The sequence below is a fragment of the Rhizobium sp. 18055 genome (assembly GCF_902706285.1).
Taxonomy (GTDB): Bacteria; Pseudomonadota; Alphaproteobacteria; order Rhizobiales; family Rhizobiaceae; genus Rhizobium.
On sequence record NZ_CACSKD010000004.1, the window covers coordinates 346,029 to 403,699 of the forward strand.

Sequence of the window (57,671 nt, forward strand, 5' to 3'; positions counted from 1 at the left end):
ACCGTGGGCGCTGGCGGATGCGGCTGCAGCACCGTGATCTTCTGGCGAACGCCGCGCAGCTTCTCCTCGCCGAGCGTTGTCCACTCGCCGCCGCAATATCCTGCGAAAGCCTGGCTGGCCACGACCTCCCGCGAATATTTCTTGGTCAGCGACTGCAGGCGCTGCACTTCGTTGACGGCCGAGCCGAACGCCGAAAACGTCAGGCGGTCCTTCAACCCGACATTACCGAACATGACGTTGCCGACATGCAGGCCGATGCCATAGGAAATCTTGCCCATGTTGTTGCCCTGCCGCTCCTTGTTGAGTTCGGCGACCCGCGATTGTGCCTGATGGACAGCCGATAGAGCCGCCTGACAGGCGATTTTCGACGGGTCCTTGTGGCGGCCGCAGGGGTAGACGGCCAGAAATCCGTCGCCGATAAAGCTCAGGATTTCGCCGCCATTGCGGTTGAAAGGGGCCGCGATGGCATCGAAGAACTGGTTGAGCGTATCGATATAGTTCTGGCGGCCTTCCTTTTCGGCGTAGACGGTCGATTGGCGCATATCGCCCATGACGAGGGCGGCGCGGATCGTTTCGCCGTCGCCGCGGCGGATCTGGCCGTTCAGCACGCGCTTGCCGGCATCGCCGCCGAGATAGGTGGTCAGCATATTGTTGGCGAGCTTGCCGAGCACGGCCATCTTCGCGGCAACCGCCAGATGGTTCTGCATCCGCAGCAAGGCGTCGATCATGTCGTCGGAAAAGCCGGAATGGCTGTCCGTCGACCACGATCCCATCATTCCCTGGACCGAGCCGTCGCCGAAGGGCTGCACGAAGGCGAGGTAATCGGTGATCCGCTCGTCGCGCAAATCCGCAAACACCGGAAACTCGGCGGGGCCGTCTGCCGGAATCTGGCGACGGATGTGCTGCAGATTGTTGTCGAGCAGGTAATAGTAGGGACTTTGCAGGAAGCGGTCAGGCTTCTGTCCGGCCGCATGGCGATAGCCCTCGATGGTGACACCGCTTGCCCGCCGCCAGGTGAAACTCAGGGCGTCATAAAGCGGGTGCAGCATGGAGAAGGTGAGGTGCACACGGGCAATCGGCAGCCCGGCGGCGGCAATTCGTTCGCAGAAACCGCGCACGATGTTTTCAAGGTCGTCACCGGCCAGCGAAGAATTCGTCAGCCATTCAGCGACCCGGTCCAGCAGTATCGATGAAACCCGGGAGTCGATCGCGCCCATTCCTGATAGTATCCTCATAAGGCGCGCCATCCTGGAAAACATCGGAGAACCGTCCCGCTGCACGAGCGTGCGCCAGGCGGAAAATGAGGATGGACGAGCGGTATTATTGTGTCAACAATCCGCCGGAAGCCCGGCGGCGGTACCTGTCAAACCGCTGTTTGCCACGGTCGGATAAGTTGCCTTTTTGATGGTTCGTTACCAAGCGTAGATAGGCCTGCCGTTTGGACGAGACAATGGGCATGGCTGAATTTCTGGCGGTCAGGCGAATGTCTCTGGACGCCAGAGTCATTTCCGCAACACCGCCTCGCTTCTGCCACCCAGGCTCGACCATCGCCTTCACGTTCGCGTCAGTTGTCCAATCTGCCGTCTGGCGGGTTTAATTCGCCGCGATCTTACATTAGATCAGAGATCCTTTCGGCTTTAGACGAGACCTGCTTTGCAAAGCTCCCCTGTATTCGACGCCCTTTCCAAGAAGATCGACACCCGCACGGCTCGCGCCGGCATCATCGGCCTCGGCTATGTCGGTTTGCCGCTGGCGATGGCGATTGCCCGCAGTGGCTTTCCGGTGACCGGCTTCGATGTCGATCCGAAGAAGATCGTCGCTATCGAGGCGCGGCGCTCCTACATCGACGCAGTCACCAGTGCCGACCTGCAGACGGAGATCGACGCCGGGCGCTTCACGGCCACCACCGGGTTTGCAAGCCTTGCCGATTGCGACGTGATCATCATCTGCGTGCCGACGCCGCTGACGAAGCACCGCGATCCGGACCTGTCGTTTGTGGAAACGACCTCGCGCTCCATCGCCGAGCACCTGCGCCCGGGCCAACTCGTCGTGCTGGAATCGACGACATATCCAGGAACCACCGACGATGTGGTCAAGGTCATCCTCGAGAAGACCGGACTGAAATCAGGCCATGACTTCTTCGTCGGCTTTTCGCCTGAGCGTGAAGATCCGGGCAACCAGCATTTCAACACCGCCACGATCCCGAAGGTCGTCGCCGGCGACGGCCCTGAGGCTCTGTCGTTGATGAAGAGCTTCTACGGTGCTGCTGTGAAGACCGTGGTGCCGGTCTCTTCCAACGCCACCGCCGAAGCGGTCAAGCTGACGGAGAACATTTTCCGGTCGGTCAACATCGCGCTCGTCAACGAGTTGAAGACCGTTTACGCGGCCATGGGCATCGACGTCTGGGAAGTGATCGACGCGGCCAAGACCAAGCCTTTCGGCTACATGCCGTTCTATCCGGGCCCGGGTCTGGGCGGCCATTGCATCCCGATCGATCCGTTCTACCTGACCTGGAAGTCACGCGAATACGAGTTGCCGACCCGCTTCATCGAATTGGCCGGCGAAATCAACTCGGCGATGCCGCGCTATGTCGTCGGCAAGCTCGCCGAGGCGCTGGATATCCGCATTGGCAAGGCGCTCAGCCGCTCACGGGTGCTGCTGATCGGCCTGGCCTACAAGAAAAATGTCGCCGATATCCGCGAAAGCCCGTCGCTGCGGCTGATCGAAATCATCGAGGAGCGCGGCGGCAGGGCGGATTATCACGATGCTTATGTGGCCGAGATCCCTTCGACGCGCGAGTACCAGGCACTCAAGGGGCGCCAGTCGGTGGCGCTGACGGACGAGGCCTTGGCCGGTTACGATGCGATTCTGATTGCAACGGATCACGACGACGTCGATTACAGGCGGCTTGCCGAAAGCGGCGCGTTGATCATCGACACCCGCAACGTCTTTGCCCGGCGCGGCATTGTTGCCGACAACATCCTCAAGGCGTGACCTGGTCGATCGACAGCGTCTTGCCGGATATCTGGCTCGCGGCGACGGCATAGCCGCCGTTTGCCCCGTCGATGAAGTGCATGTGATCGCGCGAGAGCGGCGTCGGAACGAAACAGGTCATCAGCGCCGAGGTCTGGCTGTGCAGCCCATACCGGGCAACGCCATCGGCCTGCGCCTTTTCCAGCAGGGCGCGGATAAGGCCGAGGCGATGGGCGTCGATGTCGAGCGTCATCTTCAGCCCGTCGTCGAACTTGCGAAAATCTGAGTTGCCGGCAACGTCGCGCTTGTAGCGCCGCGCATCGAACGTTCCGAATTTCAGGTTGAACTTGTGCAGGAACACCGTCAGCCCGAGCTGGATCATGATCGACAGCCGTTGCCGCAAGCGGCCGCCAACTGACGCAGTTGCACGCACCTCCCTGTTGATCCCCTTGAGCGAGAAGGCGAGCGCCGGTCCGTCGGCCGGCACCGGGTGCCCATTGCGGCTTTGTTCGCCAGACATCGCAACGACATCCGTGACGAGCCGGCGGAATTCCGGGGTGACGCCACGGTCGCCGGGAACGGCGATGATCGATACGATCTCGCCGTTGCGGGACTCGATCGGGTTCCAGCGACACGAAAGCCCGGTCAGATCCGGGCGGGTGCCTGCGGCGGCAGGTTCGACGGTATAGCGCCCATCCTTCATCTGCCGTTCGGCCCAGCTGGTGCCGCCGCCGGCAAACATCGCATAGGTCACGAACGGGCTTGCCGAATAGCGTGCCACGCGCACGTCCAATCCCTCGAGCCTGACGTCGCTGACCGGCACCAGCGCGATGCGCAGGGTCAACTTCAGATCCTCTTCCGCCCAGCGTTGCGCTGCGGCCAGGGCTTCCCGCGCGGCGGCTTCCAGCGAACCAGGCAGGGCCACCATTGCGCCGTCACCACCGAAAACGAAGGGGTAATCGCCTTGTCCAAGCGCATTGAGCACGGCGGAGATGACGCTGGCACCGGCCATGTTCACGTCCTTGTAGCGGCCGCCCATGATCGCCTGCGTGGAGCCGACAATATCGGCAACAGCCAGCACCCAGTCGTCAGGCAGGCGGCGATAATTGCCGGTATCCGTCACGCCCTCGAATTGATCAAAGACCGGCACGCTGGCGAAGAAGGCATCACTCAAGATATCGTTCATGGTAAACTTAGAACAGACCGGCGATGCCATCGCAATGGCATTTTAAGGATGCGTGCTTCGGCGCGATTACACCTGAAATATTTCGCCGATGCGCCGACCTTGAGAGTGGCAGGCCATCGCTGCATCTTTTAAAGTTTCGGCCATTCAAATGGGTCAGTGATAAAACATCGACAAATTATTGACAAAATATCAGAGATGGACGACACCTAGCCTGACCATACTAGTAGAGCGCAAGGGGCCGGATACATGGACCGCAGATGGGATTTCTGGATCGATCGTGGCGGCACCTTCACCGACGTTATCGGCAGAGACCCTGACGGCGGACTGCATCCGCGTAAACTCCTCTCCGAAAATCCGGAAGCCTACCGCGATGCCGCGATCGAGGGTATTCGCGCCCTGCTGGGCGTAGAGCCCGACGCATCCGTGCCGGCCGACAAGATCGGGACGGTGAAGATGGGCACGACTGTTGCGACCAATGCTCTGCTCGAGCGCAAGGGTGACCGCGTCCTGCTGCTGATCACCAAAGGCTTCCGTGATGCGCTGCGCATTGCCTACCAGGCCCGCCCGGACATCTTCGCCAAGGAAATCCTGCTGCCCGAACAACTCTATGAGCGTGTGATCGAAATAGACGAACGCGTTCGCGCCGATGGACAGGTCGAAGTGCCGCTTGATCTGAGAAATGCCGAAGCGGAGATCGCCAGGGCGAAGGCCGATGGCATCGATGCCGTTGCGATCGTCTTCATGCATGCCTGGAAATTTCCGCAGCACGAATTGCAGCTTGAGGAGCACTGCCGCAATCTCGGTTTCCAGCAGATCTCCGTCAGTCACCAGGTTTCTCCGCTGGTGAAGCTCGTTGGACGCGGCGATACCGCCGTTGTCGATGCCTATCTTTCTCCGATCCTTGGACGTTACGTCCGCCAGGTGGCCGAGCAACTCGGCATTCACCCGGACGAAACGCCACTGGCCAGCACGCAGACGCAGGCTGCGCCGCGGCTGATGTTCATGATGTCGTCAGGTGGATTGACCGCGGCCGACCTTTTCAAGGGCAAGGATGCGCTGTTGTCGGGTCCGGCGGGCGGCGTCGTCGGCATGGTGGAGACAGCAAAGCTTGCCGGTTTCAAGGATGTCATCGGTTTCGACATGGGCGGGACCTCCACTGACGTGGCGCATTTCAACGGCGAATATGAGCGTGCCTTCGACACCGAAGTGGCGGGCGTGCGCGTTCGCGCGCCGATGATGCGGATTCACACCGTGGCCGCCGGCGGCGGGTCGATCCTGCATTACGAAGCCGGGCGTTTTCGCGCCGGCCCGGATTCGGCTGGTGCCAATCCGGGGCCCGCCTGCTATCGCCGTGGCGGGCCGCTTGCGGTGACCGATGCCAATGTGATGCTTGGCAAGCTGCAGCCGGAATTCTTCCCCGCCATTTTCGGTGCGGAGCAGAACCAGACGCTCGATCGCGACGTCGTTCGCACCAGGTTCGAAGCTCTGGCTGCCGAGATCGGTGACGGGCGAAGCGCAGAGAGCGTTGCCGAGGGCTTCATCACCATTGCCGTGGAAAACATGGCGAATGCGATCAAGAAGATCTCGGTGCAGCGTGGATATGATGTGACGGAATATCTGCTGAACTGCTTTGGTGGTGCAGGCGGGCAGCACGCCTGCCTGGTGGCGGATGCGCTCGGAATGGAAGCGGTGCTGATCCATCCTTTATCCGGCCTGCTGTCGGCTTACGGTATCGGCCTTTCCTCGGTGTTCGCGTCCCGGCAACAGGCACTGATCAAGCCGCTTTCGCATGACATGCTGCCTTACATCGAGACGCAGATCGGCCAGTTGCGTGACGCGGTTTTCGAAGAGCTTTCGGGGCAGGGCATCGAGACATCGGATGTCCACACCCGGCCGATCCTGCATATTCGTTACGACGGAACTGACACCGCTCTGCCTGTCGGCTTCGAAGCAGGCTCGCTCGATCAGGCCCGCCTCGAATTTGAAGCCCTGCACAAGGCGCAGTTCGGCTTTATCTACGAGGACAAGGCGCTGATCGTCGAACTTGTCGCTGTCGAGGGCTATGATAGCCGCAAGCACGATATCAACGAACCGGACGCCGCGGTCGAGGAACTTGATGTCGTTGCGGCGGAGACGCGGATGATGTTCACCGAGGGCGCTGAGCAGGAGGCCGGTATCTTCAAGCGGGAGACCCTTCGCCCCGGCCATCGCCTTTCTGGTCCTGCACTGATCATCGAGAAGAACCAGACCGTTGTGGTCGAGCCCGGCTGGCAGGCATCGATCAATGCCAAGGGCCACATCCTCATGCATCGGTTCGAAAAGAAGCGCCGCCACGCCGCCGTCGGCACTGAGGCCGATCCTGTGATGCTCGAAGTGTTCAACAATCTGTTCATGTCGATTGCCGAGCAGATGGGCGTGACGCTGCAGAACACGGCATCCTCGGTCAACATCAAGGAGCGGCTCGATTTTTCCTGTGCGGTGTTCGACAGCACCGGCGCCCTCGTCGCCAACGCACCCCATATGCCGGTGCATCTGGGCTCGATGGATCGCTCCGTCGAGACGATCATCCGCCTCAACCAGGGCAAGATCCGGCCAGGCGATGTCTTCGCATTGAACGCACCCTACAACGGCGGAACGCACCTGCCTGACATCACTGTGGTCACACCCGTTTTCGATGATGCTCAGGGTGAGATCCTGTTCTATGCCGCGGCTCGCGGCCATCACGCCGATATCGGCGGAACGGCGCCGGGATCGATGACGCCACTTGCGACCACGGTCGATGAGGAAGGTGTTCTCTTCGACAACTTTCTGCTTGTCGAGCAAGGCCGCTTCCGCGAGACCGAACTGCGTGCCCTGCTGACGGAGCACCGCTATCCCGCTCGCAACCCGCCGCAGAATATCGCGGACCTCAAGGCGCAGATTGCCGCTAACGAAAAGGGGGTCGCCGAGCTGCGGAAGATGGTGACCCATTTCGGGCTGGGCGTCGTGCAGGCCTATATGGGCCATGTCCAGGACAATGCGGCCGAAAGCGTCCGCCGCGTGCTGGCGCTGCTTCCGGATGAAAGCGCCTGCGAGTATCCGACCGATACCGGCCAGGTCATCAAGGTGAAGATCACGGTCGATAGGGACAAGCGCGAGGCCACGGTCGATTTCACCGGCACGTCGCCTGTGATGAAGAACAATTTCAATGCACCGGAGCCGGTCGCGCGCGCGGCTGTTCTCTACGCCTTCCGCGTCATGGTCGAAGACATGATCCCGATGAACGCCGGCTGCCTGCGACCGATCAATATCATCATACCTGAAGGCTGCATGCTGAAGCCGTCCTACCCGGCGGCTGTTGTTGCCGGAAACGTCGAGACGTCGCAGCATGTGACCAATGCCCTGTTCGCAGCGATGGGCGCCATGGCCAACGCGCAGGGGACGATGAACAATCTGACCTTCGGCAACGAGGTCCATCAGTATTACGAGACGATCTGCTCGGGCTCGCCGGCTGGCCGGATGAACGATGGCAGGGGTTTTGCCGGAACATCTGGCGTGCACACCCACATGACCAACTCCCGGCTGACGGACCCCGAGATCCTTGAATTGCGCTTCCCTGTCTTGCTGGAGGATTTCCACATCCGTCAGGCCTCCGGCGGACAGGGCAAATGGTCCGCAGGCGACGGCACGACGCGCACGATCCGCTTCCTCGAGCGCATGGAATGCGCCATCCTGTCGTCGCATCGCTCGCACCCGCCACGCGGTCTCGACGGCGGTTCCGACGGCGAGGTCGGCAGCACGCTGGTCCGCCGCAGCCATGGCGCGGTCGAAACCTTGAAGGCTTGCGATCAGACGGTGCTGGAGCCCGGCGACGCGGTCATCGTCAACACGCCGACCCCGGGTGGATACGGACGGCACTGATGGTGTTCGGGCGCGGATCGCCTGGTCGAAAGGGCGATCTGCGACTGGCCAGACACAGGGCAATAACCTTCATGTGAGCTTGCCGCGAAGGTGCAGAGGCCGGCCTTGCACAGCCGCGCCTTTCTCGTTAGCTCTGTCGCCAACGCAGTCGCTTCGCCAGGGGCTATTGCAACCCACGGGATCCAAGCTTCACGCCCGCCTTCCGGCAGCAGATGACGATCCATTCTCCAGGCGCGGTATGCTTGCATCCGCTTCGAAAACAGTGAACGGATACAGGCACAGATGAGCCGCCTCGACAGCTTCATTCGCCGTTTGACGGCTCAGCGTGATATTTTGAATTCCATCGCCGATCTGGTGAAGAACATTGAAGGCCCGGTCCTGGAATTCGGCCTTGGCAATGGTCGTACCTATGATCACCTGCGCGAGCAGTTTCCAGACCGTCGCATCATCGCCTTCGACCGCGACGTGCGCTCTTACTCATCCTCGACGCCGCCGGCCGAAAACATGGTGACCGGCGAGATCCGGGAGTCAGGCCAGGCCTTCGTCGGCATCGGTGCATCGCTCGCGCATGCGGATATCGGAACGGGTCACGACGAGATCGACGCGGTCACGCTGACATGGCTGCCGCAATTGATGGTCGGTGTTTTGACTGCGGGCGGCATCGCGGTGAGCGGCCTGCCGATCGAGCGGCCGGAGCTGGAGCCACTGCCCTTGCCTGCTGGCATCAAGGAAGGCCGCTACTTCCTTTACCGCCGGCGCTGATCAGGGCAGAAACAGCACGTCGTACTGGTCTATACCACCCGGTAGATCGATCACCTTCATTTCCTGTTCCTCGTCTTCGAAGAAGACCAGGCAGGTGTCGTAGAAGCCTGCGAGCGTGACGATGAAGTCGCGCGTCATCTCTGGGCCGTAGAAGCTGGGCGTGAATTCCATGTAGAGCGGCACGCGGCGCGATAGCAGCGGCACCATCGACCGGCAGGCGACCGGCTCGTAGCCTTCGATATCCATCCAGACGAGACCGATCGCGGCGGGATCGATCGAAAGATCGGATAGTATCTCCGTCACCGGTCGCACCGGAACGCTGATCTTGGTGTCACTCTGGCTTTGCCGGATCGCGCTGCTCTTGCCGTGGTTGTTGGCATTCATGAAGAAGTCGATCTGGCCCGTCGTCTCGCCGGCGGCGCAATTGACTGCGGTCACGCGCTGGTCGAGATGGTTCTGGTGGATATTCAGCTGCAGCAGTGGGAAGTTGCGTGGATCCGGCTCGATGCTGACGATCCTGGAATAGGCGCCGCTCAGCGCGAAATACACCGTCTGCGTGCCGATATTGCCGCCGATCTCAAGCATGTGGCTGTCTTTTCGCATCATCCCGCGCTGCCGCAGGATGGTCAGCAAGCGGTCGACATGATCGCGCTCGAAATGCCCCTTGCGGAAGACCTTGCGGCCGATGTAGTCGGCTGGTGAGAAGGTCATGAGGTGATCGCCGGCATCGATAGTCATCGAGACGACGCGCGGTCCGATGCTCTCGACCAGAAGACGACGGCCGGTGCGCGTATCGAAAAGCGTGCGGGCAACCGCATTGCGTATCTTTCGCCAGCGCTTCATCCAGTATTTGGCAGTCAGCCTTGGTTGGCCGGGCATCAGTCTTTCCCTTCGAGCAGTTCGATCGCCTTGTCTCGCGGAATGACATAGACTTTCAAGGGCAGCGCGCGGCCGCGTACACTGATTTCACGACTTTCTATGCCGCCCATATCGGCGCCCGCCAAAGTGGCGACCGGTTCGGAGACGACGAGCGCCACCTCGAACTCCTTCGCAGCCGCCTCCAATCGGCTTGCAACATTGACCATGTCGCCGATTGCCGTGGTGCTGCGGGCGCGGCCATAGCCGAGCGTCCCGACCACTGCCGGGCCGGTATGAATGCCGATCGCAATGCGCAGCGGCAGCGACAGTTCGTCCGACAGTTCCCTGCTCAGTTTCTCGATGTCGCGGGCAATCGAAGCTGCGGCCGTCAACGCCTGCCGACAGGCCTCCTCGGGTGTGGTACCGATGCCGAACAGCGCCATGGCGCCATCGCCGATGAACTTGTCGACACGGCCACCGGCCTTTTCGACGGCATTGCCGACAAGGGCAAAATAGCGGTTCAGCAGAAACACGATATCGAACGGCAGCCTGTCCTCGGTCAGTGCCGTGAAATCGCGAATATCGCAAAACAACACGGCGATCTCGCGCTCGCGGCCGGGGGTTGTCTCCTGTGTGTTGGCCGGCAGAGCGGCTTCCGCCGCTGGAAGCAGCAGCGGCACGACGGTCAGATCATGGGTCGGGCGCAACTGGCAGGCAAGCCGCACATCGGGCGCAGCATTGATGCGCCTCAAGGTCGATTGCTCCAGCTTGTCAGGCGGTGGAAGGCCCTCGTAGCTGCTGAGCACCTGCACGCGACAGGTCGAACACTGCCCTTTGCCGCCACAGATGGAATAGTGAGGAATGCCGCCGAGGCGGCTTGCCTCCAGAACGGTGAAGCCCCGTGGCACACGCACCACTTCGCCGCCCTGGTAGTGGACCGTGATCTGATCGACCCGCTCCCGCCAGCGCCGATGGGTTCGGGCGGCCACGACCAGAAAGAGCGCTCCCGCGAACGAGCCGTAAAGGCCAGCGCGTATCATCGCGACCTGGGCTCTCGCGTCCGGATCGCTGGAGTAGCGTGCGTTGAGATTTGCTTCATAGCGGCTGGTATCGACAATCCCCTCATAAGCGGGTTCGGCGATGGTCCGGCCCATTTCGATGAAGCCGAGAATGGCCAGCACCGGCACGAGAATGGCTACGGCAAGCAGGGGGGCCGCGACATCGGTGTACCAGGTGCGATAGCGCAGCCAGTAGTGCAGGCCGATGCAGCCGTGGAACCAGACGATCACCAGGGCAGCGATCTGGCGCAGGCCGGTGCCGGGCGAGGTGATCCATAGCGTGCGCATGACGGTTTCGTAGTTGTCGCGGTAGCCATAAAGCGTGTGGACAACGCGGGTGCCGATGACGTGGTCGATCAGCAGAAGCGGGATCGTCAGGCCGAGACCGATCTGGGCCAGTTCACCCTTCGGCATGACCAGGCTGCGGCGGACATAGATTGAACGGAATACCAGGCCGATATGGGTGAAGATCGCCCCGTACAGCAAGAGCGACCCGACCGGATTTCGCCAGAGTGCCGTGAAAAACCGCCGGCCGTCTTCTGCTGCGGAAACGGAAACGAGGCCGAGCGCATGGTTGGAAAAATGCAGGAATGCAAAGATAAACATCACAAGCCCGGAACCAAGCCGTGCGCGTCTGATCGAGCGTTCTGAAAAAATGCTGCTGGCCGCGGCGGTCGCCATTCAATCCCGTTCTTGAAACCCAAATCACATATGCACTAGTGATAAGGCAATTGAGGTTTTATTGTCGTCTTTCAATCGCCTGTGTACGTCACATGTTCGTCAGCAAGCCGTAAGGATCAGACCATAGCAAACTTTCTCCCGGCAGGCACAGAGGCTGGTTGTGAACAGCGCGTTTCGGTGCGTCAGCAGTCATGCGCATAGCATTCTACGCCCCGCTAAAATCACCCAACCATCCGGTGCCCTCAGGCGATCGCCTGATGGCACGGCTGCTTGTCCGCGCGCTTGAAATGTCGGGACATAAGGTCGAGGTCGTCTCGGAGTTTCGCAGCTTTGCTGCAGCGCCGGACATAGCCGCCGACGTGCAGATCAAAGCCGAGGCTGAATTGCAGCGGCTGCGGACCGACTGGACACATGGGGCTAGGCCCGATCTCTGGTTTTGCTATCACCCCTATTACAAGTCGGTCGATCCGTTCGGTCCGGCACTGTGTGCGGAATTCGGCATACCCTACATCACTGCCGAAGCGTCCTATTCTCCGAAGCGGGATCAAACCGATTGGGCGCCTTACCAAGCGCAGGTCGGTGCACTGGTGAAAGATGCGGCTGTCAACATCGCCTTCACCCGCCGCGACCGACAGGGTCTGGAGCGTGCGATCCCGCAGGCGCGGATCGTCTCGCTTGTCCCGTTTATCGATACGACTGCGTTTGAGACCCTGCGTGCAACGCCGGAGCCAACGAGGCTGGTCACGGTTGCGATGATGCGCAGCGGCGACAAGATGCGGAGCTACGCGATGCTTGCGGCGGCGCTTGCCGCCATCAGGCATAAAAGCTGGACACTGGCGATCGTTGGCGACGGGCCGGTGCGCGATGAGGTCACGCAACTTTTCGCCGCGTTCGAGCCTGGCAGAATCGAGTGGCGCGGTGAGCGCGGCGCTGCCGATATCGTGCAGGAACTGGGCGCTGCAGGTCTCTACGCGTGGCCGGGCTGCGGCGAGGCCTATGGCCTTGCCTACCTCGAAGCGCAGGCCGCAGGCCTTCCTGTCGTGGCACAAGACACGGCAGGTGTGCCGGAGGTGGTGCAGGCTGGCATCACCGGGTTTCTGACGCCGGATGGCGATGTTGCTGCCTATGCTGCAGCGATTGCCGTGTTGCTCGACGAGCCGGAAAGACGCGCCGCGATGGGTGAGGAGGCATCTCGGTTCGTGTTGACCGAAAGGTCATTGACGATTGCGGCGAAGGCACTGGATGAGATTTTACACAGATACACGGGAGCAGAGACATGACGGTCGACGAGACATGGGTGCCGCTGCGGGCGGAGCTGGACCGGTGGCAGGCTGCGGGCAGGACTGCCCGGTTCTGGCTTCGCGACGACGACGCGGTAGAGCCGACAGCGCCGCTGGACAGGCTGCTCGACCTGACAGGCAAGGCCGGCGTGCCGCTGACGCTTGCCGTTATCCCGGCATCGACAGGCGAAGCGCTGGCCGCGCGGCTGGCAAGCGCGCCGCACGTGCTTGTGGCTCTGCATGGCTGGGCACACACAAATCACGCTGGCGATGACGAGAAGAAGCAGGAGCTCGGCGCTCACCGCCCGCCAGAGCTGGTGCTCGGCGAACTGCGGGACGGGATGGGTATCTTGCAGCGATTGTACAGCCAGCAGCTCGTGTCGATGCTGGTGCCGCCATGGAACAGGATCAACAAGGCACTGCTTCCTCTATTGTCCGCCCTAGGTCTGAATGCCCTGTCCGTCTATGGCCGTGCCAGGACCGACAGCCCGATTGCGCTGCTCAATACCCATGTCGATGTCATGAACTGGCATGGGACGCGCGGAGGCAGGCCACATGCCGAACTGGTTGCCGAATTGGTGCGGGAACTGCAGGCTCGCTTCGAAGATCACGCCGAACCCATCGGCATCTTGACCCACCATCTCGTGCATGATGCGACCGCCTGGGATTTCTTGTCCGGGCTTCTCGACCAGACGCACAGCCACCCGGCCGTTGTCTGGACATCGGCTGCAGAGCTGCTCAGCGGCTAGAGGTCGAGAACCTGATTGTCGCGCGCTGCAAAAGAGCCTGGGAAGGCGGCCTGCGCCTCTTTTTCCATCGCTTCCAGCTGTGTGTCTGTGCGCGAAGGGGCGTGATGGAACAGTGCAAACTGCTTTGTGCCAGCGATCTTTGCCAGTTCGATGCCATGCTGCCAGGTTGAGTGGCCAAAGCCCTTGAAGCGCTGCATCTCGTCTTCGTTATACGTACAGTCGTAAACCGCGAGATCGACATCCTTCATCATTTCCAGCGCCACAGGATCGTAGGTGCCTGGAATGTGTTCGATGTCGTAGACAAGCGCGATCGAGCGCCCTTCATATTCGATGCGGTAGCCGATTGCCCCGCCCGGATGGTTGAGCATGAACGTCTTGATCTTGATGCCGGGATGCGGCTCCAAAATCTGCCCGGCACGAAAATCACGAAAGCTCATCGTGGCCTGGCAGATATCGGTTTTGACAGGGAACCACGGCGGGCTGATGAACTGTTCGATCATCTCGCGGGTGGTCATCTTGCCATCGAGATGGCCGGACCAGATGCGCAGGTCGATCGATGGATAGTAGATGGCCTTGAAGAATGGCAGCCCGATGATGTGGTCGTAGTGGCAGTGGGTGAAGAACAGATCGACGTCTGTGACCTGGTCGTTGAGCATGCAGAGCCCAGCCTCACGCGCGCCGGAGCCTGCGTCGAAGATCATTCGGTGTTCGCCACAGCGGATCTCGATGCAGGAGGTGTTTCCACCATAGCGATCGAACTCAGGGCCGGAGACCGGAATACTGCCGCGAACGCCCCAGAACTTTACTTGAAAGAGATCTTTGCTCATCGCTTTTTCAAAATGGTCCGACCCCACCGCGCTAGCGTAATCATAGTTTGCACCTGACGCTAATCGTGGACTTTCATCAGCTGTCTGTGTCCTAAGTACCGATCCTACCACTATCAACGGAAGCGGGAGAATTTCTTAAGCAACCGGGTTTTGCCGCGGAAAGCAACTGATTATGGTTGGATTTCGGTAAATAGCAGCGAACTGTTGGCTGGTTTGGGTTCCAAAACCTGTTTTCCTTTAAAAATAGATGGGGATTCGGTCGATCAAAAGCAAATGCCGCGGCGTTCTACTAAAGTGGAAGATCTGCAGCGGAGCAACCAATCGGCACGCGCGAACGGGCGGTGTAGCATTCAGGTACGGCTTGCGCCACGTAAGGCGTCGTCAAGGAATGCACGTATGACGGAAGTCAGCGCCTCGGGCTGCTCGACGCAGGGTATATGGCCGGCATCCGGAATGACCTCGTAGTGGGCATCGGGAATAAGCCGTGCCATGGATTTCACCAGATCCGGCGGCGTTGACCCGTCCTGATCCCCGACGATGCATATGGTTGGAACAGCGATCTTCGATGCCGCCTGTGTGTAGTCCGCATCGCGAACGGCTTCGCAGGTTGCGATATATCCCTCCATCGGCTGGCGGACCAGCATGTTGCGGTAGCCGTCATAGGCCGTATTTTCCGGACGCCTGAACGTCGGCGTGAACCAGAGCTCCATCACCCGATCGGCGATGCTGCCAAGCCCCGACTTTTTGACAGCCTCGATGCGGGTGTTCCAACTGTCCTGCGTGCCGATCTTGTGGGCGGTATCGCAGAGAATGAGGCCCTGGACGAGGTCCGGGCGACATTGATAGAGCGCCTGCGCGACCAGTCCGCCGGCCGAGAGGCCACAGATGAACGCACTCTTCACGGCCAGCAGATCGAGCAAGCCGACAAGATCCGACGCATGATCTTCGATCGAGTATGGCACCTGGCCGACATCGGACAGGCCGTGGCCACGCTTGTCGTAGAGCACGATGGCGTAATCACCTGCCAGCCTGACAATCACGTCGCGCCAGATACGAAAATCGGTGCCCAGTGCATTGGCGAAGACAATCACGGGCTTGTCGGCGGGGCCGCCGATCAGCTGGTAGTGGATTGTGACGTCGTTGATGCGGGCAAACTGCATTGCAACTCTCCTCTGTGCACATTCCTCCTTCTCGCTGCCGAAACAGAGAAATGTCTTCGGGTCCTTCAATCATGTCCTGCCATGAAGCCCGACGATCAACGGCCTCGTCAAGTTTGCAAATGGTCGCCTGCGGCAGCAAAGCGACAATGGACCGCCGGTCGCAAGCGGCAATTGGTGTCGGCTGGCTCGACGCGGCCGCGTGTGTTATCGTTTCCTCATACGTAGAATAACGAGCACGCTGATGGGAAATGCAGTCGCATTGCATGGAACCTGGCGCATGGTCTCCTGGACGCGCAAGGCTGTCGCATCCGGCGTCATCACCGATGCCATGGGCGTCGATCCTGTCGGCTACCTGTCCTACCAGCCGGATGGCCGGATGATGGCTGTGGTCGTCAATCGGCAGCGGCCGGCGCCACACGCAGCGCTGCCAACGGATGCGGAGAAGATTGCTCTGTTCGATACGATGCTGGCCTATGCAGGATCGTACACATTCGAGAACGGACGCGTCGTGCACCATGTGGATGCCAGCTGGAACCCTGCCTGGGGCATCACCGATCTGATCAGGCCATTTTCCATCGACGGCGACAAACTCGTCATCAATGGCGCTCCGGGTGTCGATCCGGCCACCGGCGAAGAAGTGATTTATCGCATCGAATTTCGCAAGGTCTGAGCCATATAGCGCGCCGGCCGATCCGCATTGAAAACGAGGTGGCGTGTGGCAAGTGATGCTGATCATGGCTCGGTGGCGAGAAAGAATGGCTATTTCATCACATGTATGGTGATCGCAATGCTGGCGGGGCTGCCACTCGCTGTGTGGATGGACGTGAGCAGTCTGTCGCAGGGCGCACTGCAGCGGCAGGCACAGGATATGAGCTCGCTGATCACAAGCATTCGTTCCTATTATGCCACCAATGTCGTCGGCCGGATCCTTGCCGCACATGCCGCCGGCATCGACAAAGGCACCGCCGTCACGCACCAATATGCCAGCATTCCCGGCGCCATCCCGATCCCGGCGACGCTATCGCTGGAATTGGGCGATGTCATCAAGCAGCAGCAGGCAAACATCACCTACCGCTTTGTCTCCGACCTGCCGTTCAAGAAGCGGGCGCCGCATGATCTGGACCGGTTCGAAGCCGCATCGCTCGTTGCCCTGCGGTCCGATCCGAGGCAGACGCTGAGCGATATCAGCCGCAGCGGTTTCACCAACACCTTCCGGCTGGTGACGCCCGTGCTGATGGGGCAGGCCTGCGTTGCCTGCCATAATACCCATCCGGAAAGCCCGAAGACCGATTGGAAGGTTGGCGATGTCCGCGGCATCCAGGAGGTCATCATCCGGCAGCCTTTTGCCAGCAACGTCTTCGCCTTCAAATATCTGCTGCTCTATTTGCTCTGTTTTGCCGGTCTCGGGATCGCGCTGATTATCCTGCAGCAGCGCCAGGCGGCGCTGATCCAGGGCTTTAATCACGATCTGGAAGCGGCCAACGAGTTCCTCGCCAGCGTCTCGATGAAGATCTCGCGATATCTGTCGCCGCAGATCTACAAGGGGATTTTCAGTGGCCAGAAGGATGTCGTCGTTCATACCGAGCGAAAGCGGCTGACGATCTTCTTTTCCGACATCAAGGATTTCACTGCCACCACCGAGCGGCTGCAGCCGGAAGCACTTACGGAAATGCTCAACGAATATCTGACCGAGATGTCCGACATTGCGCTGAAACATGGTGGCACGCTCGACAAGTTTATTGGCGACGCGGTGCTTGTCTTTTTCGGTGATCCCGAAACCAATGGGGCGGCGGAAGACGCCAAGGCGTGTCTGCAGATGGCGATCGACATGCAGCGGCGTCTCGGTGAACTGAAAGCCAAGTGGCGCAGCGACGGCACCGAAGAGCCCTTCGTCGTCCGCATGGGCATCAACAGCGGCTACTGCAACGTCGGCAATTTCGGCAGCAACGACCGCATGGATTACACGATCATCGGCGCCGAGGCCAATCTGGCGGCCCGCCTGCAATCGATCGCCGAGGGCGGCAAGATCGTCATCAGCTATGAAACCTATGCGCTGGTGAAGGATATCGTCGATGCCACGCCACTTCCGCCAATCACCATGAAGGGCATCCAGCGGGAGATCGTGCCTTACGCCGTCAATGGCCTTCTGCTTGGCGAAGACCATGCGATCCGGGTGATGAGCGAGCATTTCTCCGGCCTCGACCTGCATCTGGACCTCGGCCAACTGGACCCCACCGAGCGGGCGCGCGTGCGTGCCGCCCTTGCCGAGGCAATGGCCGTGATCGATGAGGGAGACGAAGATCGTGAAGTTGACAGACCGAGAGCCGACGTGTCGCCTTAGCCAACGCGCCTGGCAGCAGGATCCGATCGGTACGACAGTCCTTTCGCGCCGACCGGATGGTCGCTCGATCCGTCTTGGCGTTTCGGCCCTGCCTTAGCTGTTTTTCGGAACGAAAACAGCGACACTTTCGCGAGAGACCGTAAGTGGTTCCTTCGCATCGAGCGGCGCGAACGGGTCATCGGCACCGGTCTCGAGCACGCGTTGCCACTGGCTGATGTCGTTCACCTCAGGCAGGCTGACCTCGCAGTCGCCGCCGGCATTCAGCACGATGAACAGCCCGGCGGCCCTTTCGGCATCCGGGGTGTTGGCACTATAGGAGAGGTAGACGCCGAGCAGGCGCAATTCAGGATCGCTCCAGTCCTCTTCTTCCATCCCTGTGCCGTCCGTCTTGAACCAGGCAATCTCGGTGCGACCGTCGTCGCTCACGGCACCTGTCAGGAAGCGCTCCTGGCGAAGTTCCGGGTGGTCCTTGCGAAGGCCAATCATCTTCTGGCAGAAGGTCAGGAAGGGACCGTCGAGCCCCGACCAATCAACCCAGCCGATCTCGTTGTCCTGGCAATAGGCATTGTTGTTGCCACCCTGACTGTTGCCCACTTCGTCGCCGGCAACGATCATCGGAATGCCCTGGCTGAGAAGCAGGGTCGCCATCATGTTGCGGCGGCGGCGCGCCCGGGCATCCTGGATGCCGGCATCCTCGGTCGCCCCCTCGGCACCCATATTGTCGGAGTGGTTGTCCGAATGTCCGTCGCGGTTATCCTCGCCATTGGCCTCATTGTGCTTGTCGTTGAAGGATACGGTGTCCATCAGCGTGAAGCCGTCATGGGCGGAAAGGAGATTGACGGAGGAGGTGGCGGCGCGGTCGGAATGGTTGAACTGCAACTGCGAACCGGTGAGGCGCGAGGCAATGTCGGGCGCCATTCCCCCATCGCCCTTCCAGAAGCGTCTTGTGTCGTCGCGGAACTTGTCGTTCCATTCGCGGAACGGATGCGGGAAGCCGCCAACCTGGTAGCCGCCTTCGCCAACGTCCCACGGCTCGGCGATCAGCTTCACGCCCGACAGGATCGGGTCCTGCCGGATAGCGCCGAAGAAAGTGCCCTGCCGCTCGAAATCAAGATCCTGGCGCCCCAGCGTGCTTGCCAGGTCGAAACGGAAGCCATCAACGTGCATGACGCCGACCCAGTAGCGCAGGCTGTCGAGCACCATGCGCATCACCATCGGGTGAGCGACGTTCAGCGTGTTTCCGGTGCCCGTGGTATCGAATGTATGGCGCGGGTCGTCAGGTGAAAGGATGTAGTAGCTGGCATTGTCGAGGCCGCGGAAGGAAAGTGTCGGTCCGCGCTCGCTTCCCTCGGCAGTGTGATTGTAGACCACGTCCATGATCACTTCGATGCCGGCAGCGTGGAACGCCTTCACCATCGTCTTGAACTCGGTGATCTTGTTGCCGGACAGGTACCGCGGTTGCGGCGCGAAGAAGCCGAGTGTCTGGTAGCCCCAGTAGTTGGTGAGGTCCTTTTCAAGGAGATAGCGGTCATTGGGGAAATGCTGGATCGGCAGCAACTCGATCGCCGAAATGCCGAGCTTGGTCAGATGATCGATGATCGGCTCGCTGCACATGCCGAGAAAGGTTCCGCGCAGGTTCTCGGGCACGTCGGGATGGGTCATGGTCATGCCGCGCACATGCGCTTCGTAGATGATCGTGTCCGTCCAGGTGCGGCGGATCGCCTGGTCGCCATCCCAGTCGAAGTCGGGGTCCTGCACGATGCCCTTGGTCATGTAGGGCGCGCTGTCGCGCTCGTCGAAGGAAAGATCGCCATCGTCGGCACCGATCCTGTAACCGTAGAGCGCATCATCCCATTTCAGCTCGCCAAGAACCTGCTTGGCGTAGGGGTCGAGCAGCAGCTTGTTCGGGTTGAAGCGGTGTCCTGCTTTCGGATCGTAAGGGCCGTGGGCGCGATAACCATAGACCGTGCCGGGGCCGACGCCGGCAATATAACCGGACCAGATGTCGCCTTCGCGCTTCGGAAGAGCCATGCGGGCGATTTCTTCCTTGCCGTCGGGCGAGAACAGACAAAGTTCCATCTGCTCGGCATGGGCGGAGAAGACTGCAAAATGCGTTCCTTGACCGGTATATTCGGCGCCGAGTTCAGGTTTGAGAAAATCGAGTTCCGAAAATGAAAAGCTCATGGAGCGCCCCCGCGTGGTTGATGACCATGCAGAAAACGTTGTTGCAGTGCAAAAGTTCCAAGGATCGGCGCAGAAGATCACGCCGATCGCTTCGACGTCAGGGCATCAACTGCCCGCCATTGACCTCGATGATCTGGCCGGTGACGTAGCCGGACAGCGTCGGCGATGCGAGAAAGAGATAGGCGCCGACGCAATCTTCAGGCGTGCCGACGAAGCCCATCGGAATCGACTTTCGCTGCATCTCCATCTGTTCGTCATTGGTGTAGCGCTCGTGGAACGGGGTGGCGATGACGCCGGGCGCGACCGCGTTGACACGGATGCGGTCTGGCACGAATTCCTTGGCCTGGCCGCGGGTGATCGTCGATACGAACCCTTTGGAGGCCGCATAGAGAACAGCGCCGCCTCCGCCGCCGTTTCTGGCGGCGATCGAGGTTGTGTTGATGATAAAGCCCCCCTGCTTCTTCAGCCATGGGTGGGCGGCGCGGGTCGCGGCCAGCACCGAGCGGGCGTTGAGATTCATCACCTTCTCGTAGTGCTCGTCCGTGTATTCCGAGGTCGGTTTGCGCCCCAGCATGCCGCCGGCATTGTTTACCAGGCCATCGAGGTGGCCAAATGTCTTCGCGGTCTCTTCAACCACGCGCTCCGTCTCGCCCTCCCGCGACACGTCGCCATGGATCAGATGCACGATCCCGCCCGCGGCCTTGATCTCGTCGGCAAGCGCCTCGGCCTGTTCGCGGCTCGAATTGTAATGGATGCCGACTTTCATCTCCTGCGCTGCAAAGGCGCGGGCGAGCGCCGCCCCGATGCCGGTCGATGCGCCGGTGATCAGCACGGCCTTGCCGGCCAAGTCGGGGATTTTGATGGAGGCAAGCGATTGTGCGAGATGTGCCATGGCAGCGGGGTCTCCGGATGTTGGAATGGTGAATTTCAGATGCCCGGTTCAAGCCGGCAACGGATCGGGTGTCTAGCCAGCCAGATCGAGTTCCGGATAATGCCGGAAGATGCCGTCTTCGTTGAAGGCAAGACGGCGAGGCGAGGACAGATAGGCGGCAATTTTGGGGCGCATTCGCACGCGCTGGTGCAAGGCAGCCAAGCCGCTGTAGCGGTCGGCATAGCCATTCATCGCGGTCGGAAAGGCATAGTTCAGCCCCTCGATCACCTGGAACAGCGAGAGATCGACGTAGGATAGCTCCGCGCCGACGATATGCTCAGGGCCGTTCGGATTTTGCTGCAGGATGCGCTCGAAATATCCGAGGTATTTTGGAATGCGATCGCCGATGAAAGCCGCAGAGCGGGCCTTCGCTTCGGCCTTCTGATCCTCATAGTACCGCGCAGTCGAGATCGGGTGATGCGTATCGTGCACCTCGCAGACGAAATCTGTGATCGTCAGTTGCAGTCCGTTTGCCGGGTATCGCAGTCCTTCGTCGGTGGGTGCGAGCCCAAGCCTGGGGCCGAGATAGAACAGAATGTTGGCAACATGTGAGATGAGGAGATTGCCGTCCTTGAGAAACGGCGGAGCGAACGGGATCGGCGCTTCAGAACCGCTTTCCATGAATTGAAACATGGCACTGGTGCCCATGCCAATTCCCTCTTGTCTTGTCACATCGACATATTCGGCGCCGGCCTCTTCCAGCGCCAGGCGCACAAACTCGCCTCGTCCCTGGATGCCGTTCCAATAGTAAAGTTGATAAGCCATATGCGCCTCCTCCGAAGCGCCCGGCCCGTTGGCTTGTCGTGCAGACGCCGCTACGGCTATTCGTAGTTGGAAATTTCGCGTTTGTCGCCTCTCTATCCGGCAATCAATGGACGAGAGTTTCGAACTGAAATGCCCGGCTGATATCCGGCTGATATATGGTCCCAACCATCGCCGCTATTTGCGATTATATCTGCGGGAAACGGCAACAATCCGGCCGAATGCCGATCGTCGCGCGACGATCAGCAAAGGCTTGTTTCGGAACAACAGGCCAACGAGATTATCGACGACTATGACCAGCAACATCGCCAGTGCCAGATAAGCAGTTACAGCAATGGCCAGGGTTGGCATGACATCTCACACGGGAGCGATGAACAGGTAGCAACTTGCCACGATGAGCGAAACGAGAATTACGTCGAAATAGCTGCGGTTCATGACCATTCTCCCAGTTTTCAACAAAACCTTTCAAGGTCATTTTTGTTCCATCGAAAGCCCGCATCGCCGTGTTTTTCGGAAAACCACCGATGCACCGCGGATTGAACATTTCCGACGGCTTTCATACCGTACGATTGATTTGATTCAGGCGTATGACTGAAACGACAGAGGGCGCCAGAAAGGCGCCCATTCGAAGCAATTCATCGCGGAAGCGATCAGGCGGATTTCCTGGCCGTTGCCTTCTTCGGAGCGGCCTTGGCAACACCATTGGTCTTGGCAGCAGGGGCGGGACGTTTCGCCTTGCTTTTTACTTCCTTGCCATCCGCGGAGGCAGCGGTACCTTCGAGCGCCGTGCGCTCTTTCATCGCCTGTTCCCAATGTGCATGGTCCCGCCCGGCCGGGCGGCCTTCCTGCTCCCAAAGCGCGTAGGCGCGCTTCTCAATCCACTCTTTCTGCGTTTCCGTCATCGCCGATCTCCAGTGCAGTGATGCCATCGTTCAACGCGATACTGATAGGAGAGTTCCAGAGGAATCGCATTGTTTCAAGTAATTTCTGACACGCTGCAAAAATATATGTGGCGCTGCAGCATGATGTTTCGACATGCGGCCGTTCAATGCTCAAAATACGGGCAGATCGCGTGTTTTGCTTCCAGCAGTATTGTCGTCTTGACTGTATTGTCACTGGGGGCGACGCCGGCCTGATGGAAGCGACATTGCTGGCCGAGACTATGATTGAACAACGCTGGATTGCCGCTATATCTTCGTGGGATGTTTTATCTCATATCGACCTATTGGCCGCATATCCTGTTTGTCGTTTCGTTGCTCATGGGGGCAGCCGCGGCCATACACGCGACGATGACGAAGGAAGAGGTGCGCGCCGCCATAGGCTGGGTCGGTGTGATCGTTCTATCACCGATCATTGGTGCGCTGCTTTATGCCATCGCCGGTATCAACCGCATCAGGCGTGCCTCGCTCAGCCTGCGGCGCGATGCGTTGATGCCTCAGGCAGACCTCGATGAACTCGAGAGTTTCGATGCCGACGCAGATCTCGTCATAAGCGGATTCGGGCGGCGCTTTGCTGCCCTCCAGACACTGGGTGACAGAGTGGCGCGCAGTCCGATCTCGACCGGCAACACGATCGACATGCTTGAAACCGGCGATGACTGCTATGCCGCGATGAAAGCCTCGATCGACAGCGCAGAGCGCAGCGTGCTGCTCGAGACCTACATCTTCGATCGCGACCCGATCGGCCTGAGAATGGCCGATGCGTTGATTGCCGCGACGAAGCGCGGGGTGCAGGTGCGCGTGCTGATCGATGCGGTCGGCGCGCGCTATTCGGTGCCGAGCATTCTCGGCTATCTGCAAGACGGCGGCGTCACTGTTTCGGTATTCAACGGCAACGTCATCATCGGCCTGCGCCTGCCTTATGCCAATCTGCGCACCCACCGAAAGATCGTCATCATCGATGGCAGGGTGGCGCTGACCGGTGGCATGAACATCAGGGCGGGGTTCACCCGTGAGATCGCCGGCGAGGACTTCGCGCGCGACACGCATTTCATGGTCACCGGCCCTGTCGTTGCCGATCTCTTCGATATCGCAGCGGAAGACTGGCGCTTTACCACTGGTGAAGCGTTGACCGGCGACGAATGGCGCATTGCACCGCCGGAGCGGGAGCCGGGTGATCCGGTCTTCATGCGGGTGGTGGCCTCCGGTCCCGACAGGCGAGTGGAGACCAACCACAAGATGCTGATGGGGGCATTCTCCGTTGCCCGCAGGTCGATCAAGATCATGTCTCCCTATTTTCTGCCGGATCGGGAACTGATCAGTGCGCTGGCGACGGCGGCGCGCCGCGGCGTCGAAGTCGATATCGTCGTGCCGGCTGCCAACAACCTCGTGCTCGTCGATCGGGCGATGACAGCTCAGTTCGACCAGATCGTCAGCAACTACTGCCGCATCTGGCGCCATAGCGGCGCCTTCAGCCATTCGAAACTTCTGTCGATCGATGGCGTCTGGTCGTATGTCGGGTCATCCAATCTCGATCCGCGATCCCTGAGGCTGAACTTCGAAATCGATCTTGAGGTGTTGAATGAAGGCTTCGCCACCGAAATCGAAGAGCATGTCGACGAGGCGATCAGGTCGGCGTCACCGGTCACGTTGCAGGGTCTGCGCGCCAAGCCCTTCGCCGTCAGGCTGCTGAACAAGATACTTTGGCTGGGGTCGCCTTACCTCTGAGCGCTTTTTGCCGTGTGCGACATGGCAAGTTTGCGCGGAGTGCCTATACTCAACCAGAAGACCACCCGGTCAACGGAGCGCTGGAAAACAGCAATGCATGCCAGAAAAGACAGCCTGCCATCAAGCATCCTCGCGTCCCTCAGGAACCGCAGGAAAGGCGGAGATGCGGCCCATGCCGGGCAATCGATGCGTCCCGAAGGCACGCTGATCGCCTCCTATAACGTCCATAAATGCGTCGGCAACGACCGGCGCTTCGATCCCGAGCGCACCAGCCGGGTGATTCATGAAATCGATGCCGATGTGATCGCCCTTCAGGAGGCGGACACGCGTTTTGGCGAGCGGACGGGGATCCTCGATCTGGCGCGTCTGGAGCGGGATACGGGTTTGCTTCCTGTTCCGATCAACGGCATGGCGAAAGCCCATGGCTGGCATGGCAATGTCGTGCTGTTCAAAAAAGGGCTGGTGCGCGATGTCCACCAGATCAAGCTTCCTGGGCTGGAGCCCAGGGGCGCGTTGGTTGCGGAACTCGATCTGGAGCAGGGCGGCGCGTTGCGCATCATTGCCGCGCATTTCGGACTTCTCCGGCATTCGCGCGCGCAGCAGGCGAAAGTGCTTCTCGAACTGATGGCCGACAAGTCCGATACCCCGACGATCCTGCTTGGCGACTTGAACGAGTGGCGCCTCGGCGACCGCTCGTCGCTTCATTCGTTCCAATCGATCTTCGGCCCGCAGCCGCTTGCCGTGCCGAGCTTTCCCGCCCGGCTTCCGGTGCTGGCGCTGGACCGGATCATGGCAAACCGCAAGGGGGTCGTCACGACGGTCGAAGCGCATGACACGCCGCTCTCCCGTGTCGCCTCCGACCATCTGCCGATCAAGGCTTTCGTCAACTTGGCAAGCGCAGCCGGACCCGTCTGACGCGATGGCGCTGTTCGGTTCGTTGTCGATGACGGTGCGATCGTCCCGTCTTGCGGCGCACGGGGTTTACCATAGACCTGTGCTGCGCCTTGACACAGCTTTCAGTCATGAGAGGTTCTGCTCCAATATGGATCGCAGCCCTGCACGGAGACAGCTGAGATGCGAAGCGCGTGGCGTTTTGAGAAGGCAATCGGCCGACTAAGACCGGCAGTGACGGAAATGGCCGGGGCCGCATTGCCTGCCGCAACAGCCGTGGCTCTGTCGTTTCTCTGTCTGTCTGCACCCCTTTCTGCGGCCGAGCAGCCCGCCCAGACCGAGGGATCGAAGGCGCAAGTCGAAGAGCTTCTGGACAAATGGGGTGAGCACTACTCGAAGGCGAGCACGCTGGCAGAGCGGCGCGAGGCTTTCGAGAAGCTGATGCTCAAGACACCGGGGCCATCCCGGGTGCAGATCAGACAGGTGGATGCGGGCGGCGTCGATGCGGAGTTGATCTGGCCGGCGCGCGTTCATTATCCGATCGGCAAGCGCGCTGTCCTCTATGTTCACGGCGGCGGATTTTACAGTGGCTCGCTGGATACGCACCGGGCATCAGCGGCGTCCTTTGCAAAGGCGGCCTCTGCCGACGTGCTGCTGATCGACTATCGGCTGGCGCCGGAATACCCCTATCCCTCGCAGATCGACGATACCCTGACTGCTTACCTATGGCTGCTCGATTCCGGCTATGAGAGCGGCAACATCGTTGTCCTCGGCGATTCTGCCGGCGGCAATCTGGCGATCGAAGCGACGCTGCGGCAGATCCGATTGAAAGGCCCCGTTCCCGCAGCCGTTATCGCGATAAGCCCGATCACCGATCTTGCGGCGACAGGGGCGTCGATCAAGGCGAATGCGGCCAGTGATCCCTTTGGCAATGCCCTGCAGATCGAAGCCGCCCGCAAGGCTTATCTCGGCGATCGCTCGGCTGTGGACCCGAAAGTGTCGCCGCTTTATGCTGATATGAAAGGGTTGCCGCCGTTGCTGTTGCAGGTCGGCTCACGGGAGATCGCACTCGACGACACGTTGCGATTTGCGGACAAGGCGCGAGAGGCCGGCGTCGATGTGACGACCGAGGTGCTGCCGGGGATGATCCATCAATGGCAGTTGTTCCCCTTCTGGCTCGACGATGCCCGCCGTTCGAACCAGCGCGCCGCAGAATTTGCGCTGCAGCATTTTGCCGACAAGCCGCGCCAGTAGCGACGACATACGGCAAGGCCTGATCAGGCGAGCGCGATTGCCGTCGCAGCTTTGCGGTTGGCGTGGTGCGCCCGCTTCTGCTCGTACATTGCCAAATCGGCTCGCCGTACCATGGCTTCCATCGTCTCGCCGGGCTCGCTTGTCGCCAAGCCCACCGAGATGCCGAGCGGGGCATTCGAGTAGAACTGATTGTTGATCTTCAAAAGTTCGTGGATGGTTTCGAGCAGCGTCAGGGCAGCCTGCCGGTCGGCGCCCGGCATCAGCACCGCAAACTCGTCGCCGCCGATGCGGGCCGCATGGTTCGGCACCGAGATCGCGCCGTTCAGCACTTCGCCGAGCCGGCGCAAGAGGGCGTCGCCGGCATCGTGACCGAGCTGGTCATTGGCCTCTTTCAGCCCGTCGAGGTCGATAACGAGGGCTGACACGGGCCGCAGAGATTTGCGTTGTAGGCGGTTCAGTTCGTCCATGTAGAAGGCGCGGTTGTGCAGCTTGGTCAGGACATCGTGCTTGCCGAGATATTCAAGATAGGCTTCGGCCTTCTTTCGGGCAGTGATGTCGGTCAGCGCAATCTGGGCCCGCGACCAGTCCCTCTCGTGCCCGGGAAAGATCGAGAATTGCAAGAGAACATGGCGCTCCGAGCCATCGAGCGCATAGTTGACCACCTCACGCTGGTGAAACAGATTACCGTTCCAGAGCTCGATGAGTTGCTCTCGGAAGGTCTTTTCCATGTCGTCGCGGAAGATATCTCCGATGCGCTGCAGCAGCGTGCTTCGATCCGGTGCGCCGAAAAGATCTAGCGTCGCCTTGTTGACCTCGATAACGCTGATCTCGCTCATGCACTGGGTGACGAATTCCGGATGCACGTCTGTAAACACCCGAAAATCGACGATGCCGCGATTGCGGACGTCCTCGATCAGAGCCTTGATGCGGCTGAAATCCTCGATCCAGAGGGACACGGGTGAATGCTCGAATATTCCTTCCGCATAGAGCCGGTTTTCCTGCTCTCTGCGTCGCCCCGCCTCGCGGGCGCTGACGTCCTCGGTCGTCAGAAGCAGTCTGCCGAGCGTCTCCTCGTAGCCGGGCAAAACCGCGCCACGCAGTTGAATATCGAGCCGCCGGCCTGACAGCGTATAGTTCACCGCGCTGCCACTGAATTCCATCTTGCCCTCCCACAGGGCTTCAAGTTCATTCACATGGCTCTCCAGCATCTCGTCGCGAAAGACGTTGGAAAGATTGGCCGTCAGGTGGTCCTGGCTGTCGGCTTCAAAGAGGTCGAGTGTCTTCTGGTTGACCCGCAAGATCCGGATGCTCTGTGAGCAGGCGGCGACCCGGCTGAGATCTTCCTCCAGAAAAGCCCGGATATCGGTAATCCCTGCCTGTCGCCAAAGCTTGAATTGTGCCTGAACCCCGCTGAAATCCTCAATCCACATTGCAATCGGCGACAGATCAAAAATGTCGAGGTCGGAGGCAAGGCTTGTCATGGTCAGGTCTTTCAATTCGATCAGCTTTCAGGCCGCGCTCGGCACACGCATCGGTTGGCCCAATCACCCATAACGCTCAATCGTAAAGCGGAGCTTGACGTCAGCGGGAACGGTAGTGGTCAGCGACGCGATTTTTGTGTCGATTTGACGCCAAAGGTTCATTGGCGATCTTTTTTGCGTGATGCAGAAACGCCAAGAGGACGGCTCACCGCCGTCCCCTCTATTGGAAGCATCAGGATAACTGCCCGGACAGGCTCAGGCGGGCCTGAACAATTTCCAGCGCGTCGGGCGGAACACAATTTTGCTGCGGTCGAGGCTACCGGCGGCTGCCGGCGGCAGCTCCAGTTCGATCGGTGGATGGCCCTTGCCAATATCGATCTCGACATGACGCGTTCCGGCAACACGCCGGCTGCTGGTCAAAAGCCCGGCGATACAGTCCTCTCCGCCGTCGCGAATTTCGATGTCGTGCGGGCGGAAGTAAAGGCTCGCCTCTCCGTCCGGCTCGCCCTCTGCCTTGAGGCCGAGCGAGCGATCCTCGAACCAGATATCACCGCCGGAAATTTTTACTTTCAGACAGTTCGACTGGCCGACGAAGCCGAACACGAAAGGTGAATTCGGATGATCGTAGACCTCGTCAGGCGTGCCGACCTGCTCAATTGCACCCTGGCTCATGACGACCACGCGGTCGGCGAGTTCCATTGCTTCGTCTTGGTCGTGGGTCACGAAGACCGTGGTGTGACCGGTCCTGTCGTGGATCTCCCGCAGCCATTTGCGCAGATCCTTTCGCACCTGCGCGTCGAGTGCGCCGAAAGGCTCATCGAGAAGCAGCACGTTCGGCTCCACCGCCATGGCGCGGGCAAGCGCCACTCGCTGGCGCTGGCCGCCGGAGAGTTGCGCGGGATAGCGTTTTTCAAGGCCCGGAAGCTGTACGAGGTCGAGCAGTTCCAGCGCCCTTCTGCGGATTTCGTCCCGCGGCGGCCGGCGCGCCGAATGGCGCACCTTGAGCCCGAATGCGACATTGTCGAGCACGGTCATATGCCGGAAAAGCGCGTAGTGCTGGAATACGAAGCCGATGTTGCGCTCCTGCACGCTCTTTTTCGAGGCGTCCTCGTCACCGAAATAGATCAAGCCATCGGTCGGGCTTTCCAAGCCGGCGATCAGGCGCAGCAAGGTGGTCTTGCCGGAGCCGGACGGGCCGAGCAGCGCGATCAGTTCGCCGGAATGAATGTCGAGCGACACGTCATGCAGAGCCGGAAACCGATCGAATTCCTTGCGTAGGTTTTGAACACGAACTTCCATTCTAATTCCTCAGTGCCGCCGGCTCGCGGCTATTTCGTCGCTGTATCGCAGTTCCAGCAAGGTCTTCAAAACAAGGGTGACAAGCGCCAGCAGGGCCAGCAGCGTGGCAACGGCGAAAGCCCCGGTGAAGTTATACTCGTTGTAGAGAATTTCCACCTGCAGCGGCATGGTGTTGGTCTGGCCACGAATATGGCCCGATACGACCGAGACGGCGCCGAATTCACCCATGGCGCGGGCGTTGCAAAGCAGCACGCCGTAGAGCAGGCCCCATTTGATGTTCGGCAGGGTCACATACCAGAAGGTCTGCCAACCGCTGGCGCCAAGCGAAATCGCTGCCTCTTCGTCGCCCGTCCCCTGTTCCTGCATCAGCGGGATCAGTTCGCGGGCAACGAAAGGGAAGGTCACGAACATCGTCGCCAGGATCAGCCCCGGCGCCGCAAACAGGATCTTGATGTCATGGGCGCTCAGCCACTGGCCGAGATAGGTGTTGGCACCAAGCAGCAGGATGAAGACCAGGCCGGAGATAACCGGCGAGACCGAGAAGGGCAGGTCGATCAGGGTGGTCAGCAAAGCCTTGCCCTTGAACTCGAACTTGGCAATCGCCCAGGCGGCGGCAAGGCCGAAAACCACGTTCAACGGCACGCTGACGCCGGCGACGATCAACGTCAGACGGATCGCCGAAAATGTTTCGGCATCCTGCAACGCTGTGAAAAAAGCGCCTGCGCCCTTGCGGAAGGCCTCGACGAACACGGCCGCCAGCGGCAGCATCAGGATGAGGGTCAGGAACACCATCGAGATGCCGATCAGCGTCCAGCGCGCCCACCGATGTTCGGTGGTGACGGAACGAACCTTGGCCGTGGGGGTGTTGATATCAGGCGCCATTGCCGTACCTCCGTCTGCTCCAGCTCTGGATGAGGTTGATCACCAGCAGCATGGCGAAAGAAAGGATCAGCATGACGGCGGCGATGCCGGTTGCCGCTGCATAATTATACTCTTCGAGCTTGATGACGATCAGCAGAGGGGCGATCTCCGATTTGAACGGCAGGTTGCCGGCGATGAAGATGACCGATCCGTACTCGCCGACGCCACGGGCGAAGGCGAGCGCGAACCCGGTGAGAACGGCAGGTGCCAGGCCCGGCAGCAGAACGCGCCAGATCGTCTGGAAACGATTGGCACCGAGGGTGGCCGCTGCTTCCTCCACTTCCTTGTCGATCTCTTCCATCACGGGCTGGACGGTGCGCACGACGAAGGGCAGGCCGACGAAGACCAGCGCCACGACGATGCCGACGGGCGTGAAGGCGATCTTGATGCCGAGCGGCGTCAGGAATTGCCCGATCCAGCCGTTCGGCGCGTAAAGCGTTGCCAGCGCGATGCCGGCAACGGCGGTCGGCAATGCGAAGGGCAGGTCGACCATGGCGTCGATGATCCGCTTGCCCGGAAAGCGGTAACGCACCAGCACCCAGGCCAGCACAATGCCGAAGACAACATTGACGCAGGCCGCCGCAAAGGCGGTGCCGAAACTGATGCGCAGCGCATTGAGCGTGCGTGGATCGATGGCGATCGACCAGAATTTTGCCCAGCCGAGTTCGCTCGAGCGCCAGGCAAGGCCCGAAAGAGGGATGAGGATCAGGAGGGTAAGCCAGATCAAGGTAAAGCCGAGCGCCATTCCAAATCCTGGAATGACGCTCGGCCGCCTGAACCGCCACCGCGTGGGGCTATGTGCTCTCATGCGACTTATTATTGGGCCGGCTTGTAGATTTGGTCAAATACGCCGCCGTCCCCGAAGAATTTCGGCTGCGCCTCCTTCCAGCCACCGAAGTCGTCGATGGTGGCAAGCGTCAGCTTGGGGAAGCGGGCGATATCAGCCGGATCGGCAGCTTCCGGCTTGGTGGGACGGTAGAAGTGCTTGGCGGCGATCTTCTGTCCTTCGTCGGAATAGAGGTAGTTGAGATAGGCTTCCGCGACCTTGCGGGTGCCCTTCTTGTCGACATTGCCATCGACGATGGCAACCGGCGGATCGGCACGGATCGAGAAGCTAGGCGTCACGATCTCGAACTGATCGGGGCCGAGCTCTTCGAGCGACAGATAGGCTTCGTTTTCCCATGCGAGCAGAACATCTCCGAGGCCACGCTGAACGAAGGTGGTTGTTGCGCCGCGCGCACCGGTGTCGAGAACGGGAACATGCTGAAGCAGCGCGGAGACATAGGCCTGGGCCTTTGCTTCATCGCCGCCATTGGCCTGCTTTGCCCATGCCCAGGCAGCGAGAAAGTTCCAGCGCGCGCCACCCGACGTCTTCGGGTTCGGGGTGATGACCTGAATGTCGTCCTTTACTAGATCGCCCCAATCCTTGATGCCCTTGGGGTTGCCCTTGCGGACGAGGAAGACGATCGTGGATGTGTAAGGCGTCGAATTGTTGGGGAATTTGGTCTTCCAGTCGGCGGGGATCTTGCCGGTCTTCTTGGCAATCGCATCGATGTCGCCCTCAAGCGCCAAAGTCACGACGTCGGCATCAAGGCCATCGATAACAGACCGCGCCTGCGCACCCGAGCCACCATGCGATGCCTGGATCGTCACCGTCTCACCGGTGTCCTTTTGCCATTTCTGCGCGAAGGCGGCGTTGAAATCCTTGTAAAGTTCCCGTGTCGGATCATAGGAGACGTTGAGAAGCGTCTGGTCGGCGAAAACTGGTGCGACAGCGCCGATGGCGAAACTGCCTGCCAGAACCGCGGCCGCTAAGAGCCGGGTAATCCGTTGTGCGTGCATGGGGACCTCCTTCGTTTGTTGTCCAAACACTACCAAGTTGGTCGTATAATGAAACGAAGATTGTTTCTGTTCCATGCGGCACTTCTGGAATGAACTGCCATTTCGTGTGTTGTTTTGAAATGAATGTACTTGTCTTGAGCCCGGCTTACCGTTTGAGGATCAGGTGGACGATGTTGCGAGAAGCGGCCGGAAATGCCGGGCTGACACATTGCAGAACTGCTGCCTGAGCATTCCGTTATCGCATGAGCAAAAGCCTTCGCAATGGAATTGAATTGGGCAGGCTTCCGGTCCTATAGTCCCGCCAACGCCGCACTCGACTCGGGGCGCGGGGAGGCAGAGGGAAGGAGACTCACGATGACGAAAGTCCGCGCACTGGTGCTCGAGCGCCAGCATGAACTCGCGATCCGCGATATCGATCTACCGATGGAAACCGGGCCGGGGCAGGTCAAGATCAAGATCCACACGGTCGGTGTCTGCGGATCTGATGTCCACTATTATACTCATGGCAAGATCGGCCCCTTTATCGTCAATGAGCCTATGGTGCTCGGCCATGAGGCTGCGGGCACGGTGGTCGAGATCGGCGCCGGCGTCACGCATCTGAAGGTCGGCGATCGGGTTTGCATGGAGCCGGGCATTCCCGATCCGAACTCCAAGGCGAGCCGGCTCGGCATGTACAATGTCGATCCTTCCGTCAGCTTTTGGGCCACCCCGCCAGTTCACGGCGTCCTGACAGCTGAAGTCGTCCATCCCGCCAACTACACATTCAAGCTGCCTGATCATGTCAGCTTTGCCGAAGGCGCGATGGTCGAGCCTTTTGCGGTCGGCATGCAGGCCGCAACAAAAGCGAAGATCGCGCCTGGCGATACGGCCGTGGTGCTTGGAGCCGGCCCGATCGGCACGATGGTGGCGATTGCAGCGCTTGCCGGCGGTTGCGCCCGCGCGATCGTCGCCGATCTCGCCCAGCCGAAGCTCGATATCGCGGCCCAGTATCAGGGTGTGATCCCGGTCAATATCCGCGAGAAGAACCTTGTCGAAGAAGTGTCGCGGTTGACGGATGGATGGGGCGCCGATGTCATCTTCGAATGCTCCGGTTCAGCGAAGGCCTGGGAGACGATCATGGAATTGCCTCGCCCGGGCGGCGTGGTCGTTGCTGTCGGTCTGCCGGTCAATCCGATCGGCTTCGATGTCTCGACAGCGTCGACGAAGGAGATCCGTATCGAAACGGTGTTTCGCTACGCCCATCAATATGAGCGCTCGATCGCCCTGCTCGCTTCCGGCCGCGTCGATCTCAAGCCGCTGATCTCGGAGACGTTCGCCTTCGATGAATCGATCAAGGCTTTCGATCGCGCGGTCGAAGCGCGACCGAGCGATGTCAAGCTGCAGATCGTGATGGAATAGCCGACAACACCTCGCCTCAGGCTAAGACTGGCTGAAGCGAGGCTTCATCTTGCGATAGGCGAGGGCCGCGCCGGCAATGACGGCCGCGGCTCCAAGCGCCAAAAACAGGTGATGATGGAGCGGTAGCCGGCCCATCATCTGCTCGATGCCATGGCCGAAAAGATAGCCGAGCGCCGTGAAAAGTTGTCCCCAGACGACCGCGGCAATCGCGTTCAGCAATACGAATTTCGCAGTCGATATGCGCGTCGTGCCGATCACGATCGGGCTGATCGTGCGCAGTCCGACCAGAAACCGGAATGCGAAAATGAAGCCCGTGGGGTAGCGCTCGAGAAGCGTCGTCACCCGCGTCAGGGCAGGCGTTTCCATCAGGCGTCGCACCGTGCGCCAACGCGCAGCGTAGCGTCCGGCAAAAAACCACATCTGATCGCCGGCGAAAGAGCCTGCAGATGCGACCAGCGATGCGGACCAGTAGGGCAAAAGTCCGCGGTGCGAGATCACGCCGCCGAGAAAGGCTGCCGTTTCACCTTCGAACGCGGTGCCCAGAAAAATCGCAAGCAGGCCATAATGTTCGATCAGATGTTCGATGGACACGGCTGACACCTTCAGGCTTTGGTCGTCTGTTGCAGTTGCGCAAGCTATACAGCCTTCAGGTCGCGGAGCAATGTCGGGATCAATTCCGACACCGTCGGGTGGATCGGCACGGACCATTCCAGCGCGTCAAAGGGTGTCTCGGCATTGATCGCGTTGATGAGGCCGTGAATGGCCTCGTCACCTTCTGTTCCAGGAATAGCGGTGCCGAGGATCTGCCTCGTCGCAGCATCGGCGGTGACTTTCATGAGGCCTTGGGTTTCGCCCCGTTCGATCCCCATTCGCAGCCGCAGGATCGTTTGGCGATCAAGGAAGGCTTGCACATTGCTAGCCGGGTTGCAAATTGGCCGGTGGTGATAACGGCTCAATTCGAAAAAGCCGCGATCCCTGTTATGGCGCGCCCGAGGATCAGGGCATGGATGTCATGCGTGCCCTCATAGGTGTTGACCACCTCGAGATTGACGAGGTGACGCGCCACGCCGAATTCATCGGAGATGCCGTTGCCGCCAAGCATGTCGCGGGCCAGCCTGGCGATCTCGAGCGCCTTGCCACAGGAGTTGCGCTTGACGATCGAGGTCAGTTCTACCGGCGGATGGCCGTCTTCCTTCATGCGGCCGAGCCGCAGGCAGCCCTGCAGTCCCAGCGCGATTTCGGTTGCCATGTCGGCCAGTTTCTTCTGGATCAACTGGTTGGCCGCCAGCGGCCGGTCGAACTGCTTGCGGTCGAGCGTGTACTGTCGCGCTCTGGCATAGCAGTCTTCGGCAGCCCCCAGCGCGCCCCAGGCGATACCGAAGCGGGCCGAGTTCAGGCATGTAAACGGGCCCTTCAGGCCGGAAACATTTGGTAGCAGGTTCTCCTCGGGCACGAAGACGCCGTCCATCACCACTTCACCTGTTATCGAGGCGCGCAAACCGATCTTACCGTGAATGGCGGGTGCCGTCAGGCCCTTCCATCCCTTCTCCAGGATGAAGCCGCGGATCACGCCATCCTCGGTTTTCGCCCAGACGACGAAGACATCGGCGATCGGCGCGTTCGAGATCCAGGTCTTGGCGCCGGAGAGGCTGTAGCCGCCCTCGACCTTCCGGGCGCGCGCCGCCATCGAGCCCGGGTCCGAGCCGTGGTTCGGCTCGGTGAGGCCAAAGCAGCCGATCCACTCGCCGGTGGCAAGCTTGGGCAGGTATTTCTGCTTCTGCGCCTGCGAGCCGAAGGCGTCGATCGGCACCATGACCAGCGAAGACTGCACGCTCATCATCGAGCGGTAGCCGCTATCGACGCGCTCGACCTCGCGGGCAATCAGGCCGTATGCGACGTAGCCGAGGCCGGCGCCGCCATATTCCGGCGTGATCGTCGGGCCGAGCAGCCCCAGTTCGCCCATTTCGCGGAAGATGGTGGGATCGGTCTTCTCGTGGCGGAATGCTTCCAGCACACGTGGGCTGAGCCTGTCCTGCGCGTAGGAGTGGGCGGTATCGAGCACCATGCGCTCCTCGTCGGTGAATTGCTCGACGAGCCGGAAAGGGTCGGACCAGTCGAAATTCTCGCGGGTGTGCTGCATGGTCCATCCTCCTCGCTCCGTCGCCAGCCAATGCCGCCGACACCCAATGGGATAGCGCCGGGGGCAAAGGGCGTCAACACGCGGTCTCTTGGCTTTTCCGCTCGACCGGTCGGTCGAACCGCCACGATGTCCCGGCAATCATCGAGATGCTGCGCGGCTGAGCTTTCGCCCTACGGCAGGCGAACGTTCAGGCCGCCGACCCAGGTGGAGGCGATATTCGGTTTGGAGGCGGTGTTGATGATCTTCTGCAGGATCTGCTCGCCGTCATCGAACTCCTCGAACAGCCGCACAGATCCCTTTTGCGCCTTGGTGTCGATGACGATCGCATCGAACAGGTAGCCGGGCTTGAACTGGCCGATAGGAAGATCGAGCGCCACCCCGCCACCGGCCGTAGCAATGTAGAAGGCATCGCGAAAATCGATCTGCGCGGGGCCGAAGGTCGCGCGCGCCGGCGCGTCGAGATTGGGATCGACACCGCTTTCCAACGCCCGCGACATCAGGATAGCACCGCGGCAGTTGTCCAGCATCGAGGCGCTCGGGCCACCGGATATATCGGTGCCGAGGCCGACATGCAGGCCCTTGTCGAGCGCGGCCCGCAGCGGGAAAACCGCGTTGGCGAAATAGACGTTGGACAGCGGGCAATGGGCGACGGCTGCCTCACGCTCGCGCACGCGGTCCATGTCGTCGTTCGTCAGGAAATTGGCGTGGGCAAGAATGGTGCGGCGGCCAAGCAGGCCGAAACGATCAAGCGCCTCTGTATCGGTGACGCCGTAGCGCGACAGCACATAGCCGTGCGCCCAGTCGCTCTCCGAACAGTGCGTCTGTACGTGGCAGCCGCATTCCTTCACCAGCGCTCCCAGCCCTTCAAGCGTCGCATCGGTGCAGGACGGGATGAAGCGCGGGGTGATCACAGGCAGGACACGCCCTTCGCCATTATCGGGATGGGCGTTGATGTAGTCGATCAGCGCCCGCGTGCCTTCGATGGCTTCTTCCGGCGAGGCGTCGCGATAGTCGTCCGGGCATTCGTCCGCATTGTCCATTGCCACCTTGCCGATCAGCGCGCGCTGGCCCTTTTCGAGGCAGATATCGGCAAGCGTTCGGGTCGCATCCTGATGCACGGTGGCAAAATAGAGGGCCGTCGTGGTGCCATTGGCGAGCAGATCATCGACGAGCAGGCCATAGCTGCGCCTTGCGAAGGCAAGGTCTTCATAGCGGGCCTCCAGCGGGAAGGTGTACTTCTGCAGCCAGACTTCCAGCGGCACGTCGAGTGCGCTGCCGAGTTGCGGATATTGCGGTGCATGAACGTGAAGATCGACAAAGCCCGGCAAAAGATAGGAGCCAAAGGGCAGGGTGACGAGTTCGCCGGTTTCTTCGCGTGCATCGCGGATCGTGCGGTAGTTCGGATCGGTCGGGCGGTGGATGGCGCTGATCGTTCCGTCTGCGCCGATGTCGATCAGGACCTCGTCCAGAATGTCGATCTTTCCGCGTTCCGGCGCATGGAAGCCGGAGGCGCAGAGCGTCTTGTTACGCAAATCCAATGCTGTATTCCTAAAGTCAGTCGTGGCTTCAATGTCTGCGCTAGAATATGCACACGTTGAAATCTATGGCAGATCTCAATTGTGTCCATGTCAGGAGCCCTGCGTTTTTAACGCAGCTGCCGTGCGTTTCACGCAGAATTGCGGTCTGAGATGAGATGGCCAGGCCGTCAGGCAGCCATGGCCGTCGTGCCGTAGGTGATGCCCTTTTCCTTCAGCCAGCGGCGATAGGCGATCGAGCTTGCGTCGGCGCGGGTCGGAATTTCGGCGCGCGCTTCCATCGGCAGCAGCACCGGGCGCTGGTTTTCGAGGATGATGCGGTCCTGCAGGAAGATCAGCTGCTGGAAATGCACGAGTTCCGTCGTCGTCGAGACGTCGTCGATCAGGAACATCACGGGATGGGCGATGCAGCGGTCCGGATCGAGCGGCTGCACGAACAGGCAGATCACATCCGAGCGATTGGCCGAGTTCGGGCAGGTCTTGTAGAGCAGCGTCGTGAACGGCGTCATCACCCGGTAGATGTAATCCGTCATGATCCCATCGGTCGCGGACAGTGCCGCCTGTGGCTGGAAAAACTGGCAGTTGGTTGCCCAGACCTCATCGACATCGCGGCGGATCTCGGCGTTGTAGTGCATCACTTCGGTGTGTGGCTCGGCGCCGAGGATGTCGGTGTGGACAAACGGGAAATGCGCCATGTCGAGAAAGTTCTCGATGATGCGCAGGCCGGACGCCCGCACCATGACCGCGCCGCAGTTGACCACGCGCCGGTCTTCTTCATCTGCTTCCGGCAGTGCGAAAAGCCCGCCCCTGGGTTCGCCCAATGTTGCCCAGACGAGTCCGAAGCGCTTGATGATTGGCAGCGGTTCATCACGGTCGCTGGCCTTGACGGTGACAGTCCCATCCATGGCGCGATCGATCGTAAGGTCGTTGCCCAGCAGGCGCGTGGTCGAATGGCCAAAGGCGATTTCGGTCTCGGTGCCGAGCGGATACCACTGGTCGAGGGCGGCCTTGTCGGAACACTTGCTCATCGGGCGCTCGCTTTCATTGATCATAGATACGGTCCATCACAGTCTGATGGCTTGCCAGCAATCCGTCCACATCCAAATTGCGGAACTGGCCTTCAGCGATGATCTCGCGGCCGTTGATGTAGGAATAGTCCACCTTGAACGGGCCGCACATCACCAGTGCTGCCAGCGGGTCGCGCTGCGTGCCGGAGAGGCCAAGCTGGTTCAGTTTGACCGCGATGAAATCGGCGCTCATGCCCGGCGCGAGCTGGCCGATATCGTCACGGCCGAGGATTTTCGCACCGCCGCGTGTCGCCATCGTCAGCGCCTCGCGGGCCGACAGCGCTTTCGGCGTGCCGCCGAAGCCGCCGCGTCCGCCTGGTGTTTCCGAGAGGTACCTGTTGGGCGCAACACGCTGCAGCATCATCGCCAGCCGTGCTTCCATGAACATGTTCGAGGTGTCATTGGAGGCCGAGCCATCGACGCCGAGGCCGACATTGACGCCCATGTCGAGCATTTCGCGAATCTTGGCGATGCCCTGGCCGCAGCGCATGTTGGCGGAGGGGCAGTGGGCGACGCCGGTGCCGGTATCGGCAAACAGCTTGATCTCGTCCGATGTCATGAAGATCGAATGCGCGAACCAGACGTCCGGTCCCAGCCAGCCTACCGATTCGGCAAAGCCCACCGAGCGCATACCGTAGACATCGTGGCAGTAGTCTTCTTCGAAGAGGTCTTCGGCCAGGTGCGAATGCAGGTGGACGCCCTTGTGGCTGCGTGCAAGGGCTGCGGCGTCCTTCATCAGCCCGGGCGTCACCGAGAAGGGTGAGCATGGTGCAAGGATGATGCGGCTCATCGAATGGCGGGAATTGTCGTGATAGCCGTGGATCAGCCGCTCGGCGTCCTTGAGGACATCCTCTTCCTTCTCGACGCAATTGTCGGGCGGCAGGCCGCCCTGGCTCTGGCCACGCGACATTGCGCCGCGCGCTGCGTGGAAACGAAGGCCGAGATCGTTGGCGGCGTCGATCGTCGCGTCGAGCGTGCAGTTGTTCGGCAGGATGTAGAGATGGTCGGAGCTGGTGGTGCAGCCGGAGGCGATCAGTTCGGCCATGGCGACGCGCGCAGAGACGCCGATCGCATGATCATCCAGTGCCGACCAGATCGGATAAAGCGTCTTCAGCCAGACAAGCAGTTCGTCGTCCTGCACCATCACGCGGGTGAGGTTCTGGTACATGTGGTGGTGGATATTGACCATGCCGGGCATGACGATGTGGCCGGAGAGATCGAGCTCGCGATCGGCGACGACGCCCTCGAATTCCGCCACTGGGCCGACCGCTTCGATGACATTGTCGCGCACCAGGATAGCGCCGTCCCTCAGTTCGCGGGCATCGTCATCAAAGGTGGCGAGGTGGCTGATGTTCTTGACGAGAAGTGTGGTCATGGTTCTAGCGCGCTCCTATCGAACGTCGCGATAATAGGGCAGGCCGATCGCGGCGGGTGCGGCCATGATCCGTCGCATGCGCTGCCAGGCGAGAACCGGCACGATGATGAAGGCCATGGTGCCGAGATAGGGGAGCATCGACAGGAAGGCCGGGGCAATCGGCCATCCGCGCGCCTGGCCGACGAAGCCGAGGGCGGTGATGAAGCCGAACAGCAGGCCGGAGAGGACGGCCGGGATTGGCCGGTATCCGGCAAAGATCACCAGCGCCACGGCAATCCAGCCGCGCCCGGCGACGACACCATCCGACCACGACGGCACGAAGGTCAGCGTCAGATAGGCGCCGGAGCCGGCGGCAAGCGCCGATCCTGCGGTCACATAGGCGAAACGGATCAGGTTGACCGGAATGCCGGCGGCGTCGGCCGCTGCCGGGTTCTCGCCGACGGCGCGCAGGTTGAGGCCGTGGCGGGTGCGGAACATGATGTAGCTGAGGCCGACCGGCAGGATGATGAAGATCAGATAGATCAGGATATTCTGCGAGAAGAAGGCTGGCCCGAGTATCGGGATCTTGCTCAGGATAGGCACTTCGATCGGCGGAAAGGTGGCGCGGGCGGGCATGCCGGAATAGGCGCGGCCGATGGTCGAGGCGAGGCCGCTGCCCATCAGCGTCAGCGCCAGGCCGCAGAGCACCTGATTGGCGCGCAGGATCACGGTGGCGAAGGCGAAGATCGCGCCGAACAGGGCACCGACCGCAAGCGCTGCGAGAAAGCCGACCGTTGGCGAGGGGATGGAGGCGACGGTTGCAATCGCCGTCAGCGCGCCCAGCGCCATCAGGCCCTCGACGCCGAGATTGACGACGCCGACGCGCTCGGCCAGCACCTCGCCGAGGGCCGCCAGCGCCAGCACACCGCCGGCCAAGAACGCTGTGGTAAAGAGGCCGGTCAAAAGATCCATGGTTGCTCTCCTCAGGCCTTGTCGCGGGCGATGCGGTAATGGGCGAGTTCGTCGCCGATTGCCGTCAGGAACAGAATGAGACCGGTAATCGCCAGCACCGTCGAGGTGGTGAGCCCCTGGGTCTGAAGAATGATGCCGGAGTTCAGGATGAAGGCCATCAGCGCTGCCGAAAAGATCACGCCGACAGCAGAGCTACGGGCGAGGACTGCGACCATGATGCCGAGATAGCCGTAGTTGTTGGAGATGCCACCTTGCAGGCGATGCACGGTGCCGGCGATCTCGAGCATGCCAGCGAGGCCTGCAATGGCGCCCGAAAGCAGCATGACGGTGATCAGGTGGCGACGGACCGGCATGCCGGCATATTTCGCCGCGGACGGGTTGGAGCCGACAAGACGGACCTCGTAACCCCAGCGGGAATAGGCGAGCAAGCCGCCGACCAACAGCGCGACGATGATGGCGATCGGCAAGCCCCAATGGATCGAGCCCCAGAGCTCCGGGATTTCGGCCGACAGGCGCGGCGTTGCCGAGTTTGCCATGCGGTCGCGCCAGGCATTGGTCGAGACGAAATAGACGAGCAGGATCGCCACGAAGTTGAGAAGCAGGGTGGTGATCAGCTCGTTGACGTTGGCATAGGCGCGCGCAAGCGTCGGAATTAGGATCCAGACCGCGCCGCCGACGAGGCCCGCGAAGAACATCAGCACCAGAATGAGCGCCGGTGGGCCGGGCACGAAGAGGCCGACGGCGGCCGCCGCAAAGGCGCCGGCGTAGAACTGGCCCTCGGCGCCGATATTCCAGGCGCCGATCTGCTGGGCAACGGCCACCGAAAGGCCGGTCAGGATCAGCGGAATGACGAGGACGCCAAGGTCCTCCATGCCGAAGCTGGAGCCGAAACTGGCATCGACCACTTCCGAGGCGAGCTCGATCGGATTGGCGCCGGTGAACGCGAGAATGATGCCGGCGAAAACCAGCGCCAGAATGATCGCGACTGCGCGTGCGGCAAGCGCGATGCCGGGAGAGGCGGAAGGGAGACGCTGGAGGCGGTAGGATGCGGCCATCTCAGGCGACCTCACGGGCCTGGGTGCGGCCGCCCATCAGCAGGCCAATCTCGTCGATATCGGCCTTGTCGTTGTCGACGATCCCCATGATCTTCCCTTCATAAAGCACGGCAATGCGGTCGGAGAGATTGAGCAGCTCTTCGAGTTCTTCGGAAATCAGAATGATGCCGGCGCCGGCATCGCGCAGCTCGACGATGTAGCGCAGCATGGTGTTGATGGCACCGACATCCAGACCGCGGCTCGGATAGGCAGCAATCAGTACCTTGTCGGCGATGCGCATTTCGCGGCGGGCGACGAGGCGCTGTTGGTTGCCGCCCGAGAGGTTGCGGATCGGCATGCCGAAATCGGGGATGGCGACATTGGCGGCCGCGGCGATCTCCTTGGCAAGCGCCGTCGCTGCACCCGGCTTATAGCTCCCGCCTGAAGAGACCGGCCGCTTCTTGTATTCGCGCATCACGGCGTTGACAGTGATGCTGAGCGCAGGCGCCAGGCCGCTGTGCAGGCGGTCTTCCGGAATATGGCCGATGCCGCTTTCGGCAAAGGCGGCGGCATTGCTTTTGTCGATAGGTTTGCCGTCGATCAGGATTCTCCCGGCGCTGACCGAGCGAATGCCGGTCAGGACCTGGCTGAGTTCGCGCTGGCCGTTGCCGGCAACGCCTGCAACGCCGACGATCTCGCCGGCGCGCACGTCGAGCGAAATGCCGTGCAGCGCCTCATTGCCGCTGTCGCCGATCGCCGAGACATTCTCGAGAGACAGGACGGGCATGGCGGACATCGGCACGGCGCCGACGGGGCGGGCGCGCATGTCGGCCAGCACAATATCGCGGCCGACCATCAGCTTGGCCAACATACGGGGATTGCAGTCGGCTGTCTTTTCGGTGGCGATCTTCCTGCCGCCTCGCAGGATGGAGATGCGGTCAGAAATTTCCAGCACTTCGTCGAGCTTGTGACTGATGAAGATGACGGCATTCCCGCCGGCCACGAATTCGCGCAGCGCCTTGAACAGTTCGCGGGCTTCGGCGGGCGTCAGGACAGCGGTCGGCTCGTCCAGGATCAGCACGCGGGCCTGGCGCGCCAGCACGCGCAGGATCTCGACGCGCTGCTGCTCGCCGGTGGAGAGGTCGCTAACCCGTGCGCCGGGTTGGGTCTGCAGATTGAATTTCGAGGCCAGTGCGGCGGTACGCTGTTCCAGCACCTGCGCCGAAGCGCGCCGTGGTGTTTCCGACCAGCCGAGATGGATGTTTTCGGCAACGGTGAAGGCCTGAACCAGCTTGAAGTGCTGGTGCACCATGCCGATACCGGCAGCAATTGCCTGCACCGGTGTGGCGAATTCCCGGGCGTAGCCATCGATGATGATCTCGCCCGCATCGGCCCGGTAGATGCCGGTCAGGATGTTCATCAGCGTTGATTTGCCAGCGCCGTTCTCGCCGAGCAGCGCATGGATCTCGCCCGGCATCACCTCGAGATCGACGTTCTCGTTGGCGATGACACCGGGGAAATATTTGGCGATGCCCTTCAGCTGAACGAGAGGCGGTGTGCCCGGCGGGGTAATGTAACGGGTCGCGTTTTCAGTCATGAAATGGCACCGGAAGGATAAGGCGATGAGCCCGGCCGATCGTCGATGACCGGGCTCTTGGCGTGGAAGGTTTGTGGATCAGGCGGAGAGGCCGCTGACGCCCTCGACCGACCAGTCCCAGTTGTAGAGCTCAAGCTCGGTCATCGTCTGGCCGGCAGCGACGCGCACCTTGCCGGTGGAGTCCTTCAGTTCTCCGGTGAACGGCGACCAGCCGCCCATGATCTTTTCGCGCACGGCGTCTGCAGCAGCAGCAACGTCGGCCGGAACCTTTTCGCCCCACTTGTCGCGATCGACGCCGGCGCCCATGGCAAACAGCTGTTCGCTCGGCGCCCAGGTGCCGGCAAGACGCTTGCCGACCTGATCGACGTAGAACTTGGTGAAGTCGATGAGGATCGACGAGACATAGGAGTTGGGACCATAGCGACGGATGTCGGTGTTCCACATCGCAGCCCAGACACCGCGTTTTTCGGCGACCTGCAGATAACCGGCTTCGTCCATGATGCCGAACAGGAAGTCGCAGCCATTGTCGATCAGCGCCGTGCCGGCCTGGGTGGCGGCCTGCGGATCGAACCAGGAGTTGATGACGATCGTCTGCAGCGTTGCATTCGGGTTGACGGTGCGGGCACCCATCAGGAAGGCGTTGGTCGAGGTATAGACGGAAGCAACAGGGAAGGAGGCCACATAGCCGAGCTTGCCGGTTTTCGACAGATGGCCGGCGGCAACGCCGAGAACATAGGTCGGGTACCAGTGGGCGAGGTAGTACCAGCCGAGATTGTCCATGGTGACGTGGCCGTTGCACTCCATGAAGGCCACTTCAGGCGCGCGCTTGACCACTTCATGCAGGAAGTCGCCGTTCGACGAGGTGTCGAAGATCATGTTGGCACCCTCCGACACGAACTGGCGGTAGGTGCGCGTTGCGTCTGCGGAGTAGGGGATGTTCTCGACTTCGAGAACCTTCTTCAGCTTCGGATAGGCCTGCTTGACGGCGAGCAGGCCCTGATGGTGGGCCCAGGTCCAGCCCTCGTCGGAGATCGGGCCGACATGGCCGAAGCCGACGACGGCATCCTCTTCCTTGATGGCAGCAAGCGGCGAGGCGGCAAGCGCCTGGCGGGCAAAGCCGGCCGGCAGCATGGCTGCGGCAGCGCCGGCAGCGCTCATGTTCAGAAATCCGCGGCGGGAAAGCGTACGCAAGTCGATCATGGAGTTCCCTTTTTTGTTTTGACGCGGCTGGCCGCGCTTTTGCTTTGTAATCGTTTTGGTGCTGGTGTCTTCGACGCAACAACTATGCCAGTTGGCCTTGTTCCTCCGAGCAGTCGGGCCTGGCTACCGATCGTCCGGGTCTTTGCTGCAAGCCGATGTTGAAAATGGCGCGATCGTGCCTCCTCAACGATCCTGCGGATGTCCCCGCGCAAAGCCCCGTCGGGCCGTAGACAACGCGACGGCGCCAGACTGGCAAATCGACGTTGTTCGCAATAGGCCGAATTTTCGGATGATCATGATGCGCCAAAGGCAACAAGTCTGCGTGCAAAGCCACTTGAATTTCGATCCAGACAATGCCTAAAATGCCCAAAAGTAAAGCATGGCTATTTTATGTGCATTACGATGTAATTTTAGACGCGGGGTGAGGCGGATGCAGGCGATGAGCGAACAATGTCCGGGATAATTCAGGCGGCTCGCTTCACCTTTCGCGGGCAGATGGTGTGCGAGAGCTTCACCGAATTTGCGCTGCATCGCGCCCGCCGGCTGGATCTCGCTATCGATTTCGGCCTTTGCGATTCGGGATCGGCAACGCTTTCGGTGAAGGGCCAGGAGGATCTGGTCGATGCGTTCGAGATGGCCTGCAGCCTTGGCCCCTATGATTGCATTATTCTTGATATCGAGCGCGCGGCAGCGTGAAGAGGAGTGAACCATGAAATTGAATGAGGGTTGGGTGCCGGTCGCGCTGTCGTCGTCGATCGAGGCCGGCACATCGGCAGGTGCCGTGGTCGAGGGCAGCGAGATCGTCGTCTGGCGCGACAATAGCGGCAATGCCCATGTGTGGGAGGATCGCTGTCCGCATCGCGGCATGCGGATGAGCTTCGGCTTCGTGCGCGGCGATCACATCGCCTGTCTCTATCACGGCTGGCAGTACGACACCGCTGGGCAATGTCGCTACGTCCCGGCGCATCCGACGCTGGAAGTGCCGCAGACCATCAAGGTGCCGACCTATCTCTCGAAGGAGAAGTACGGGATCATCTGGACGACGGCCGATGAAGAGAGCGCGCTGCCGGATGCCGGTACAACAGGCGAGATCACGCCGGTTCGTAGCCTCTATGTCGATCGGGCGATTGGCGACGTTATCACCGCTTTCGAGGAAGCCGGCATGACGGCGCTTTCGGAGCAAGCCGGCAAGGTGCTGCTTGGCGATGATCTCCTGTTCATCGGCTTTCAGGCGACATCGGACGCGAAGGCCGCTGTTCACATCGTCATTCTGGGCTCGCCGGCGATCCATGCCGGCGCCAAGCAGAAGCACTATGCCCAATGGGCCGAGGGCCTCCGGTTTGCGCTCGAGCAGGCTGCAGTGCCTGTGGCGGAGGTCGCCTGATGTCCGGGATCACGCTCTACAGCTACGAACTCGACGAACAGAGTTATCGCGCCCGGCTTGCGCTTTCGATACTCGGGCTGCAGTGGACGACCATCGCGGTCGACATGTTTCCGGGGGAGGAACAGAAGAAGCCGCCGATGCTGGCGCTGAACCCGCTCGGCACGCTGCCGGTCATTCGCGACGGTGACCTCGTGCTGTCGGGCACGGCGGCGATCCTGCTCTATCTCGCCAAGGCCTACGATCACGACAGGCGCTGGCTGCCGGATGATCCCGCAGCCTTCGGCGCGGTGACAAAATGGCTCGGCTTTTCCGAGACGGCGCTGGCGCCGGCGGTCGAGGCGCGGCTGCAGTCGCTGTTCGATACGCCGGGAGACGCGAAAGCGATGCACCAATCGGCGCGCAAGGCCTTCCGGATCATGGATGATCACATGACGGCACGTCATTTCGACGGCAAGGAATGGTTCGTCGGCGACGGACCGACGCTTGCCGATCTCGCCCTGTTCCCGTCCTTCGCGCTCAGCCGCGACTATGGTGTCGATCACGACGAGTACCCGGCGCTGCGCCGCTGGATTCGGCGTGTCCGCGCGCTAAAGGGCTTCCATACGATGCCGGGCATTCCCGACTATCATTGATTTCAGATCGGAGTTTTCATGAGCACGCTCACCCGTTTTTCCGTCAAGCCGCTGTCGATGCTGACACGGACGCTCGCCGACGTTGCTTTCGGGCGCCGCGACCCGGATCTGGTCATCCAGGGCGCGCGGGTGCTCTCGACCTACTCCGAGCGTATCCTGGCCGATAAGGAAATCTGGGTCTCCAATGGCCGCATCGCCGCCGTCAAGCCTTCCGGCAGTTATCGCGGCGGCTCGGCCAGGCTCTACGATGCGCGTGGCGGTATCATTGCACCGGGGCTTGTCGATCCGCACATCCATATCGAATCCAGCATGGTGACGGCCTGCGCCTATGCCGAGGCAGCCTTGCTCAACGGCACGACGACGATCTTCTGCGACAGCCACGAGATCGGCAACGTCATGGATGTCGCCGGCGTCGAGGCGATGCTGGAGGATGCGCGGCAGGCGCCGCTGTCGATCTTCCTGACGGTGCCAAGCACGGTGCCGGCGACATCGCCGCAACTGGAAACGGCCGGTGGCGATCTGACGCCTGAAAAGATTGCCGCGCTGTTCGACAAATGGCCGGAGGCGGTGGCGCTCGGCGAAAAAATGGACTTCGTGCAGGTGGCGATGGGCGACGAGCGCAGCCACGCTATCCTCGCCGCCGCCCTGCAGCGCGGTCGCCCGGTTTCCGGCCACGTCTATGGCCGTGAGTTCGTCTCGGCTTACGCAGCGTCTGGCGTCACCGATACGCATGAAGCGATCGACCGTGATATCGCCGACGACCTGCTGGAGGCTGGTATCTGGCTCTTCCTGCGCGGTGGCCCGCCGACGACACCGTGGCACAGCCTGCCGCACGCCATCAAGACGATCACCGAACTCGGCGCTTCGCACAAGCGCATTGCCGTCTGCACCGACGACCGTGACGCCGACGATCTCCTGTTGTTCGGCCTCGATTGGGTCACCCGCGAGGCGGTGAAGGCTGGCATGACCAAGGAACAGGCCTGGGCGATGGGTTCGCTGCATGGTGCGACGCGCTTCGGCATGGAGAATGAGATCGGTGGGCTTGGCGGCGGACGCCGCGCCGACCTCGTGCTTTTGACCGACGATCTGAAGCCGGTGAACACCTGGTACGGCGGCGAACTGGTTGTGGAGGATCGCAAGGTGACGCCCATCCTCGAGGAGGCGCTGTCCAAGCCCTATCGTTACCCGGATGCCGCCTACCACACCGTCAAGCTGCCAAAGAAGCTCAAGCTGACGCCGGATCTGCCGACCGAGAAGGTCATTGCCCACACGATCAAGACCGAATTGCCCGGCATCACGCTTGGCCATCACAAGGTGACGCTCGATCCTGCCAACGACTGGCAAACGCATTTCGACCGGCACGGCCTCTGCTTCGTCACCGTCGTCGAGCGTCACGGAAAATCTCCCGGCAATATCGGTTACGGTCTGCTGCACAGCTTCGGCCTGAAGCGCGGTGCTGTTGCCTCCTCGGTTGGCCACGATAGCCACAACATCATCGTCGCCGGCGCCAACGAGGCGGATATGCAGGTGGCACTCGATGCGATCGAGTCGACGCAGGGCGGCGTTTGCGTCGTCATGGACGGCAAGGTCACCGCGATGGTGCCGCTGCCGATCGCCGGCTTGCTCTCCGACAAGCGCGTGCACGAGGTCGCGGAAGAAACCAGGGCGCTGAAGGTCGAGTGGGAAAAGGCCGAGTGCACCATCGCTTATATGGGCTTCAACCTCATTCCGCTCTCCGTCATTCCCGAGATCCGCATCACTGACAAGGGGCTGGTGCTGGTGCCGGAGATGGAGATCCAGACGCTGTTCGAGCCGGTCTGATGGATCCATACCGTTTGGGCCTTGTCGCCACCCGTATCCATTATTTCCAGCTGGTGGCAAGGCTCGGCTCGATCCGCCAGGCGGCGCAGGCGCTGAACGTCGCGCCATCCTCCGTCAGCCGCATCCTGCGTCAGTTGGAGGAAGAGCTTGGTACGTCATTGTTCGAGCGCGTCCGGCAACGTCTGAAACTCACCAGCGCCGGCGAGTTGATGCTGTATCGCGCTCGCCTCAGTCTGTCTGAGCTCAACCGGGCCTGTAGCGAGATCAACGATCTGCACGGCCTGCACCGCGGTACGGTGTCGGTCGCCGTGATCGAGAGCGTGTCGCGCGGCATCATGCCGGATGCCTTGCAGGAGTTCTGGAAGCGGCATCCCGGTATTTCCGTCAATGTGCGGGTGATGGGCTCGCAACAGGCAGCGAACGCCGTGGCCGAGGGCGAATGCGATCTCGCCGTGGTCTTCGACATCAAGGTGCCGCGCAATGTTCGGCGCATCGCAACGGTATCGTTGCCACTCGGCGTGCTGGCGCTGCCAAACAGCCGTTTTGCAGAGAAGAAGGAACTGAAGCTGTTCGATCTTGCCGGCGAAAGCGTCATCCTGTCGGACTCCAGCCTGACGCTCGGCAGTTGGATCGAGGAAGCCTTCAGCCGCTCCTTCATCGATTTGACGCAGCGCGCCCGCACCAATTCGATCGGCCTGATGGTCGATCTTGCCAAGCGCGATCTCGGCACCGTGCTGCAGACCCGCGTCGGCATCGAGCAGGAGATTGCCGATGGCACGCTGACATTCGTGCCGTTGCGCGATCCGAAGCTCAATGCGCGCAAGCTGATGCTGCTGTCGCGCTCGGAGAAAGAGATGTCCGATGCGGCCTCGGCTCTCGGCAAGCTGCTGGCGCAGTCGATCGAGCGCTCCGGCGAGACGGCATTGTGAGTTGTTGCGTTTTGCGCATCACTTCGATCAAAAAATAAGGACTATTGCGAACAACTGCAGTTTGCGACTTTCGCGCTCAAATGAGGACGCACAATGAAAAAATCTGCAGTTGATGCCGTCATTCGCGGCCTGAAAAAGGCCGGTGTGAGCATTGTTTGTTATCTACCGGACTCGCTGTTCAAGGAACTCTATCCGGCGCTCGACGCCGACCCGGATATTCGCACCATCCGGGTGACGAACGAGGGCGAGGGGGCTGCCATTTGCGGTGGCGTGTTTCTCTCCGGCAAGCGCGCGGCGCTGATCATGGAAAACTCCGGTCTTCGCGCTTCCGTCGAGCCTCTGGCCCGGATGGGGCTCGGTGCCGGCATTCCTGTCGTGATGCTGATGAGCTATCGCGGCGAACTCGGCGAGAACAACTGGTGGGCCATTCCGCACGGCATCACCATGGAGCCGGTGCTGGATGCGCTACGTATTCCCTACCGCGTGGTGCGCGAGGAAGAGGCGATCGAGCGCGCCATCACCGATGCCTATCACTGGTCCTATGCCGCTTACTACCACTCGGCCATCGCGCTTGGCGGGGAGATCGTTCGATGAAACGTTTCGATTGCATGACGGCGCTCGCCGCCCGGCTCAAGGATGAACTGGTGATCCTGTCGCTCGGCGGCAGCGTCGATGAGTGGTACAATGCCGCTCCGCACATGCGCGATGCCAGCCTGTTCCAGCAGCAACTCGGCTGCGTGACGCCGCAGGCCTTTGGCCTTGCTGCAGGGTTGCCGTATCGACGCATCGTCTCGCTCGATACCGATGGCGGCATGATGTTCAATCTCGGTATCCTCGCCACGCTGGGCAACGAGCAGCCGAAGAACCTGTTCGTTGTCGTCTGGGACAATGAAATCTACCAGTCGATTGGGGGGCCGCCGACGCACACCGCCTTAGGCCGCGTCGATATCGCCGCGATCGCCCGTGGCTGCGGTATCGACAACGCCTATACCGCACGCACGGTCGAGGAGTTCGACCAGCATTGCGCAGCAGGGCTTGCCGCCGACGTTCCCTATGTGATCGTCGCCAAGGTTTCCGGCACCGTCCAGCCCGATATCAAGCGCAAGCACAGCGATGGACGCGAAGACAAATACATCTTCGTACGTCATGTCGAGGCGACCGAAGGTATCGTCATCATGGGGCCGAGCGAGCACAACTAGGCACCCGCGAACATAACCAGGAATAACGCATCAAATGCCCGACCCGATCCTTCCGACGAGATCCATTGCTGCCGCCTACGGCTACATCGTCGTCGGCGCCGGCTCGGGCGGCTGCGCGGTGGCGCGGCGTCTGGTCGACGGTAGCGATGCGACGGTTCTCTTGATCGAGGCCGGCGGTGCCGGCATCGGCATTCCCGAGATCGACAACCCGGCCTCCTGGGTTGCGCTCGGCCGCAGCGCCTATGACTGGGGATATGATTATGCGCCGAACGAACGCGTGAACGGCCGCACCATCGGCATTCCGCGCGGCAAGGTGCTCGGCGGCTCCAGCAGCATCAACGCGATGATGTGGTATCGCGGCAGTCCCCTCGACTATGACGGTTGGGACGCCGGTGGTGCAGACGGCTGGGCGTTCAAGGATGTGCTGCCCTACTTCAAGCGTTGCGAAGACTGGGAGGGTGGGGAGACGGCGCTGCGCGGTGCGGGCGGACCCTTGCGCATCGAGCGCAGTGCGTCGCCCCACCCGGTTGCTCACGCCATGCTGGGAGGCTGTGCCGAACTCGGCATTCCTGTGATCGACGATCCCAATGGGCCGGAGAATGAAGGGGCCGCTCTTTCCAATCTCAACATCTCGGGAGGCCAGCGCTGGAGTTCCGCCAAAGGCTATCTCTGGCCGATCCTCGGTAACGAACGGCTTACGATCCTCACCGATGCGCTGGCAATCGGGCTCGGCATCGAGAACGGCCGCTGCGTCTCGGTGACATATCTCAAGGACGGCCGGACGCACGAGGTCAGGGCCACCACCAACATCGTGCTGGCGCTCGGAGCCATCGATACGCCGCGACTGCTGATGATGTCCGGCATCGGCGATCCCTCGGAATTGAAACGCCTTGGCATAGCCACCCGTCTCGGCCTTTCCGGTGTCGGCCAGAACCTGCAGGATCATCCGCTGGTGCAGGCCTGCGTCTTCCGCGCCAAGCAACCGCTTGGGCCGGTCAGGGACAATGGCGGTGGCACGGTGATCAACTGGAAGTCTTCGGCAGCGCTGCCGCAGGCCGATCTGCACGCGTTCCCGGTCCAGGGCAACAGCGCCGAGCCGCGCATCCGCGAGCTCTACGATCTCTCCGGCGAGGTGTTCTCGATCGGTTGCGGCCTGATGCGCTCCAGAAGCGTCGGTTCCATGCGCTTGCTGTCTGCGGCTCCCGGTGGCGCTGTCGAGATCCAGCCCAACTATCTCGCCGAAGCCGGCGATCTCGATGCACTGGTGATCGCCGTCGAAACCATGATGGAGCTTGCGGCGACGGAGAGCTATGCCGACTGGTTCGGCGGCTATGCAGCGCCACCGCGTCGGCTGTCGCGCAAAGAAATCGTCGCCTACATCAGGGATGCCTGCTCCACCTTCTTCCACGTCAGCGGCACCTGCAAGATGGGCAGGGACGAGATGTCGGTTGTCGACAGCCGGCTGCGCGTCCACGGCATCGAGGGGCTGACGATCGCCGATGCCTCGATCATGCCGGTCATTCCCACCTGCCATACGCATGCACCGGTGACGATGATCGGCGAACGTGCCGCGGATTTCCTGCTGAGCGCGGCGTGAAACTTGCATGCAAGAGACGAACTCGAAGCGAATTGGACAGAGAATGACCACGGACAAGCAGATTATCGCCGGCGACTACCTCCTGACGATGGACGCACAGAACCGTGTCATCACGGCAGGTGCCGTGCTGATCGACGGCGGCAGGATCGAAGCCGTGGCGCCGCTTGCCGAGCTCGCGGCTGCCAATCCCCATGTGGCCGTCAAGAAAATTGCCGACACCGTGATCATGCCGGGCCTCGTCAATGCGCACGCCCATTCCGGCTTCCTGCGCGGCACGGCCGAGCACCTGCCGGTCTGGGACTGGCTGACGCTGCATATCAATCCGATGCACCGCATGCTGCAGCCGCATGAGGCCGAGGCAGCATCGTGGCTTTGCTACGCCGAATCCGTACTCGGCGGCACGACGACCATCGTCGATATGTGGCGTTTCATGGATGGCAGCGCCAGGGCGGCAAGTGCCGTCGGCAATCGCCTCGTCGCTGTTCCCTATGTTGGCGAGCATTCCGAGTATAACTATTTCGATACACTCGACATGAACGAGGCGATGATCGAGGCCTGGCATCGCAAGGCCGATGGCCGCGTCAATGTGTGGGTCGGTCTTGAGCATCTGTTCTACGCCGATGAGGCGGGCCAGCAGCGCGCCATCGCGCTTGCCAAGAAGCACGATACCGGTTTTCACACCCACTGCAGCGAAGCCGAGATCGAGATCGCAGAGTTCGACAAGCGCTACGGCAAGCGCCCGATGTATGCGCTGGCCGACCTCGGCTTCTTCGAGGCGCCGCGAACGATGATTGCCCATGGCGTCTGGCTGGATTCGGCCGAAGTCGAGTTCATCTCGAAATACAACGTCTCGATCGCCCACAATCCGGTCAGCAACATGAAGCTTGCAAGCGGCATCGCGCTGGTGGGCGAGATGCTGGCAGCGGGCGTGCCCGTTGGCATCGGCACGGATGGGGAGAAGGAAAACAACAATTTCGACATGTTCGAGGAGATGAAGGTCGCCTCGCTGCTCGGCAAGCTGAAGGATCTCGACGCTGCGGCCATGGACAGCTGGGATGTGCTGCGCATGGCAACCATCACAGGCGCCAGGGCGATCGGCCTCGACCACGAGATCGGTTCGCTTGAGGGCGGCAAGCGCGCCGATCTGATCGCGGTGCGCACCGATACGCCGCGCATGACGCCCGTGTTCGGCGAGGGGCCATACTTCAACCTGCAGCACAATCTGGTGCATGCCGTCCGGGGCGGCGATGTCAGCCTCACCATGGTTGACGGCAAGGTTCTGGTCGAAGACGGCGTGCTGAAGACGGCCGACATGAAGGATATCATCGCCGAGATCCATCGCATCGCCCCGCCGCATTTCGCCCGCCGCGCTGCCTGGCTTGCCGATAACCGCGACGGCACCGCCCAATGGACCAAGTCCTGAGGAGACGAGCGTGGCAAAGACGAGCGACAGGGCAGCGCTGAACGAATGGTACGCCATCGAGACATCGGCGGATCTCACGGCCAAGCCGATCCGAACACGGCTGCTCGGGCAGGACATCGAACTCTTCCGCCGCGAAAATGGTGAGGCTGTCGTTCGCGAGGTCGAAGCGGGTTGGCCCGTCGGTCCAGCGCTTCCGGTGCGGGAGAGATACGGCTGCGTCTGGACGACGCTCGGCCACCCCAACAAGGAAATCTTCGAGATTGCCGAAGCCGATGAGGCAGATCGCCGCTTTGTTCCCTGCGGCTGGGTGAAGATGCGGGCATCCGGCCTGCGCGTGGTCGAGAATTTCCTCGATATGGCGCATTTCCCCTTCGTCCACGCCGATATTCTGGGCGCCGAGCCGCATACGGAGGTGCCTGGTTATCTCAGCGAGATCCGCCGCGATGTCGATGAGGTCTGGGCGACCAACTGCACCTTCTTCCAGCCGCGTATCGCCGCCACCGAAAGTGAGGGTGCCTTCGTTCAACTCACCTACCGCGTGCCGACGCCATTCGTCGTCATGCTCTATCGCGTCTGTCCGACAGCGCCGGAGCGGCTCGATGCGATTGCGCTGTTCATCCATCCGATCGAGGAGGACCTCTGCCGCGCCCAGCCGGTGATGTATCTGGTCGATACGGCTTCGACCCAGACGTCGCTGCTCAACTTCGAGCAGGTGATCTTTCTGCAGGATCGGATCATCGTCGAAAACCAGCGACCGCTGCTTTTGCCACTGGAGCCGCGCCAGGAAATTCCGACCCGCGCCGACAGCTCCTCCGTCGCCTATCGGCGCTGGCTCAAGGAAAAGGGCGTGCGCTTCGGAACGACGATGGGGGCGGCCTGAGAATGGCACCTGCGGCACTTTCCGTGCTCCATCCTTTATCGACGCAGCAGGCTCTGCAGATGATGCAGGATAGGGACAATGCTCGGTTTGTCGCTGGCGGCACGGCGCTGCAGCTCGAATGGGCACGCGGCCTGCCGAAACCGCGGACGATGATCAACCTTGGACATCTTCCGGATATCACGGGCATCTCGGCAGCTGGCGACGTCATTCGCGTCGGCGCGGCGACGTCCGTGGCCATGCTGTGCAGCGATGCAATCGTTTCCGAGCGGATACCGATGCTGGCGGCAGCGGCGGGCACGGTCGCGGCGCCTGGTATCCGCAATCTCGGGACGATCGGCGGCAATGTCGCGGGTCGCACGGGGTGCCTTCTGCCGACGCTTCTGGTGCTTGATGCCTTTCTGGAAGTATCGAGACCAGATGGCCGCGTTCACGAGAGCTTGCTGCATTGGCTGTCAAAACCAGCGCGGCAGGATGAGATCATTGAGGCGATCTATGTCTCGTGCATGAAGAAGACCTGCCGCTGGACGCAGCGAAAGGTCGGGTTGCGGGCAGCCTTCACGCCGAGCGTGATTGGCGTTGCCGGTTGCGTCTCGCTCGACGGAGACAGGGTGATCTCCGCAAGGTTGGCCGTCGGCGGCGGCATTGTCGCGCCTGCAAGACTGTCGGAGGCCGAGGCCGATCTGATCGGCGCATCGTTTTCAGGTGTGGATTGGGAGCGTTTCAGGGCCACGCTGGCGGCCGAGATCATCGCACCTGATGATGCGTTTCGCTCAGGCCGCTATCGGCGAATGGTTGCTGCCAACGCGTTGGCGTGGGGATTGGCGCCAGCCGCAGAGCCCCGCGCGCAAAGGGCCCGGCCGATGGACCGGAGTGTTGGCGTTTCAGGCGAGGTCCGCGTCAGCCATGCCGATCAACCCGAGCGATGGCACATTCGTCCCGATGTCGCACCGAAGATTTCGGGCACGCTCGCCTATCTGACCGACCGGCGCGAACCCGACATGCTCGTCGGGCGCATCCTCAGAGCCGGTCGGCCGCATGCGCGGATCGTCTCGATCGATACGTCGGCGGCGGAAGCCATGCCGGGTGTTGTGGCGGTGGTGACGCATCGCGACATCGCCGGCGAAAATGCCTTCGGCATCGTCATCCAGGACCAGCCGGCCTTCTGCTTCGACAAGGTCCGCTACGTCGGCGATCCGGTTGCCGCCGTCGGCGCGATCGATGCTGAAACGGCGGCTGCAGCGCTCGACATGATCAAGGTCGAGTACGAGCCGCTGCCGGTCGTCGATAACCCCTTGCAAGCGCTGGGAGCGGGCGCCTCCGCGGTTCACGCGGGCGGCAATCTCCAGAGCACCATCCGTTTCGCGCGCGGCGATATCGACGCCGGATTTGCTTCGGCAGCCCACATTGTCGAGCGCACCTACACGACGTCACGGCAGATGCACGGCTTCATGGAAACCGAGGGTGGCTACGCCAAGATCGAAGAAGACGGCATGCTGGCGGTTTATGCCGGCGGCCAGCATGGCGGGCGTGACCGGTTGCAGCTGTCGCGCATTCTCGGCATGCCGGAGGAGCGGATCCGCGTCGTCACCAGCCCGACCGGCGGCGCCTTCGGCGGCAAGGACGAGCTCACCGTGCAGCCTGCGCTGGCACTCTTGGCGCTGAAATCCGGTCGGCCCGTGCGCATCCAGCTGTCGCGCGCCGAGTCCGTCGTTGCGGGCATCAAGCGTCATCCGATGACGATCCGGATGCGGACAGCATGCGATGCCGAGGGTCGTCTGATCGCACAGGACGTCGATGTCCTTGCCGATGCCGGCGCTTATGCCTCGCTGGGGCCGGGTGTTCTTGAAACCGCAATGGAGCATGTGGCTGGTCCCTACGTTGTTGAGAACGTGAAGACCTGTGGCCGCCTTGCCTATACCAACAACGGCGTTTGCGGTGCGTTTCGCGGCTTCGGTGCCAACCAGATGACCTATGCCATCGAATGCCAGATGGACGAACTGGGCGCACTCTGCGGCCTGACGCCGTTCGAAATCCGTCGCCGCAACCTGCGCATTCCGGGTACACCCGGCTATCTCGGCCAGGCGGTTGCGCCGTCCGAGCGATTGGCCGAGATGCTCGATGCGGCAGGTGCCAGCGACCTCTGGAACGCGGAGCTAGGAGCGAGCGATCCTGACGAAGTGGTAGGCGTCGGGATGGCGCTGAACTATCAGGGCAACGGACTTGGTTCCGTGGTGCCCGATCCCGCCGGTGGTCGCCTGCGGCTGACTGAGGACGGGCTGATAGAGGCAGCCTATGGTCTCGACGAGATGGGGCAGGGACTGCTCACCTCGATCAGGGCTGCCGTTTCGGCCGAGATGGGATGCTCGCGCGACGACGTCCTGCCGGTGATCGGCGATACGAAGCTTGCTCCGGATTCCGGTTCGACGACTGCGTCGCGCGGTGGCTACGTCGTCTGGCATGTGGCCAGGGTCTGTGGACGGCAATTGTCCTCCGATCTGTTGACGGCAGCCGGCGTGCTGCTGAAACGGCCAGCTCAAAGCCTGCAGCTCGCACCGCACGGCTTCGTCGATTCCGGCAGCAACAGCGGCGAGATGCTGTTGACCTATCGCAGCCTCGCGCAGGCACTCGATCCGGCAGACCTGCCATCGGCAACGATCAGCTTCGATTTCCCGGCGACGGATTATCCGGCCAGCAACGCACGGTATATCTTTGCCTTCGGCGCATGCCTTGCGCGCGTTGCCGTCAACCGCGTAACCGGCGCGGTCCGTGTCCTCGATATTCACCAGCATACGGCCGCGGGCCCGATGATTGATGTTGCCGCCTATCTCGGCCAGATGGAGGGTGGCGCCATTCAGGGGCTAGGCTTTACGCTGACCGAAAACGGCATCATGGCTGATGCCAGCTACATCACGGCAAACCTCGACACCTACATGCTGCCTGGCATTCGCGATACGGCAGAGCGGATTTCCGTCTTTGCGCTCGAGGATCTGGATGCCGGAGATGAGCTGGGCCCGCGTGGTGCCGGCGAACTGGGTATCGGCGCCATCACGCCGGCGATCGCCAATGCGGTCGCTGATGCGATCGGCTACCGGCCGCAGACGGTTCCCTTCTCGCAGGAAGACATCCTCGACGCAATGGACGCTGCGCCATGAGTATTTCCAAGTCGATCCCGGTCAGCTTTCAGCTCAATGGAGTGCGCCGCTCAGTGGATGCGGCGCCCGATACCCGACTTTCCGACATCCTCCGCGACGGTTTCGATCTGACGGCAAGCAAGGTCGGCTGCGGCATTGGCCGATGCGGTGCCTGCACAGTGCTAATGAACGGCCGTGCCGTCAATGGCTGTCTCGTCATGGCGTGGCAGATAGAGGGTGCGGAGATCATCAGCCCCGAAGGGCTCGATATCATCCCGTTCGCGCAGATCCTCAAGGACAGCCTTTCAGAGGAGAACGCGTTTCAGTGCGGCTATTGTGCGCCCGGTTTCACCATGGCGCTCACGGCGCTTT

Annotated in this window: 48 protein-coding genes and 1 pseudogene (2 of these 49 cut by a window edge); 23 read left to right on the top strand and 26 right to left on the bottom strand. The window is 61.3% G+C overall.

Annotation, left to right across the window (positions count from 1 at the left end; all coding sequences use genetic code 11):
• Positions 1-1,217 carry the 5' portion of an adenylate/guanylate cyclase domain-containing protein gene (locus GVL52_RS10230; protein ID WP_160006458.1) on the bottom strand. The gene continues 127 nt to the left of window position 1, outside the view, so 1,217 of the gene's 1,344 nt are visible here — the first part of the coding sequence; its start codon is at positions 1,215-1,217; its stop codon lies off the left edge, out of view.
• A 436-nt stretch (positions 1,218-1,653) separates the two neighbouring features.
• Between GVL52_RS10230 and GVL52_RS10235 the strand changes: the two genes are divergently transcribed.
• Positions 1,654-2,994: a nucleotide sugar dehydrogenase gene (locus GVL52_RS10235; RefSeq protein ID WP_160006460.1), complete on the top strand. Its 1,341-nt coding sequence runs from the start codon at positions 1,654-1,656 to the stop codon at positions 2,992-2,994.
• Here GVL52_RS10235 and GVL52_RS10240 read toward each other — a convergent pair.
• Positions 2,984-4,159 carry a DUF3095 domain-containing protein gene (locus GVL52_RS10240; RefSeq protein WP_160006462.1) on the bottom strand — a complete coding sequence of 392 codons (1,176 nt, stop codon included), beginning with the start codon at positions 4,157-4,159 and terminating at the stop codon, positions 2,984-2,986. The genes GVL52_RS10235 and GVL52_RS10240 overlap by 11 nt on opposite strands.
• A 246-nt stretch (positions 4,160-4,405) precedes the next feature.
• Between GVL52_RS10240 and GVL52_RS10245 the strand changes: the two genes are divergently transcribed.
• Positions 4,406-8,059: a hydantoinase B/oxoprolinase family protein gene (locus GVL52_RS10245; RefSeq protein WP_160006464.1), complete on the top strand. Its 3,654-nt coding sequence runs from the start codon at positions 4,406-4,408 to the stop codon at positions 8,057-8,059.
• A 282-nt stretch (positions 8,060-8,341) separates the two neighbouring features.
• Entirely contained in the window at positions 8,342-8,821 is a 480-nt protein-coding gene (locus GVL52_RS10250) for a class I SAM-dependent methyltransferase (protein WP_160006466.1), read from the top strand.
• Here GVL52_RS10250 and GVL52_RS10255 read toward each other — a convergent pair whose 3' ends face one another.
• Positions 8,822-9,700, bottom strand: a complete 879-nt coding sequence (locus GVL52_RS10255; RefSeq protein WP_160006468.1) for an FkbM family methyltransferase — start codon at positions 9,698-9,700, stop codon at positions 8,822-8,824.
• Complete coding sequence (locus tag GVL52_RS10260) at positions 9,700-11,418, bottom strand: adenylate/guanylate cyclase domain-containing protein (protein ID WP_160006470.1); 1,719 nt, start codon at positions 11,416-11,418, stop codon at positions 9,700-9,702. Before GVL52_RS10260 ends, GVL52_RS10255 begins: the two co-directional genes overlap by 1 nt.
• A 191-nt stretch (positions 11,419-11,609) precedes the next feature.
• On the opposite strand from GVL52_RS10260, the gene GVL52_RS10265 reads away from it, so the two are divergent.
• Positions 11,610-12,698: a glycosyltransferase family 4 protein gene (locus GVL52_RS10265; protein ID WP_160006472.1), complete on the top strand. Its 1,089-nt coding sequence runs from the start codon at positions 11,610-11,612 to the stop codon at positions 12,696-12,698.
• Positions 12,695-13,447, top strand: a complete 753-nt coding sequence (locus GVL52_RS10270) for a polysaccharide deacetylase family protein (RefSeq protein ID WP_160006474.1) — start codon at positions 12,695-12,697, stop codon at positions 13,445-13,447. Before GVL52_RS10265 ends, GVL52_RS10270 begins: the two co-directional genes overlap by 4 nt.
• Here the strand turns inward: GVL52_RS10270 and GVL52_RS10275 are convergent.
• Complete coding sequence (locus GVL52_RS10275) at positions 13,444-14,274, bottom strand: MBL fold metallo-hydrolase (protein ID WP_160006476.1); 831 nt, start codon at positions 14,272-14,274, stop codon at positions 13,444-13,446. The two genes, GVL52_RS10270 and GVL52_RS10275, sit on opposite strands and share 4 nt — an antisense overlap.
• Positions 14,275-14,624: 350 nt before the next feature.
• Entirely contained in the window at positions 14,625-15,434 is an 810-nt protein-coding gene (gene pcaD, locus GVL52_RS10280; protein WP_160006478.1) for a 3-oxoadipate enol-lactonase, read from the bottom strand.
• 241 nt (positions 15,435-15,675) lie between these two features.
• Here pcaD and GVL52_RS10285 point away from each other — a divergent pair, with 241 nt between their 5' ends.
• Together GVL52_RS10285 and GVL52_RS10290 are read left to right on the top strand one after the other, a co-directional pair.
• Positions 15,676-16,104 (top strand): lipocalin-like domain-containing protein, encoded by a 429-nt coding sequence (locus GVL52_RS10285; protein ID WP_160006480.1) that lies wholly within the window; start codon positions 15,676-15,678, stop codon positions 16,102-16,104.
• 117 nt (positions 16,105-16,221) lie between these two features.
• Positions 16,222-17,775, top strand: coding sequence for an adenylate/guanylate cyclase domain-containing protein (locus tag GVL52_RS10290; protein WP_244619140.1), 1,554 nt, complete (start codon positions 16,222-16,224; stop codon positions 17,773-17,775).
• 93 nt (positions 17,776-17,868) lie between these two features.
• Here the strand turns inward: GVL52_RS10290 and glgX are convergent, their stop codons facing one another.
• From glgX to GVL52_RS10315, 5 genes are all read right to left on the bottom strand, one after another.
• Positions 17,869-19,959, bottom strand: coding sequence for a glycogen debranching protein GlgX (gene glgX, locus GVL52_RS10295; RefSeq protein ID WP_160006484.1), 2,091 nt, complete (start codon positions 19,957-19,959; stop codon positions 17,869-17,871).
• Between the two features lie 97 nt (positions 19,960-20,056).
• Positions 20,057-20,851: an SDR family NAD(P)-dependent oxidoreductase gene (locus GVL52_RS10300; RefSeq protein ID WP_160006486.1), complete on the bottom strand. Its 795-nt coding sequence runs from the start codon at positions 20,849-20,851 to the stop codon at positions 20,057-20,059.
• A 72-nt stretch (positions 20,852-20,923) separates the two neighbouring features.
• The gene (locus GVL52_RS10305) at positions 20,924-21,655 is read right to left on the bottom strand and encodes a glutathione S-transferase (RefSeq protein WP_160006488.1); all 732 of its coding nucleotides are present in this window, start codon (positions 21,653-21,655) and stop codon (positions 20,924-20,926) included.
• A gap of 174 nt (positions 21,656-21,829) precedes the next feature.
• Positions 21,830-22,003 carry a hypothetical protein gene (locus tag GVL52_RS10310; protein WP_160006490.1) on the bottom strand — a complete coding sequence of 58 codons (174 nt, stop codon included), beginning with the start codon at positions 22,001-22,003 and terminating at the stop codon, positions 21,830-21,832.
• Between the two features lie 299 nt (positions 22,004-22,302).
• Positions 22,303-22,554, bottom strand: coding sequence for a DUF2934 domain-containing protein (locus GVL52_RS10315; protein ID WP_160006492.1), 252 nt, complete (start codon positions 22,552-22,554; stop codon positions 22,303-22,305).
• Positions 22,555-22,854: 300 nt separating this feature from the next.
• Between GVL52_RS10315 and GVL52_RS10320 the strand changes: the two genes are divergently transcribed.
• The 3 genes from GVL52_RS10320 to GVL52_RS10330 all read left to right on the top strand — a co-directional run bounded on the left by GVL52_RS10320 (position 22,855) and on the right by GVL52_RS10330 (position 26,463).
• Positions 22,855-24,318, top strand: a complete 1,464-nt coding sequence (locus GVL52_RS10320; protein WP_160006494.1) for a phospholipase D-like domain-containing protein — start codon at positions 22,855-22,857, stop codon at positions 24,316-24,318.
• Positions 24,319-24,411: 93 nt separating this feature from the next.
• Positions 24,412-25,233, top strand: a complete 822-nt coding sequence (locus GVL52_RS10325; RefSeq protein ID WP_160006496.1) for an endonuclease/exonuclease/phosphatase family protein — start codon at positions 24,412-24,414, stop codon at positions 25,231-25,233.
• Positions 25,234-25,491: 258 nt separating this feature from the next.
• Entirely contained in the window at positions 25,492-26,463 is a 972-nt protein-coding gene (locus GVL52_RS10330; RefSeq protein WP_244619147.1) for an alpha/beta hydrolase, read from the top strand.
• 23 nt (positions 26,464-26,486) lie between these two features.
• Here GVL52_RS10330 and GVL52_RS10335 read toward each other — a convergent pair whose 3' ends face one another.
• The 5 genes from GVL52_RS10335 to GVL52_RS10355 form a co-directional block, all read right to left on the bottom strand.
• A complete protein-coding gene (locus GVL52_RS10335) occupies positions 26,487-27,944 on the bottom strand; it encodes a sensor domain-containing diguanylate cyclase (protein WP_160006498.1) in 1,458 nt (485 codons plus the stop codon).
• A 255-nt stretch (positions 27,945-28,199) separates the two neighbouring features.
• Positions 28,200-29,243, bottom strand: coding sequence for a sulfate/molybdate ABC transporter ATP-binding protein (locus GVL52_RS10340; protein ID WP_160006500.1), 1,044 nt, complete (start codon positions 29,241-29,243; stop codon positions 28,200-28,202).
• Positions 29,244-29,252: 9 nt separating this feature from the next.
• A complete protein-coding gene (gene cysW / locus GVL52_RS10345) occupies positions 29,253-30,125 on the bottom strand; it encodes a sulfate ABC transporter permease subunit CysW (protein ID WP_160006502.1) in 873 nt (290 codons plus the stop codon).
• Positions 30,115-30,972: a sulfate ABC transporter permease subunit CysT gene (gene cysT / locus GVL52_RS10350; protein WP_160006504.1), complete on the bottom strand. Its 858-nt coding sequence runs from the start codon at positions 30,970-30,972 to the stop codon at positions 30,115-30,117. The genes cysW and cysT overlap by 11 nt, the downstream gene beginning before the upstream one ends.
• 8 nt (positions 30,973-30,980) lie before the next feature.
• Entirely contained in the window at positions 30,981-32,006 is a 1,026-nt protein-coding gene (locus tag GVL52_RS10355; RefSeq protein WP_160006506.1) for a sulfate ABC transporter substrate-binding protein, read from the bottom strand.
• A gap of 354 nt (positions 32,007-32,360) precedes the next feature.
• On the opposite strand from GVL52_RS10355, the gene GVL52_RS10360 reads away from it, so the two are divergent.
• Positions 32,361-33,404, top strand: coding sequence for an NAD(P)-dependent alcohol dehydrogenase (locus tag GVL52_RS10360; RefSeq protein WP_160006508.1), 1,044 nt, complete (start codon positions 32,361-32,363; stop codon positions 33,402-33,404).
• Between the two features lie 21 nt (positions 33,405-33,425).
• Here GVL52_RS10360 and GVL52_RS10365 read toward each other — a convergent pair whose 3' ends face one another.
• The 10 genes and pseudogenes from GVL52_RS10365 to GVL52_RS10410 form a co-directional block, all read right to left on the bottom strand.
• The gene (locus GVL52_RS10365; RefSeq protein ID WP_160006510.1) at positions 33,426-33,995 is read right to left on the bottom strand and encodes a DedA family protein; all 570 of its coding nucleotides are present in this window, start codon (positions 33,993-33,995) and stop codon (positions 33,426-33,428) included.
• 44 nt (positions 33,996-34,039) lie between these two features.
• A pseudogene (locus tag GVL52_RS10370) lies at positions 34,040-34,264 on the bottom strand (pyruvate/2-oxoglutarate dehydrogenase complex dihydrolipoamide dehydrogenase); the annotation flags it as partial.
• A 92-nt stretch (positions 34,265-34,356) separates the two neighbouring features.
• Complete coding sequence (locus GVL52_RS10375; protein WP_160006512.1) at positions 34,357-35,544, bottom strand: acyl-CoA dehydrogenase; 1,188 nt, start codon at positions 35,542-35,544, stop codon at positions 34,357-34,359.
• Between the two features lie 170 nt (positions 35,545-35,714).
• Positions 35,715-37,082, bottom strand: a complete 1,368-nt coding sequence (gene guaD / locus GVL52_RS10380; protein ID WP_160006514.1) for a guanine deaminase — start codon at positions 37,080-37,082, stop codon at positions 35,715-35,717.
• A gap of 167 nt (positions 37,083-37,249) precedes the next feature.
• Positions 37,250-38,107 carry an aromatic ring-hydroxylating dioxygenase subunit alpha gene (locus GVL52_RS10385; protein ID WP_160006516.1) on the bottom strand — a complete coding sequence of 286 codons (858 nt, stop codon included), beginning with the start codon at positions 38,105-38,107 and terminating at the stop codon, positions 37,250-37,252.
• A 13-nt stretch (positions 38,108-38,120) separates the two neighbouring features.
• Positions 38,121-39,521 carry an 8-oxoguanine deaminase gene (locus GVL52_RS10390; RefSeq protein WP_160006518.1) on the bottom strand — a complete coding sequence of 467 codons (1,401 nt, stop codon included), beginning with the start codon at positions 39,519-39,521 and terminating at the stop codon, positions 38,121-38,123.
• Between the two features lie 15 nt (positions 39,522-39,536).
• Positions 39,537-40,472 (bottom strand): ABC transporter permease, encoded by a 936-nt coding sequence (locus GVL52_RS10395; protein ID WP_160006520.1) that lies wholly within the window; start codon positions 40,470-40,472, stop codon positions 39,537-39,539.
• 11 nt (positions 40,473-40,483) lie between these two features.
• On the bottom strand, positions 40,484-41,527 hold the full coding sequence (locus tag GVL52_RS10400) for an ABC transporter permease (RefSeq protein WP_160006522.1): 1,044 nt from the start codon (positions 41,525-41,527) through the stop codon (positions 40,484-40,486).
• Position 41,528: 1 nt separating this feature from the next.
• On the bottom strand, positions 41,529-43,103 hold the full coding sequence (locus GVL52_RS10405) for an ABC transporter ATP-binding protein (RefSeq protein WP_160006524.1): 1,575 nt from the start codon (positions 43,101-43,103) through the stop codon (positions 41,529-41,531).
• A gap of 78 nt (positions 43,104-43,181) precedes the next feature.
• A complete protein-coding gene (locus GVL52_RS10410; protein ID WP_160006526.1) occupies positions 43,182-44,303 on the bottom strand; it encodes a BMP family ABC transporter substrate-binding protein in 1,122 nt (373 codons plus the stop codon).
• 450 nt (positions 44,304-44,753) lie between these two features.
• Here GVL52_RS10410 and GVL52_RS10415 point away from each other — a divergent pair, with 450 nt between their 5' ends.
• From GVL52_RS10415 to GVL52_RS10470, 12 genes are all read left to right on the top strand, one after another.
• A complete protein-coding gene (locus GVL52_RS10415) occupies positions 44,754-44,999 on the top strand; it encodes a hypothetical protein (protein WP_244619141.1) in 246 nt (81 codons plus the stop codon).
• A gap of 13 nt (positions 45,000-45,012) precedes the next feature.
• Positions 45,013-45,687, top strand: coding sequence for a Rieske 2Fe-2S domain-containing protein (locus GVL52_RS10420; protein ID WP_160006528.1), 675 nt, complete (start codon positions 45,013-45,015; stop codon positions 45,685-45,687).
• Entirely contained in the window at positions 45,687-46,319 is a 633-nt protein-coding gene (locus GVL52_RS10425; RefSeq protein ID WP_160006530.1) for a glutathione S-transferase family protein, read from the top strand. Before GVL52_RS10420 ends, GVL52_RS10425 begins: the two co-directional genes overlap by 1 nt.
• A gap of 18 nt (positions 46,320-46,337) precedes the next feature.
• Positions 46,338-48,140, top strand: coding sequence for an adenine deaminase (locus GVL52_RS10430; protein WP_160006532.1), 1,803 nt, complete (start codon positions 46,338-46,340; stop codon positions 48,138-48,140).
• On the top strand, positions 48,140-49,069 hold the full coding sequence (locus tag GVL52_RS10435) for a LysR family transcriptional regulator (protein ID WP_160006534.1): 930 nt from the start codon (positions 48,140-48,142) through the stop codon (positions 49,067-49,069). The genes GVL52_RS10430 and GVL52_RS10435 overlap by 1 nt, the downstream gene beginning before the upstream one ends.
• A gap of 93 nt (positions 49,070-49,162) precedes the next feature.
• On the top strand, positions 49,163-49,663 hold the full coding sequence (locus GVL52_RS10440; RefSeq protein ID WP_160006536.1) for a thiamine pyrophosphate-binding protein: 501 nt from the start codon (positions 49,163-49,165) through the stop codon (positions 49,661-49,663).
• Positions 49,660-50,268 (top strand): thiamine pyrophosphate-dependent enzyme, encoded by a 609-nt coding sequence (locus tag GVL52_RS10445; protein ID WP_160006538.1) that lies wholly within the window; start codon positions 49,660-49,662, stop codon positions 50,266-50,268. The genes GVL52_RS10440 and GVL52_RS10445 overlap by 4 nt, the downstream gene beginning before the upstream one ends.
• Positions 50,269-50,302: 34 nt before the next feature.
• Positions 50,303-51,865, top strand: a complete 1,563-nt coding sequence (locus GVL52_RS10450; RefSeq protein WP_160006540.1) for a GMC family oxidoreductase — start codon at positions 50,303-50,305, stop codon at positions 51,863-51,865.
• A gap of 43 nt (positions 51,866-51,908) precedes the next feature.
• Positions 51,909-53,288, top strand: coding sequence for an amidohydrolase family protein (locus GVL52_RS10455; protein ID WP_160006542.1), 1,380 nt, complete (start codon positions 51,909-51,911; stop codon positions 53,286-53,288).
• A gap of 10 nt (positions 53,289-53,298) precedes the next feature.
• Positions 53,299-54,168 carry an aromatic ring-hydroxylating dioxygenase subunit alpha gene (locus GVL52_RS10460; RefSeq protein WP_160006544.1) on the top strand — a complete coding sequence of 290 codons (870 nt, stop codon included), beginning with the start codon at positions 53,299-53,301 and terminating at the stop codon, positions 54,166-54,168.
• A gap of 2 nt (positions 54,169-54,170) precedes the next feature.
• The gene (locus tag GVL52_RS10465; protein WP_160006546.1) at positions 54,171-57,320 is read left to right on the top strand and encodes a molybdopterin cofactor-binding domain-containing protein; all 3,150 of its coding nucleotides are present in this window, start codon (positions 54,171-54,173) and stop codon (positions 57,318-57,320) included.
• A protein-coding gene (locus GVL52_RS10470; protein WP_160006548.1) for a (2Fe-2S)-binding protein crosses the window boundary here: on the top strand, positions 57,317-57,671 show its 5' portion. The gene runs 164 nt beyond the window's last position; 355 of the gene's 519 nt are visible here — the first part of the coding sequence; the start codon lies at positions 57,317-57,319; the stop codon falls past the right edge of the window. The genes GVL52_RS10465 and GVL52_RS10470 overlap by 4 nt, the downstream gene beginning before the upstream one ends.

What these genes read in the sequence shown, in the direction of transcription:
- GVL52_RS10240 (WP_160006462.1), bottom strand. Translation starts at nt 4,159, where the DNA reads ATGAACGATATCTTGAGTGATGCCTTCTTCGCCAGCGTGCCGGTCTTT.
- GVL52_RS10245 (WP_160006464.1), top strand. Translation starts at nt 4,406, where the DNA reads ATGGACCGCAGATGGGATTTCTGGATCGATCGTGGCGGCACCTTCACC.
- GVL52_RS10250 (WP_160006466.1), top strand. Translation starts at nt 8,342, where the DNA reads ATGAGCCGCCTCGACAGCTTCATTCGCCGTTTGACGGCTCAGCGTGAT.
- GVL52_RS10255 (WP_160006468.1), bottom strand. Translation starts at nt 9,700, where the DNA reads ATGCCCGGCCAACCAAGGCTGACTGCCAAATACTGGATGAAGCGCTGG.
- GVL52_RS10260 (WP_160006470.1), bottom strand. Translation starts at nt 11,418, where the DNA reads ATGGCGACCGCCGCGGCCAGCAGCATTTTTTCAGAACGCTCGATCAGA.
- GVL52_RS10265 (WP_160006472.1), top strand. Translation starts at nt 11,610, where the DNA reads ATGCGCATAGCATTCTACGCCCCGCTAAAATCACCCAACCATCCGGTG.
- GVL52_RS10270 (WP_160006474.1), top strand. Translation starts at nt 12,695, where the DNA reads ATGACGGTCGACGAGACATGGGTGCCGCTGCGGGCGGAGCTGGACCGG.
- GVL52_RS10275 (WP_160006476.1), bottom strand. Translation starts at nt 14,274, where the DNA reads ATGAGCAAAGATCTCTTTCAAGTAAAGTTCTGGGGCGTTCGCGGCAGT.
- pcaD (WP_160006478.1), bottom strand. Translation starts at nt 15,434, where the DNA reads ATGCAGTTTGCCCGCATCAACGACGTCACAATCCACTACCAGCTGATC.
- GVL52_RS10285 (WP_160006480.1), top strand. Translation starts at nt 15,676, where the DNA reads ATGGGAAATGCAGTCGCATTGCATGGAACCTGGCGCATGGTCTCCTGG.
- GVL52_RS10290 (WP_244619140.1), top strand. Translation starts at nt 16,222, where the DNA reads ATGCTGGCGGGGCTGCCACTCGCTGTGTGGATGGACGTGAGCAGTCTG.
- glgX (WP_160006484.1), bottom strand. Translation starts at nt 19,959, where the DNA reads ATGAGCTTTTCATTTTCGGAACTCGATTTTCTCAAACCTGAACTCGGC.
- GVL52_RS10300 (WP_160006486.1), bottom strand. Translation starts at nt 20,851, where the DNA reads ATGGCACATCTCGCACAATCGCTTGCCTCCATCAAAATCCCCGACTTG.
- GVL52_RS10305 (WP_160006488.1), bottom strand. Translation starts at nt 21,655, where the DNA reads ATGGCTTATCAACTTTACTATTGGAACGGCATCCAGGGACGAGGCGAG.
- GVL52_RS10310 (WP_160006490.1), bottom strand. Translation starts at nt 22,003, where the DNA reads ATGCCAACCCTGGCCATTGCTGTAACTGCTTATCTGGCACTGGCGATG.
- GVL52_RS10315 (WP_160006492.1), bottom strand. Translation starts at nt 22,554, where the DNA reads ATGACGGAAACGCAGAAAGAGTGGATTGAGAAGCGCGCCTACGCGCTT.
- GVL52_RS10320 (WP_160006494.1), top strand. Translation starts at nt 22,855, where the DNA reads ATGTTTTATCTCATATCGACCTATTGGCCGCATATCCTGTTTGTCGTT.
- GVL52_RS10325 (WP_160006496.1), top strand. Translation starts at nt 24,412, where the DNA reads ATGCATGCCAGAAAAGACAGCCTGCCATCAAGCATCCTCGCGTCCCTC.
- GVL52_RS10335 (WP_160006498.1), bottom strand. Translation starts at nt 27,944, where the DNA reads ATGACAAGCCTTGCCTCCGACCTCGACATTTTTGATCTGTCGCCGATT.
- GVL52_RS10340 (WP_160006500.1), bottom strand. Translation starts at nt 29,243, where the DNA reads ATGGAAGTTCGTGTTCAAAACCTACGCAAGGAATTCGATCGGTTTCCG.
- cysW (WP_160006502.1), bottom strand. Translation starts at nt 30,125, where the DNA reads ATGGCGCCTGATATCAACACCCCCACGGCCAAGGTTCGTTCCGTCACC.
- cysT (WP_160006504.1), bottom strand. Translation starts at nt 30,972, where the DNA reads ATGAGAGCACATAGCCCCACGCGGTGGCGGTTCAGGCGGCCGAGCGTC.
- GVL52_RS10355 (WP_160006506.1), bottom strand. Translation starts at nt 32,006, where the DNA reads ATGCACGCACAACGGATTACCCGGCTCTTAGCGGCCGCGGTTCTGGCA.
- GVL52_RS10360 (WP_160006508.1), top strand. Translation starts at nt 32,361, where the DNA reads ATGACGAAAGTCCGCGCACTGGTGCTCGAGCGCCAGCATGAACTCGCG.
- GVL52_RS10375 (WP_160006512.1), bottom strand. Translation starts at nt 35,544, where the DNA reads ATGCAGCACACCCGCGAGAATTTCGACTGGTCCGACCCTTTCCGGCTC.
- GVL52_RS10385 (WP_160006516.1), bottom strand. Translation starts at nt 38,107, where the DNA reads ATGAGCAAGTGTTCCGACAAGGCCGCCCTCGACCAGTGGTATCCGCTC.
- GVL52_RS10390 (WP_160006518.1), bottom strand. Translation starts at nt 39,521, where the DNA reads ATGACCACACTTCTCGTCAAGAACATCAGCCACCTCGCCACCTTTGAT.
- GVL52_RS10395 (WP_160006520.1), bottom strand. Translation starts at nt 40,472, where the DNA reads ATGGATCTTTTGACCGGCCTCTTTACCACAGCGTTCTTGGCCGGCGGT.
- GVL52_RS10400 (WP_160006522.1), bottom strand. Translation starts at nt 41,527, where the DNA reads ATGGCCGCATCCTACCGCCTCCAGCGTCTCCCTTCCGCCTCTCCCGGC.
- GVL52_RS10405 (WP_160006524.1), bottom strand. Translation starts at nt 43,103, where the DNA reads ATGACTGAAAACGCGACCCGTTACATTACCCCGCCGGGCACACCGCCT.
- GVL52_RS10410 (WP_160006526.1), bottom strand. Translation starts at nt 44,303, where the DNA reads ATGATCGACTTGCGTACGCTTTCCCGCCGCGGATTTCTGAACATGAGC.
- GVL52_RS10415 (WP_244619141.1), top strand. Translation starts at nt 44,754, where the DNA reads ATGTCCGGGATAATTCAGGCGGCTCGCTTCACCTTTCGCGGGCAGATG.
- GVL52_RS10420 (WP_160006528.1), top strand. Translation starts at nt 45,013, where the DNA reads ATGAAATTGAATGAGGGTTGGGTGCCGGTCGCGCTGTCGTCGTCGATC.
- GVL52_RS10425 (WP_160006530.1), top strand. Translation starts at nt 45,687, where the DNA reads ATGTCCGGGATCACGCTCTACAGCTACGAACTCGACGAACAGAGTTAT.
- GVL52_RS10430 (WP_160006532.1), top strand. Translation starts at nt 46,338, where the DNA reads ATGAGCACGCTCACCCGTTTTTCCGTCAAGCCGCTGTCGATGCTGACA.
- GVL52_RS10435 (WP_160006534.1), top strand. Translation starts at nt 48,140, where the DNA reads ATGGATCCATACCGTTTGGGCCTTGTCGCCACCCGTATCCATTATTTC.
- GVL52_RS10440 (WP_160006536.1), top strand. Translation starts at nt 49,163, where the DNA reads ATGAAAAAATCTGCAGTTGATGCCGTCATTCGCGGCCTGAAAAAGGCC.
- GVL52_RS10445 (WP_160006538.1), top strand. Translation starts at nt 49,660, where the DNA reads ATGAAACGTTTCGATTGCATGACGGCGCTCGCCGCCCGGCTCAAGGAT.
- GVL52_RS10450 (WP_160006540.1), top strand. Translation starts at nt 50,303, where the DNA reads ATGCCCGACCCGATCCTTCCGACGAGATCCATTGCTGCCGCCTACGGC.
- GVL52_RS10455 (WP_160006542.1), top strand. Translation starts at nt 51,909, where the DNA reads ATGACCACGGACAAGCAGATTATCGCCGGCGACTACCTCCTGACGATG.
- GVL52_RS10465 (WP_160006546.1), top strand. Translation starts at nt 54,171, where the DNA reads ATGGCACCTGCGGCACTTTCCGTGCTCCATCCTTTATCGACGCAGCAG.